The sequence below is a fragment of the Wolbachia endosymbiont (group A) of Aleiodes leptofemur genome (assembly GCF_964028465.1).
Lineage (GTDB): Bacteria > Pseudomonadota > Alphaproteobacteria > Rickettsiales > Anaplasmataceae > Wolbachia > Wolbachia pipientis.
Window position 1 is genome coordinate 1,035,193 of record NZ_OZ034782.1, and the last position, 57,671, is coordinate 1,092,863.

Below are 57,671 nucleotides of genomic sequence, written 5' to 3' on the forward strand. Positions count from 1 at the left end.
AAGAACGAGCTATATATCACTGATAATGGCATTGGAATGAATAGACAGGATTTAATAGACAATCTTGGTACAATTGCAAGCTCTGGTACGCAAAAGTTCTTGGATGCGATTAAGAATAGCAAGGATTCAAGCCAAACTGTGGAGCTGATTGGGAAGTTTGGTGTTGGTTTTTACTCAAGCTTTATGGTTGCATCAGAAGTAATAGTAGAATCGAGAAAAGCTGGAGAAGAGGAGTCTTGGATCTGGCAATCCAAAGGGGATGGGGAATATTCAATCAGCAAGTCAGATAATCAAGTCCCTCGCGGAACCAAAATTACGCTCATTATGCATCCTGAAGAAAACGAGTTTTTAGATAAATTTCGTGTTGAAAATATTGTCACTACTTACTCTGATCACATAAATTTTCCTGCTGAATTTATAGACGAAGAAGGAAAAAGTGAAAAGTTAAACAGTAAGGCTGCAATTTGGACTAAGCCAAAAAATGACGTTACTCAAGAGGAGCACAACGATTTTTTCCGCAGTGTTGCTCACGTTGGCGGGGAGCCCTGGATGATATTGCATAATAAAAATGAAGGTGCAATAGAATATACAAATTTGCTTTATGTTCCTTCTATAAAACCTTTTGATTTATTCCATCCAGATAGACGTTGCTCTGTGAAGTTATATGTAAATAAAGTATTTATCACTGAAGATAACGTACAGATTATACCACAATACTTGCGTTTTCTGAAAGGCGTGGTTGATTCACCGGACTTGCCTCTTAATATCAGCAGAGAAACGCTGCAGAATAATCGTGTTGTTGAGCAGATCAGAAAATCTCTCACTAAGCGTGTGATATCAGAGCTCGGTAAAAAAGCAAAAGAGAATTTAGAGGAATATACAAAATTCTGGACCAATTTTGGTGCAGTTTTAAAGGAAGGTCTTTGTGAAGCTATGCCAACTGATGAGAGAGAAGCACTACTCTCAATTTGCAGATTTCATAGTACTGGTGATGAGAAATTAGTCAGCATTGATGACTATATAAGCAGAATGAAGCCTGAGCAGGAACATATCTATTATCTCACCGGAAATAGCCTCGATTCAGTGAAAAACAGTCCGCAACTTGAGGGGTTCGTCAGTAAAGGGCTGGAGGTTCTTCTGTTCGTTGATCCAGTGGATGATTTCTGGACTAGTGTAATTCATGAATATAAAGATCAAAAGTTTAAGTCTGTGACTCGCGCTGATGTTGATTTGGAAAAATTCTCTTCAGAAGAAGATAAGAAAAATGAAGAAAACAAATCGAATGAAGAAAAAACTGAGGAAACTATATTGCAATATTTTACCACAGTGCTTGGAGATTCAGTAAAAAGCGTAAAAATTTCCAAAAAATTGACTGATAGTCCCGTATGCCTAGCGGTTGATGAAGGTGCTATGGATCTTCGCATGGAGCGTTTTTTGCGTGAACAAAAGCAGCTAAATTACCGCACGCCAAAGGTGCTTGAAATTAACACTAAGCATCCTGCAATAAAGAGTATAATGAAATCTTATGCTGAAAGTGGTGAAAACCCAACATTGGAGGACATGGTTCACTTATTGTTTTACCAAGCTTGCATCGTGGAAGGCGAAGAGATGGATGACGCGAGCAGCTTTGCTAAGAGACTGAATAATTTGCTTGGCAAGATTTCTGTTTAATGCTATACTTAGTTTAGTTATTAATTAGGGGTAAAACATGTTTGGTCCAGGTTTTAGAGACTTTGTATCACAGGATACAACTTCACATGGCCAATCAAATCCTGAAAGATTAATCAAAAGTTGGCATGGTTTTGAAAAACCAGATTCTGAAGATTCAGGTATTGAAGAAGAGTCTGAAGTTTTAGATAGCGAAAGTCAAGAGATACCAGCTACTCCATGCAGTACATTCCCTGAAGATCTAAGTTTAGAGAATGCAATACTTGCAAACTTTCCTGATGGTTGTGATAGGTCGTTTACTGTAGAGTTAAAAGATGAAGATTCATATGGTATCATTCCTAAAAACTTAACTTTTGCTGAGATTATAAATATCTTAAATCAAGCTATACAAGAAGATAATTGTGAAGAATTAGACAAGGTTGTACAAAATATTGAAGATTATGAAGGCAGGTCTATTACGCTGGATAATGAAAATCTCAAAGATTTCTGTTCAAATCAACTTAATTTGGAGTTACAAAACGGAAGCAACCATCAACATATATATTCAAATGTACTATCACAATATAAATTTGATCAAGAGGGTTTCAAGTATGATTATTCAGTAAAAGAATTGGTACTATTGGCAATTGCAGCTAATGACAAGCTAGTAGAGCAATATCAGGATTTTCTTTTTGCTGAAGGAAATTTAAGTCTTTTACCTGTACTTGTTGGTGGTCAAGAATACGTTAAAGCTTTTATAGGAAGATTCCATGATACTGATGGGATTTATGATAAATTAAAAGATCAATCCATACAACTTGGCCAATCCAATAAGATTGGCTTTTTCTCAGTTATAGCATTAAGAAAAGAGCAAGAATTATTAAATGCAGTTTTTGTCGAATACGTTTTAAGAGATTTTGGACAGGTGTTAAAAACAAGTAAACCTGATCCTTTGTATGGTGTGCTTGAAACAGCGTCTCTGATCAAAAATGAAGAATTCATCACGATAGTGCTAGATACATTTGAAAGATATATTAATGAGCTAACTAAAAAAGCCTCAACAGAAGAGTTATTAAAAAAGAGCTTTGCTACCTTGTTAGAAACTGCGATAAGCCAGGAACACACATCTGTCATTGAATACCTGTGCAAACGATACACTAATAGTGCAGATCGTGCCATTTACGATGTATATGAACAAGCATTTGCAGATGATAAAGTTATTACAATACTAAGGCAACAAATCCTGAAAAACATAGGAGCTCGTGGCAGAAAAGAAATTTATGATTTAATTCTGAAAACTGCATTGGATGCTGGTAATATTGCATTTATCGAGCACTTGTGTGAAAAATGTGCTAAATGCAGCAATGATGTTATTAATTATCTTGATCATAAATCTAAAAACAACGAGTTTGATGAAATATATGAATCAATTCTGATTGCATTGTCTAATACTGAAAGTCAAGACATTATAGTCAGTGTTCTAGCTCATGTTCAAATTTATCAAAGCATACTCAATAATAAACAGCAAGTAGTCAGGCAAACCATACAAAATATACTGAGAAATGCAATAAAAGAAGCTAGTTATGGAGTTGTTGTACCCTTATGTCAGCATGTTGACCTAAAATTCGCAGCTCTTCAGGCAATATGCAAGGAAGAATTTGAGAAAGCTTTACCAGTAGTTGCAGAACAGCTTGAAAAAATAAGTATGGAACTTTCTCCAAGTATGACTCGTAATGAGTATCAAAAAAATAGAGATACTTTGAGTCATCTATATCTAATTAGAAATTTGTTAGAAAGTAGTAAATTAATCAATACTTCCAGTAAAGCAAATATACAGACACAAGCGAATACACAAGTTAATAAAAGAAGCAGCAGTGATAATGCAGTATCACCTGTTATAAAAGGCGATACGGCTGTAGTAAATGAAGAGAATAACAATCAACCAAGCAGTCAAAGAAACCCAAAATCCAAAAGTGCTGGCAGTCAACAGACAGAAAAAAATGTTCTTGCAGGGGAGGAAGAAAATGCTATCTTAAATAACACAGGGGTTTCAACGCAGGAGCCTTTAATTAATAATTTTGAGGAGGGTGAAATCAAAAAAGGCAGCGGAAAAAAAGGTGTTAAGCAACTTGCCAGTCCTGTTAAGAAAAAGATTGATGGACTTATAAGCAAAACCAGTACTAACTCAAGAGAAGAACTCGAAAATATTCTAAAAAGTAACTCTCCTACTCTTGTACTACAATATGTAAAAAATAAAGACGGTCCCTTTAAGGGTAAAGTAGAAGAAATTAAAAACCATAATACAAAACAAGGTAATGTTAATATTTCACTGAACAACGATTTGCCAAATTCAGGAGACCAATTTACAAGTTCTAATAATACCGGAAGCAATAGTACACTTACCACAACTCCAGAAATTACGGGTTGTGAAAAGAAGTTGGGGGTAAGTGAAGTTTCTTCGAATGCTGACAATGTGTCTACAATTGGAGGTGTTATTAACAGTAAGGAAAAGCCTGCAGCAGTAGAAAAAACTAGTGCTATAAACAATCAATCAACCTCTATTACTGCAACACAAAATACGCAAAAGAGTAAGTGGCCTACCATAGCTACATGGACGTTAGCAGTAGCTGGAGTTGTTTCAGGAGTAGCTATTGCAGTTTATTTGGAAATGCTAGCTGCAGGAATAGCAGTTGGAGCTTGTTGTCTGGTTGCCGCTGCAATTATATACTACTGTACACCTAAAAGCCAAGTTGAAAACAACGAGGTTGAAAAATCTTTCAACACGGGGAAAGTACCTACTGCCGTACATGTATAATAAATATAGTAGTTTACCATTTAATAATTTATTATAATTATGTTAATTATCGGTAAATAAGGACTTGGTAAACTACGAAGAAATATTCTTGAATAAAATAAAAGATATAAAAGATGAGGGGCGCTACCGTGAATTTACGCACTTTGCGTCATTACCAGGTAGGCTCCCCCACATTATGGACTATGAAAGAAATAGGGAAGTAATAGTCTGGTGCAGTAATAACTATTTGGGAATGTCACAAAATGAGAGTGTAATTGCCGCTATCCAAAATTCATCTGTTGGTGCTGGAGGAACAAGAAATATATCTGGTACAACAAAAGAGGTTGTTGAACTTGAAAAATCCTTAGCTTGTTTGCATAAAAAAGAGGCTGCTTTAACTTTTGCTTGTGGCTACCTCGCTAACCAGACAACACTTAGCACTTTATCGTCTGTTATTCCGGGCGTAGTAATTTTTTCAGACGAGAAGAACCATTCTTCGATGATAGAAGGCATAAAATCAGGAAAAAGGCCAAAACATATATTTAAACACAATGATGTTAATCATCTAGAGCAGCTACTTAAGTCTATAGACAAAAAGACACCAAAAATCATAGTACTTGAATCCGTATATTCAATGGATGGTGATGTAGCTCCGCTTAAAGAAATATGCGACCTGGCAGATCAACATAATGCAATTACCTATTTGGATGAGGTGCACGCAGTTGGTATGTATGGTTCACATGGTGGCGGAATTGCAGAAAGAGAAGGTCTGATGGATAGAATAACCGTTATTCAAGGTACACTATCAAAGGCTTTTGGAGTGATGGGTGGGTATATAGCGTCTTCAAAGAGCTTGGTAGATGTAATAAGAAGTTCCGCTCCAGGATTTATTTTTACCACTGCTATGTCGCCTGTTTTAGCAGCGGCAGCAAAGGCAAGCGTTGAGCACCTAAAATCGAGCAACATTGAAAGGGAAAAGCAAAAGCAAGTCGTTGAAAAAGTAAAAAACTCACTGAGAAATGCAGGAATTAACTTCATTCCAACAGAAACTCATATAATTCCAATAATAATTGGCAACTCAGAGTTATCCAAAAAAGCATCAAAATTATTATTTGATGAGTATGGAATATATGTTCAACATATAAATTACCCGACAGTTCCAAGAGGAACTGAGCGTTTCCGTATTACCCCTACACCTTATCATACCGATGAAATGATAGAGCATTTAACAGAATCTCTTGTAAAAGTTTTCGAAAAGTTGTCTATCTCTGTAGCCTGTTTATGCTATAGCTAGTACAGCCCTACGTCATACCGCGATTTATTCGCGGTATCTCAGCATGGATTCCGCTAACAAGTAGCGGAATGACGAGTTTTACGCTTATCAAATTGTAGGTAAACATAAATTATAGCCTTTCTTATAATAGTCCGAATGCGATAAGATATGTGTTTATGGCTATAGCAGGCCAGTAGCATATTACGGTCTGTTCGGATTATTGTAAAAAGAGCTATACTTTAGCTATAGTTTTATATCTCCAGCAATGATTAGCCCGTTGTCTTCCGTTAGCCTTCCACCGCTTTCTTGCAGAAAAAGTCTACCGAGCAAGGCTTTATATTTGTTAACTCCAGAGTAAATTATTCCACTGTGCCTTCCTGCCGCAAGGTATGCAAAGCCTAAAATTGTTGAACCTATGGAGCGTACATTACTATTGCCAGGCAGCAATTTATTTAACAAATTACCACTTACATCTATTAGACCCCCTTCACGGCTTTTCACTCGCATTTTTACATGACGAGATCTAAAATCCTCAAGAAAAGCACCTTTCTTTTCTTCTGCCCAAAAAGTTTCTCTAAGAGCCGGAGCATCAATTACAGCTGCCACAACTTTATTTTTATGAATGAGACAGACTGATACTGCAAAATAAACCATGCAACTAGAAAAGTTCTCCCTGCCCTCTATAGGCATAATAAACCAGGTATAAGTGTTATCTTTTACTTCTTGATCAGTATCATCTTCAAAAATAAAACCATAGTCTCGTTTGTAGTCGTGCAAGCAATCGTATATGGTTTGCTTGGATTTTGAATAAGTTTTATTAATAAAGTCTGCTGATTTAACATTAGAAATTTGCAATTCATTAAAATCGCGCATAAGCTGCTTGGAAGCATTACGCACAGAATCAAGCATCACATTAATTCGTGGTGATGAGAGGGACATTCTTCCTTTTACTCTTTCACTCTTTCATAATAGCTGTCACCTGGAGTATATACTACAATTTTATCCTCTTCTTTTATAAATTGAGGCACGTTAACGCGCATTCCGTTTTCCAAAATTGCAGGCTTATAAGAAGCAGTAGCAGTTTGTCCTTTAATAACAGACTCTGTTTCTTTCACAGCAAGTGTAACATAATCAGGCACATGCACAGAAATTATTTTGTCTTGATAAGCTACAACTTTAATTTTCATGTTATCCTGTAAATAAATTTTTTTTTCTCCCAATAAGTCCAAATTTATAGTGATTTGCTCGTAATTACTTGGATGCATAAGATTTACAATGTTTCCTTCAGTGAAAAGGTAAACATATTCCTCTTCATCTAAAATTGCCCTTCTGATTGTTGCATCAGAACGAAATCTTTCATAGTGTTTTGCTCCGGTTTTGATGTTTTTCATTTCGGCTTGTATGTATGCACCACCTTTACCAGGTTGAGTATGCATAATACCTACAACCAAAAATAATCCGCCGTTATGTTCCAACACCTGACCTGGTCTGATATCGTTAGCTCTTTCTGCCATAATTACATTTTCAATTTGATCTTATAATTATAAATAGCTTTATATAAATATCAAAGTCTTTATTAGTCAATAAATTCTGGTATATTTAATACTATATACCTCCCCTTTATATTTATATGTGGAAATATCTCTTTAGTGAAAGACAGCATAATACGTTTTTTTGTGCTGATAACTAAAATTTCTAATATATCCCCTGAGCCGAAATTATACACAGATTTTACATAGCCATATAATTCATTACTTTTCAGCCTTACTTCCATATCTACAAGGTCACTTTGGTAAAATTCATCCTCATCATTTAGCTCTGGTAACTTGCTTCTTTCTATATATAGCTTCTTATTCCTTAAAAGCTCTGCTTCATTACGGGAATTTACTCCGCTTATTGTAGCTATTACTAAATTATCACCTATGACGGATACTGAGTCTATTTTATAATTCTCATCACCACTTATTAGCTTACCATATAAGGAGATATTTTCAGGCTTTTCAGTAAAGGTTTTTACTTTAACAGCTCCTTTAATTCCGTGAGGAGAGGTAATAATTCCTAAGCATACCAGATTGTCGTTCATATTAATGCAAGTATCTAATCAGAAGATTTCTCAGATAAATATTGAGTCAAAATCTCGATGCCTTCATCAATCTCTTTTTCAGTGATAATGAGTGGAGGTAAAATTCTCACAACGTTATCTGATGTTACCCCAACAGTAAGCAAGCCGCGATGACTTAACTCTTCTGCAAACTTTTGATTGTCTGCTTTCACTTTTATTCCAAGCATTAACCCTTTCCCTCTTACTTCCTCTATTATTGGAAATTTACTTGCTAAGTCTTCTAGTTTATTTTTTAAGTATTTACCTCTAATTTCAACATTTTTCAAAAAGCCGGGGCTGAGCAATTCTTCGAGCACAGCATTACCTACTGAGGTTGCAAGCGGATTGCCACCAAAAGTGGAACCGTGCATACCAACTGCCATATATTTAGCAGCCTTTTCAGTTGCAAGACAAGCCCCCAGCGGAAACCCCCCGCCTATTCCCTTTGCAAGAGCACATATATCAGGTTCCACTCCTATATGTTCGTATGCGAATAATTTTCCTGTCCTACCAGCCCCGCATTGTACGCAATCAAAAAATAACAATATGTCATTTTCATCACACAGCCTTCTTAGTTCTTTCATAAAGACTTCATTCATTACTTTGATACCACCTTGCCCTTGTATTGGTTCTATTAATATAACGCCTATACCACTTGAAATTGCTTTCTTTACGCTCTCAATATTGTGCTCGATGTTATCACACCAATCAATGTAGGGATTTAGTAATTCAGAAAATTTCTGTTTATCGTTTGTAGCACAAGTTAAAAAGGTTCTTCCATGAAATGCACCATGAAATGTTAAAATTCTGTGACGATTTTTATTGCCTTTTCCATTTTGATAGATCCTAGCAATCTTAAGTCCACATTCTACTGCCTCTGATCCAGAATTTGAGAAAAATACAGTGTCAGCGAAACTATTGTTTATTAATTTTTCTGCAAAATTATTGGCAGCAGGTATATTATAGGTATTTGATATATGCCATAATTTTTCTCCTTGCAATTTAAGAGCACTAATTAATCGCGAATTAGTGTGACCTAAGCTACTAACGGCTATTCCGGAGTGAAAATCTACGTAGCGCTCACCATCAACATCATATAGGTAGATACCTTTGCCATGAGAAAAATTTATATTAACAGGAGAATAAACTGGCAAAATAGGAGAAATTGTCATAAAATATTATATGCTAAATTTTATTATTAATAACATAAAAACCGTTGTTTCACAATAAGAAGGATATGTATAAGCTAGGTAAATTGATGTTTTCTGCGTTGAAGAAAAACAAATACACAAAAGTTATTGTATTACTCTCATCGATCTTTATGATTTTATTCAGTGTGATATATTGTAATCATTTACTAAGGAGTAATTTCCTTTCTTCTTACCGTGATTCAAGTGTAAACTTAAAAAGCGTACTGGAAAATGGCATAATAAAAAAATACCATTATTTACTAATAGAAAAGCATCACATTAAATACAAAAATTTTGACTACATAAACCAACTAGTAAAACTACGTGCTGAATTATTACAATCAGTGAGCAAAGTAAAGGATTTCAGCTTAATACTGTATGATCAAAACGGCAGAATAATATTCAGTAATTTTAACACTCAAGATTATGGTTATGAACAGTTACTTACAAACGATGAAATTGATAAACTATTAAGTAACCAAGAAATATTTTATACTACAGGAAATACATTAACTTCTATTTTCCCTATATTCCATGAAAATAGCGTTAAACCGTCGTTTTTTTTGAAGATTCTTCGAAACTACAATAATTCTTATGTTATAGCATATGGCCTGTTTTTAACATTTTTGGGCCTATTATTAATAATCTTAATATTAATAATGTTCTATTTGCACTTTTCTAATACCCAAATGCTAGCCAAGCAACATAAAACTAACATTGAATTACAGCAGATAAAAGAGACATTAGAGCAAGAAAATGCAAACAAGCTAAAGTTTTTTGCAAGCGTTACACATGAATTACGCACACCTCTTAATGCTATTATTGGATTTGCGGAGTTGATCAAAAATAAAACTTTAGGTTCAATGGATAATTCTCAATACAAGGAGTATGCAGACGATATATATAATGCAGGAACACACTTACTTACCTTAATTAATGATGTGCTCGATTTTTCTAAAGCTGAATCAAGTAGTTTAACAGTAGAAAAAGTGAAGTTTAACCTGAACAAAATAATGGATTCATGCGTAAATATGCTATTACCTAAATTAAAAGAAGCCGGGATTAATTTAAAAAAAGAGATGACTAATAAACAATTATTAGTCATTGCAGATCCCAAGAGAATGAAACAAGTTATAATAAATTTATTATCAAACTCAATCAAGTTTACTCCCAAAGATGGTTTAATAAGAATGGTGATAAAAGAAAATATAGAAAAAAACTTATTAACTATTGAGTTTCATGACAATGGAATAGGAATAATGCAGCAGGACATATATAAAGTTATGTCTGTTTTTGGCCAAGCAGATTCGTGGTATAGAAACGAAGGTACGGGCATCGGATTGCCGCTAAGCAAGAAATTAGTAGAGTTAATGGGTGGAACTTTTGACATTAAAAGTGAAGCAAAACTTGGTACTACGATAACATTGAACTTCTTTTATGAAGAACAAACATGTGAAGATTCGATTGATTTTTAATAGGATCTATTTGATATGGCCTTACATCAGACGAAAACCACACTTTATCAAAAGCGGCAAGCCGAGAAGGTAGGCAGAAATTCATCAATAAGCCCCCATCAAGAATCTTATCTGTTAGCTATATATAAAATTTGATACTCTGACTACAATATACTACTATAGATGGAAGTGTTATTAATGGAGCAAGGTATGGAATTAGCAGTAGGAAATAATGCACCCGATTTTAGCTTGCCAGCAGATTCTGGTGAAAATTTATCACTGAGTGAATTTTTTGATAAAAAAAATGTAGTTCTTTATTTTTATCCTAAAGACGATACTCCGGGTTGTACAATGGAGGCAAAAGGCTTTAGAGATAAAATAGATGATTTTTCTTTCCTTGACACAGTGATAATTGGTGTATCAAAAGATAGTGTTAAGTGTCACACTAACTTCAAAGCAAAATATTCTCTGCCGTTTTCTTTAGTTTCTGATGAGAATGCTGAAATGTTGGGAAAATATGGTGTTTGGGTAGAGAAAAGTATGTTTGGCAAAAAGTATATGGGAATAGAACGCACTACTTTTTTAATAGATAAAAAAGGTAAAATAGTGAAGATCTGGAAAAATGTAAAAGTTAGTGGACATGTTGATGAGGTTCTGGAAGAAGTAAAGAGAATATAAACTAAAGAATAGGTTAATGGCTACCCATTGCTACATAAAAAAGCTGAAATTACATAATTTTCGTAGCCACTCAAACTTTGAACTGGATTCAGATGATAGCTCAGTTGTAATAACTGGCAAAAACGGTATTGGTAAAACTAATATACTTGAAGCAATCTCGTTGCTTGCTAAAAGCAATGGAATGAAAAAAGCAAAAGCCAGTGAGATACAAAATAGATTCAGTAATGAAGATTGGGTAGTGCACTATGATTTTTTTAATGGAATGGATTTTAATTCAATTGGTATCACAAAGAGTTTTGATAAGAAACTAATACAAATTGATGGAAAAACGCAATCGAGTTATTCATCTTTGTATAAGATATCCAATGTAATATGGCTGATTCCACAAATGGACTATGTTCTTCTCAATTCTCCAAGTGACAGATTAAAATTTTTAGACCGTATAGTCTCACTGTTTGAGGAAAATTACACTTGCTGCTACATGAAACACAGAAAAGCTAAACGTGAGCGAAGTAAACTGTTGAGAGAGAACACCTTGGACGAAAATTGGCTCTCTAGTCTTGAAAACATAATGGCCGTTAATGCAGTTAGTATTTTACGTATGCGATCGTCTGTTTTAAAGACACTACAAGACACAATTGATAACCATTCCAGTGAGTTTTTTCCGAAGGCAAGTTTGAAATTCAGCAGCCAGCTAACTTTGGACGATACTGCAGAATATTTTCAGAATCGTCTAAAGGAAAACAGAGAAAAAGATTCATTGACTGGTAGAGTAACCTTTGGTGTGCATAACGATAATTTTCGGGTTTTTTGTCAAAAAAGAAACGTACCAATAAATCTGTGCTCCACTGGAGAACAAAAGTTATTACTGCTTTCTATTATTTTATCCAGTGTAAAAGCAAGGTGTATTCATTACAATAAGGCACCACTTCTTCTACTTGATGATATAATGTCTCATCTGGATAAACATTACAGAAAGGCGTTAATGGAGGAAGTGTTAAGTATTCAATGTCAAACTTGGATAACTGATGTAAATCAAGATAATTTCAATAGCTATCTTTATTCTTTCAAGTTTTTTGAATTATCAAATGAATTAAATGCAAAACTTCCTTGACAAACCTCGCCAGCCCCCTTATCATGATACTGAAGGTATTCAGTTATCTTCATCTGTGCAGATTAAACAGCAAGAAAACAACGTAGTTGGCGTCTTATTTTTAATTTTTTACACTATGTGCACCTTATGTCTTCACAACATTTCTGGGTTTTTACCTATATAAGCTGAAACGCGCTTATAAGTCGTTTAAGACAGTATAGTACGCCGATTTTGCAGGATTAGAGAGTGACAACTAGCTAACACGGGGTTTCTTTTGCCTTTTTTTCTGCTTAGTAAATTTCTTAAACATTCAAACTAAGGTGAGTTGCATTCAAAAGCAGCTAAATTGCAGTGTTTAAGACTTAAAAAACGCCAATACTGAAAATAGACAATGACCAGGGCTTCTTTTGCCTTCTTTTTCGTTTGGTAAATTTCTTAAATATTTATGGCTAAACGACAACCGTCATCCCGCTACTTGTTAGCGGGATCTCTTGTTAGCGGCTGAGATACCGCGAATGAATCGCGGTATGACGGTTCGCGGTGACATGACGATAAGCCTTGTCATTCCAGCGCGTGACGCTGGAATCCAGACTTTAACTGATATGATTACAGAAAAAGAATTTATTAGGTAATCATAGACACTGAAAGTGGTCAGCTTGACCACTTTCAAGTGAAAACATAAAGAGAACTTCAGTACAGGTTTATGGAAGGGTACATTCTTTCTTAGTTGGATCCCAAGTTCCTCCATTAGCGGCAGAGGTACATCCTGCTTGGGTGCAAGTCGTCTCTTTTCCTGTTATTGCCTTTACAACTGCAGGAGCGCCAAAAAATACAGCAGTAAATGCACCGAGTGCAAAAAGCGCTGGCCATGGCATCCTGCCAAATATTGCAAGCAAAGCTGCACCTATTATTACTATTGTGATCATCGGTCCGCCTAGACCATGAGTATAGCTTACTATTTTGCATATTACTCCTGATGTTGCATCAGCATGTGCATCAAATGCGAAGGAGAGAATTAAAGCTACAAGTAGAAGAAAATTTTTCATTACGCCTCCGATAATTTTTACTTTACACTACTTCACTTTAGTTAAATTTAAGTAAATGATACAAGAAGCATCATTTACCTAATACTTTTTAACCACACTTATAAATTCCTGATCCCGCAGGATCCTCTTTTAATGTTTTAGTACCCGTACACGGCACGCACTTGCTTGCTGTATCTGGTGCTATTTTTGAAACAACTGCGGGAGCACCAAAAAACACAGCAGTAAACGCACCGAGCGCAAAAAGCGCTGGCCACGGCATTCTCCCAAATATCGCGAGCAATGCTGCACCTATTATCACTATTGTGATCATCGGTCCACCTATGCCGTGAGTATAGCTCATTATTTTGCATATCACTGCTGATGTTGCATCTAGATCAGCACGCGCATCAAACGCAAAGGAGAGAATTAACGCCACAAGTAGAAGAAAATTTTTCATTACGCCTCCGATAATTTCTATTTAACGCTGTATTGTCTATCGCATTGATTAAATTTAAGTAAATGATACAAGAAGTATCATTTACTTAAAATTTCTTTGAGGCTGTGATACCTATTATGTACATTTACCATTAGTCAACGTTTTACCAGTAGGGCAAGCAATCGCACCATTCTGACAAAACGTACCATCTGGTGTTATTTTTGAAACAACTGCAGGAGCACCAAAGAACACGGCAGTAAATGCACCGAGTGCAAAAAGCGCTGGCCACGGCATTCTCCCAAATATCGCAAGCAATGCTGCACCTATTATCACTATCGTGATCATCGGCCCGCCTATACCTTGGGTATATTGTACTATTTTGCATATCACTGTTGACGTTTCATCAGCACGCGCATCAAATGCGAAGGAGAGAATTATAGCCACAAGTAGAAGAAATTTTTTCATTATGCCTCCGATAATTTCTATTTAACGCTGGATTATCTATCATTTTGATTAAATTTGAGTAAATGATGCAGTAAGTACCATTTACTCAATGCTTTTCACTGACAAGTATATTTTCCATCTGCATCAGGTTTCAATGTTTTCCCAGCATCACACGTCTCGCACTTACTTGCTGTAGTTGGTGCTATTTTTGAAACAACGGCAGGAGCACCAAAAAACACAGCAGTAAATGCACCGAGTGCAAAAAGTGCTGGCCACGGCATTCTACCGAATATCGCAAGCAAAGCTGCACCTATTATCACTATCGTAATCATCGGTCCACCTATGCCGTGAGTATAGCTCATTATTTTGCATATCACTGCTGACGTTGCATCTAGCTCATTAGTATTTGCATCAAACGCAAAGGAGAGAATTAAAGCCACAAGTAGAAGAAATTTTTTCATTACGCCTCCTATAATTCCTGTTCTATGTTAAATTATCTATCCCTTTGATTAAATTTAAGTAAATGGTGAGGATTTTTTGCTTAAAAGTATCCTTTATTTCATTTAGAATACTTTTCTTGGTTCGTTTATATTACATGCTACAGAAATTTTACGGTATTGTTTATTGTCTTTATCGTGCTTTGATTGACACAATTTATAATGATGGAGTGGAGCATGCAGGGTATTTATCATTTTTAATTCTGTTATCAATATTTCCTTTTCTCATCGTTTTAATGGCTGTGGCGTCAACATTCGCAAATTTTTTAGACCAGTACAACATTGGCTGGGTATTTATCATTGATAACATGCCACAGGATATTTTATCATCTTTGATGCCGCGTATCAGAGAGATAATATCAGGCCCGCCGCAAAGCTTACTAACTTTAGCAATTGTAGGTGCTGTTTGGACCGCTTCATCGACAATTGAAGGGCTTAGAACAATACTCAATAAGGCCTATAAAGTTCCGGTTTCGCCGCCTTATATATTCAGAAGAGTACTAAGTATATTACAATTTTTAGTAATCACGCTTATTATAACTCTAACTATAGTGTTCTCTACATTAGTGCCAATGCTAATTGATTTTTCCTATCATGGACTAAGTTACACTAAATACCTACTCATTGAATTTGTACTTTTCACAGTAGTCTCTTGGCTATATTTTATGTTGCCAAACATAAAACAAAATTTATCAGACGTATTTCCTGGATCTTGTGTAGCTGTTATTCTTTGGACGATTTCTGCTTCAGCTTTTAAGCAATACTTAAAAGCTTCCTTTGACCAACTGGATTTGATATATGGAAGTTTAGGTGGTGTGGTAGTGTCATTACTATTTTTTTATATGCTAAGTTTGATTTTTATATATGGAGCAAAATTCAATTTTCAGCTAAAATATTTCAATGGATCTCGCTAAGGAGAAAGAAATGGGTAAGTTAGAAGGTAAAGTAGCTTTAATCACCGGAGCTTCAGGTGGAGTAGGCTCTGCTGTTGCAAAAAGGTTTATAAGAGAAGGTGCATGTGTGATTCTGATTTCAAGATCTCTTGATAATCTCAAGCCACTATATAATGAAATTGAAGAGCTTGAAGAATTTAAAGAAGGCTCTGTGAAACTAATTCAGCTTGATCTTTTAGACTTTGAGAATGTAAAGATACTGACAAACATGATAGAAAGCCTGAAATTATCAGAATCTGGAGCACTTGATATATTAGTTGCGTGTGCTGGAATTTTAGGCAAACTGAACCCCATTCATGACTGTGAGATTGAAGAGCTACAGAACGTAATGAATACAAATTTTACTGCCAATTGGTACTTACTAAAAAACTTAGATCCAATGCTAAAAAAGTCTAATGCTGGAAGAGCGATATTCATGACCTCAGAAGTGACACTTTCTCCTTCCTCTTATCCATATTGGATGCCGTATGCTGCAAGTAAAGTTGCACTAGAAATAATGGTGCAGATATATGCATCTGAGACAAAACATACAAAATTATGTGTAAATGCTGTATACACGGAAGGACCTGTGGGTAGTGAGCAGGCATTTCCTGGATCTGAATTGGTGTCACCTGATAAACTAACAGATAAATTTGTGGAATTAGCTTCTGAAGACTGCAGCATATCAGGAAAAATCTTACCGCTCAGCAAATCTCCCGAATAAATTACCATAGTATCTGCAAAGATACCGTTAAGCCCACAACTGTATGAACATTGTGATTTGAGAGTAATCTCCACTAGGAAGGATGTCATCCCAGTGCCTCTATGGTGTCATTCCAGTCTGGAATCTAGTCTTTATTATGCAGCCACTTATTTAAAGTTAAGTTTTCTGGATCCCAGACTGGGATGACACCTCTGGGCACTGCCGTCATAAAGGAACCAGTGTCAGCTACTTGAATGACATCATTTGCTGTGCAATTTACCTTCAAAAATGAATGTTTGTACAGCTGTGTGTCAAGCACTGGAATCTGCCACGCAAATTGCAATGTTCGTACAGTTATGCGTCAAGCCTAAAAGTAATTAGCTAATAGGTTTAATAAAAATTCACATATACAGGAAAGATTGGTAACATTACTTGAATAGAGACCGTTATTGTAATTATGCCGAAACGCACAGATATAGAATCTATATTAGTAATAGGAGCAGGCCCAATAGTTATAGGTCAGGCATGCGAGTTTGATTATTCCGGAACGCAAAGCTGTAAAGTATTAAAAAGTGAAGGTTATAAAGTCATTTTAGTTAACTCCAACCCCGCAACTATAATGACAGATCCTGAGTTTTCTGATGCAACTTATATTGAGCCGGTGCTGCCTGAAATCATAGAGAAAATTATAATTAAGGAGAGGCCAGACGCAATATTGCCAACAATGGGCGGGCAAACAGCGCTCAATTGTGCAATAAAACTTGCAGATGATGGAGTGTTAGACAAATACAACGTAGAATTAATAGGGGTAAATAGAGAAGCAATAAAAAAAGCAGAGGATAGAGAGTTATTCCGTCAGTCCATGGATAAAATAGGGCTAAAATACCCCAAAAGTATCATTATAAAAAATCAAGAACAAATAAGAAAGGCTTTGGATTACATTGGATTACCAGCAATCATCCGCTCGTCATTCACCCTTGGTGGTGCAGGTAGCGGCATAGCATATAATAAAGAGGAGTTTTTCAATATCGCAGAAAGTGCTCTCAAAATTTCGCCAATAAATGAAGTTCAGATAGATGAATCAATTATCGGCTGGAAAGAATATGAAATGGAAGTTATCCGCGATTGTAAAGATAACTGCATAATAGTCTGTTCGATAGAAAATGTTGATCCGATGGGAGTGCACACTGGGGATAGCATAACTGTTGCTCCTGCTTTGACTCTGCGTGACGTAGAATACCAACAGATGAGAAATGCATCTATAGCAGTGCTGAGAGAAATTGATGTTAGTGCCGGTGGTGCAAATGTTCAATTTGCAGTGAATCCTAAAGAAGATGGAAGCCTCGTTGTGATTGAGATGAATCCAAGGGTTTCTCGCTCTTCTGCACTTGCTTCGAAAGCAACAGGCTATCCTATTGCAAAAGTTGTAACTAAACTTGCTATTGGCTATTCGCTCGACGAAATACGTAATGACTGTGCTCCAATAATACCAGCAGCATTCGAACCAGTGATTGATTATATCGTCACTAAAATTCCTCGATTTGAGTTTGAGAAATTTAAAGGAACGAATTGTGAACTATCAACCTCCATGAAATCAGTGGGAGAAGTAATGTCTATAGGCCGCACTTTTAATGAGTCACTGCAGAAAGCTTTTCGTTCACTTGAAACTGATCTTACAGGACTTGATGAAGTATTTCCTGAGAACATTGATATTGATCACGTAAAATCTCAATTAGCAAAATTGCTACCAAACAGATTACTGATTGCTGCTGACGCAATGCGCCACGGAATTAGCATAGAAGAAATAAATTCGATTACAGGATATGACTTATGGTTTCTGCAAAATATACAGCAAATTATATTAACTGAACAAAAAATCAAGGAAAATGGATTTCCTGGAACTGCGTACGAAATGTTAGAGATGAAAAAAATGGGATTTTCAGATGCAAGATTGGCAAAGTTAAGTAATAGACCTACCTCTGTCATCCCAGTACCCTCTAATGTCATCCCAGTGCGTGACACTGGGATCCAGCCAGCGTTATACGCTGGAGATCGAGTAAAACAAATCGAAGAAATAAGAAAAAAATTTGGCATTAAACAAGTTTATAAACGCGTAGACACCTGTGCAGCTGAATTTGAATCGAGCACTGCTTATATGTATGGCTGCTATGAGGGTGATGTTGAAAATAAAACGGAATGTGAGGCGAATATTTCTGACCGAGAAAAGGTTGTCATTTTAGGAAGTGGTCCAAATCGCATTGGTCAAGGTATTGAGTTTGATTATGCATGCGTACATGCAGCTTCTGCCGCCAAAGAAATGGGGTATGAAACAATAATGATCAACTGTAATCCCGAAACTGTCTCAACTGACTACGATACCGCTGATCGTTTATATTTTGCACCACTCATTGCAGAGGATGTGCTTGAAATACTAAGTAAAGAGCAAGAAAATGGCACACTGGTTGGTGTAATAGTTCAAATAGGTGGTCAAACACCTTTAAAGTTAGCCAAAGTGCTTAACGAGAGAGGTTTCAAAATTTTGGGAACTTCGTTTGATTCTATTGACCTTGCAGAAGATCGCATGAGGTTTAAAAACCTTGCTTTGCAACTTAATTTAAAACAACCTGAAAATTCTATCTGCCATTCAGTAGAAGAAGCGTTAACCAACGCAGAAAAGGTGGGGTTTCCACTAGTAGTCAGGCCATCATATGTCCTCGGCGGTCAGTCTATGTCGATTAGACACGATACTCAGAGCTTTAAAGAGTACGTCTTAGATCAAACTAAAATCTTTGAGCATGGTTCGCTGCTTCTTGATAAATTTTTAGTCAATGCAGTTGAGGTTGACGTTGATGCTGTATGTGATGGGGAAAAAGTTTTCATTGCAGCGGTCATGGAGCATATTGAAGAAGCTGGTATCCACTCTGGTGATTCAACATGCTCAATACCGACAAATACATTGAGTGACGAAGTAATAAAAGAGATCGAGCTCCAAACTGAGAGAATAGCATTAGCATTAAAAGTGAAAGGTCTGATAAACATTCAGTTTGCTGTTCAAGAGAATAGACCTCTTGCAGAACCTGTTTGTGATGAGAAATCTTTAGGAAAAGTGCAGATGAGCACCACAGAATACTCGAATGTATTTGAGGAGCGCAGACAAGCTTTGACGACAAAATTGCCTTCAGAAATCGAGTTATGCAAGAGGTCTAGTGATGTATACATACTTGAAGTGAATTTAAGGGCTAGTCGAACCGTTCCTTTTATTTCCAAGGTAATAAATATTCCTATTGCAAAGCTTGCCACTCAGGTTATTTTGGGTAAAAAATTGAATCAGGAAAACAAGCCTTTCAATCATTTTGCAGTTAAAGCTGCTGTTTTTCCATTTACCCGCTTTGCAGGAGTTGATACTTTACTTGGTCCTGAAATGAAATCAACAGGAGAAGTGATGGGAATTGACTCATCATTTGAAGCTGCACTTGCAAAAACGCACATGGCTGCAGAATACAAGTTACCAACAGAAGGAACAGCTCTGGTTTCAGTAAAAGATGATGATAAAAAGTATATATTGCCAGTTGCACGAATGTTGAAAGAACTGAGTTTTGAAATATATGCCACCAAAGGCACAGCTTCGTATCTGAACAATAACGGCATTGCTGCACAAGCTGTAAATAAAGTAAGAGAAGGCAGACCCCACATAGTTGATATGCTCAAAGATGGAAAAATAAATCTAGTGATTAATACTTCAAAAGGTGTAAAGTCAGTCTCAGACAGCAAAGATATCAGGAGAACTGCTATTTTGCAAAATATAGCTTACAGCACCACAGCTTCCGGAAGTAAAGCGTTAGTGCTTGCAATTCAATATGTAAAGAATAGCAAACTGGAAGTGAAATCATTACAGCAGATACAAAACGTTTAAATATCAAAACTAGAATAATTCACTCTCAAAATGCTAAAGAGAACATAATAAAAAGATGGAAATTTTGAAGGAAATAGTATACCTAAAGAATCAACTAGCGTAATTGAACAGCCAAATGCTGCAACGAATGCTCCACAATCTCACCTAGAGGACACTTCCCTTATATGTTAAGAACAAGTCTTTATAAATATCAAAGTAGTGAGATTAAAGACACACAGAGAAGAGGAATCGTCACGCCCCTTGATTATAAGAATCGTTGTTCAGCAAGGTTCTCTTCTCTGGTTTATTATACTGAAAGTTCCGAACAACTGATTGAGCTTTTAGGCTCGTATATAAGGCTGGAAAATGCAGTATATGTTATTATTACGGAGGAATTATGAATTCATCAAACATTATTGCTGGCATTGATGTTAGCAAAAGTAAATTAGATCTCCACATTCACCCACTTGAGCATTATAAAATATTTGAAAACAATGTACAATCCATTGATGAAATGCTGGACTTTTTACGTTTGCATAATGTAACCAAAATTGGTCTTGAGGCAACTGGTGGATACGAAAAATTATGTGCCTATACTTTACTAAGCAATGGTTTTGAGGTGTACGTCATTCAACCAAGGTGGGAGAGACTATGCTAAAAGCCTTGGTATTACTACAAAAACTGATAAAATAGACTGCAGTATCATCTCACGTTATATTAATAATACAGATATGCGTGTTACTCCTTTAACAGTTAGTAATGGTAATATTGATTGCTTGAAACAAAAATTATCTCGTAGAAACCAACTTGTAGAAATAGCAAAAATACAAAAAACCCAAATCCAACAGGTAACTGATACATCTATAATCAAACAAATAGAGGAACTTCTTGCAATTTTACGTAATCAAATTAAAACTTTAGAAGATGAAATGATTACATTTATCGATCAAAACCAAGAGCTTAAAAGAAAATATATATCAATAACTATATAGTAGCGGGATGACGGTTTTTCAAATTATCGGTAAATCTAAGTCAGTTTAGCTATAGGCAGCAATTTTCTGTATTTATTTTAAATTGAAGAAAGCTCAAATGAAAGATCGTGTTTTGCTAAAAATCACAGAATGCAGTCTGGTTACTATTTAAAAGGATATGTTCAAAAAACTGTGTCAAATCAACTCATACACTTCATTACCAACTTCATGATGAAGTTCCGCAGTTGGATGGAAATAATCAAAAAAGAAATAATCCTTTAGTGTTTCTTTGCTACACCCAGGGTTATAGTGAACGTCAAGTTCCCCTTTAAATATCAACTTTAAGAGTATTTTTATATTTTCTTTAAATCTCCCAACTTGGTCTGCAATGTTCGATGTGCATGCATCTTGACAATTTAAACCTTTGCTCTTGTATTCGCTAAACATACTTCTCATTTTAGAGTTAAGATCAAATGCTTTTATTTCAAGATTTGTACTTTTCTTCATATAATCTAAGCCTTTAGCCAGTTTTGCATTGAAACTCTCCGTGAGCTTTGTAGCTAGTTCCCTTGCTTCTTCATCTCTATTAAAAGCTGGTATTGAGCCAACTTCAGGTGCATTTGCAACAACTACATGCTTAACACCATGTTCATTTAGAACCTTAAGTGCATTACATATTTCACTCACTGCTTGTTCCAACACTTCTTCCGCTTTAGTATCGTCATAAGCAGTGGCAACCATAACATCATTTCCGCCGATTATGATGCAAAATAAATCTTCTTTACCTATATCTGGATGATGTTTAATTACCGCATCTAGCTGGTTAGCTAAACGAAATTTATTGAAGAAATAAGAAAAAATAGGGTCAAAAATTTCAGATGCTGTTGCATATGAAACTGCGTAATTCTGACCTTGCTGTTCGTGGCATCTCCCAAAAAATGAATAACTCCACCCAGGTTTAAATTCATCTAAATCTAAATATTTTGCTATATATTCAACAGCAGTAGGGCCATTGCTAAAAGATCTTCCTTGATAAAAAGGATCATCAAATTTTACGCTTTTTGCAAAGGATAAATTATTTAAAATTCCAATGATTGCGCCATTATCGGATAAGCTATCACCCAGAACATAAAAATTTCTATACTTTGAATTAGAATTGTCATTTTTGTTTGTCATAATATTTACCGTAGATTAGCATGTTGTTTCATTAGATTCATAGAAAAAGAAAAATAGCGGTGAAATTATACAACTTTGGCCTAACTTGCTCTCCACTTTTTCCGGACAAAATCAGCTTCTTCTTAACTTGACACGTATACTTAAAAGAACCCTCTAAGTTTTCTAGCACGGCTTGGATGTTTCAACTTGCGCAGTGCTTTTGCCTCTATTTGCCTAATTCTCTCACGTGTTACATTAAAAATTTTTCCTACTTCTTCTAAGGTATGTTCCTTCCCATCTTTACCAAGGCCAAAACGCATTCTTAAAATTCTTTCTTCCTTTGGTGTTAAAGTTGCAAGAACATTGGTTGTAATGCCACGCAAGTCAGCAAGTATTGCAGCATCCTCTGGCCTGGAGACTCGCTTGTCTTCTATACAATCACCAAAGGTACTACTATCATCTTTTCCTGTTGGAGCTTCAAGACTTACTGGATCCCTTGCTATTTTCATAACTTTGCGTATTCTTTCCAGTGGCATTGTCAGTTCTACACTCAATTCCTCTAACGTCGGCTCTCTTCCCATCTCATGAGTCATCTTTCTTAATGCTCTGTTGATTTTACTGATAATTTCCACCATATGAACTGGTATTCTAACTACTTTAGACTGCTCAGGTATTGCTCTAGTGATTGATTGTCTTACCCACCAAGTGCCATAAGTTGAAAATTTATATCCACGTTTGTAATCAAACTTATCCACGGCCTTCATAAGACCAATATTGCCTTCTTGTATCAAATCAAGCAGATCAAGGCCTCTTTTTGAATACTTCTTAGCAATGGAAACTACTAGCCTTAAGTTAGCCTTAATCATTTCTTGCTTTGCTTCAGAGACTTCTCGTTTGTGTTTTTGTATTCTCTTGATTAGCTCCTTAAATTCTTGTACGTTATCTTCCTGTATATGCTGCTTAATACCGTTCAAGGTACTAGCTATATGTTCAGAGTTATCGTCTATAAACCTTAAAAATTTGTTTTTTAATTCACCTGTAAAAGAGGACTGATTTTCATTGATCTTTAAAAGACTTATCTTTTTCAATTCGTGCTTTAAAAGCACGTCATCATAAACTTTATAGAAACTTTCTCTATCGATATCGTATTTTCTAGCCTCAGCAATAAGATTAGCCTCTTCAAGCGTAATGGATCTATTTATCTTATAAAGTTCTTGTGTAATTCTGGCAACAGCAGCATCACTTAACTTAATTTGTAATGCTATAGACCATATTTGATTATACAAATTTTCTAGCTCATTAGAGAAATTTTTAGAATTTTTTCTTAATATCAACGCTTCATTTGTTAAAGTAATTATCTCATCCAATGCAACTATGACCTTTGGCAATAAGTCACTTTCCATTTCAAGAATAGAAACATTTAAATTGACTGAACTTATATCTTCATTATTACCGTCTTTCTCATCATCACTTTTTTTACTATCTTTCTCATCATCACTACAGTACTCAGCATCTTCAGAAACATCCTCAGAATCCTCAACATCTTCAGCACTTTCTTCACTCTCTTCACTTTCTTCTTTGGGTACCACATTAAAATCAGAGTTATAAATTGCATCCAGATCTATAATTTCTCTCAGTAAGAGAGCTCCATTACTTAAATCATCACGCCATACTTTTATCACCTTTAATGTTACTGATGTTTCAATTATTGCACGTAACATGTTATGCTTTTCAGATTCAATTTTTTTTGCTATCTCGATTTCATCTGCCCTTGATAAAAGCTTTACGGAGCTCATGTCTTGTAAATAAATCCTCACTGGATCATCATTTTGTACTAAAGTTGCAGTAACATTTGGCGATGTGTCATCATCATCAAGTTTACTATCATCACTGTTGGAAGGAATATCTTCTTCATCTTCGCTACTTTCAAGCACATTAATTCCGGAATCCTGCAATAAAGATATAGCATCATCTATAAAGTCAGACGAAAAATTTTCATCTGATAATTTATCATTTATATCATCAAAGGTGATAAAACCACCCTTTTTTATACTCTTAGTTACCAGATCTTTGATAATTTTTTTCTTATCTTCTGCATCATTAATAGTTGACATCATTACCTTTATAGTTTATAATTTTATTTCTTATTAACAAACAAACTTACAACGAGCAAGTCTATAATTTTACTTTTAACTTGTGGCTATTTGTTACTTCATATAGTTTAAGATACTGTTAATTTATGTACACTTGTCTTAATCGATTGTTCCATACTTTTCTTCCATTTTTACTGCTATGGATAATCCAACTGAAAATGTTGCAATTCCAACCACTATAGCAGTAAGCATTAAAACATGGGGTATAGGATTGCTATATGAATAAAAATTTGAAACCAATATAGGAGGCAAGGAACTTTTTATATATCCTAGAGATATGTAAAATAACAAAACAGATGCTTGGAAGACGCTTACCCCTATCATTTTCTTGATTAAATTTTTATCGTTTATAATAATATATAAACCTAGCACCATTAATACAATAATAATCGTATAATTATATAAAGTCATTGTTTTTTCCTACGAGCAAAATTTATATATATAATTAACATAGAGGAGCAGACAGTAAATGCTACACCTAATTCCACCAAAAAAATACCTAATTTTTGACCGGTTCTATTATTGGTTAACAAGATATCATAAGATAAAAAATTTTGGCCAAGTAAAGTTGTTGCAACGCCCGTTCCTCCATAAATTAAAATACCTAACACGTTAGTCAATCTAATCACAGAATAAGGTATTGCTTTTAGAGTTGTAGATACACCAAATAGCATTGAATATAATATTATCCCGGAGGCAATAATTATTCCTGCTTGAAAACCTCCACCCGGAGTGTAATCACCGTGAAATTGTATGTATAAACCAAATAAAATGATAAAAGGTATCATCAAAAATGTTACTGCATTTAATATCGGATCTTTAATCATTTTCTTTTTCTTCTTTTAATATCAACGTTATACAAAGCGCAGCAGTAAAAACTACTATAGTTTCTCCAAACGTGTCATAACCACGAAAGCTTGCCAAAATAGCTGTCACTATATTAGGAATACCGGTAGCTTTTTCGGTATTTTCCACATAATAAGGAGCAACATGCAAGTGGATCGGAGCATTGTGGCTGCCAAAATCTGGCAATTGAATCATAAAATATGACAAACATACAGCCAGAAATAACATAAAAAAAAGCGTTATAGGGTTATGAGATAGATTTACTTTATGATTCTTTATCAAGGAGAGTGCTGCAAACGTAAAAACTGTACTGAGCCCCGCACCAACAGAAGCTTCAGTAATTGCAACATCAGGTGCATTCATAATTAAGTATATAAGCGCAATCAGTGAACTAAATACACACATTAGAACAGCACTTACGACTAAATGTCGCGAGAAAACTATAAAAACCGTAACTGTTAGTAACAACAAAAGTAACACTACATTTAATATTTCTAACACCTTAGCCTTCTTTAACAGTTTTTTTCTTAACTTTATAATGAGTGCGCGCTAAAATATAGCTATTAGTTGAGTTAGCTACCCATATTATAAAAATTAATAATACTATTTTAACAGTATTGATTGAAAATCCATTCTGCAAAGCAAAACCAATTAACAATAACGTTGCACCGCTAGAATCTGTAATACCTGCTGCATGTAACCTAGTATAGAAATCAGGAAATCTGATCACCCCTATATTTGAAATAATTATCAAACAAATACCTAAAAATATGAAAATGGATCCTATCATAAATTATCAAAACAACATTAATCTCATTAGTGCTATAGTTGATATAAAGCTAACGCTAGCATACAACAATGCTATATCAATTAAAAAAAAATTATTCAGAATGATTGATATTGCTGTTATAAGTACAACTACTTGCGTTGAGAAATTATTGAACGCTAAAACCTTATTGTACACATCATTTGACTTAGACACTATGTAACACAACATTACACTCATACAGAACAACAGTGTATAGATAGCAATGCAAATCATTTAAAGACTATGTAACTTCAGTAGATTTCTAAACGGATACTTCTTCATCGCCATCTTGATCATTTATTTCATCATCTATTTCACCATCCACTTCATAATCTTGGCTTTCTTGACTTACATCAAGATCTGTGTTATCAGAAAAATTTAATAAATTCGCTAGCTTACTTGTATTACTGCTGTAAACATTATTCATATTTCCTTTCATGTATTCCTTGCATCTACCTACCAAAAGGCTAAACAGCTCATGAGTATCCACCTGTTTTCCTGCTATTTCATGTAAGGAAACTATGGTATTTTTATGACCTTTAAACTTAGCTGCTTGAATTGGATTACTTGCCCCTGTATTTAAATCATGTGTTCTTTGACTTGCCAACAGAACCAATTTGAAACGGTTACTTACCCGTTCTATACACTTTTCTACAATAGACTCAGCCATAAGATACTACCTTAATAAATTTTATACTATATCACAAAAAACAAGTTGTCAACTTTGTATCTATTGCGATTCAACTTCATGTTTTACTTTTTCTGCCTCAGATTTTATTTCTTGGCTTTCTGTCATCGTGATTGTTATCTCATGATCAAGTTTTTTTAGAAATCCTAACAATCGCTCTAAAGAAAAACCATCTATTTTACCATTTTTAATTTGCGATACCTTTGGCTGATCAATACCAAGTTTCTCAGCTGCAAAAGCCTGAGTCCAAGCATTTTTTTCTATAATTTTATTTATTATATAAAGCAACTTTGTTTTTATTCCTGCACTGTCTAAGTTATTTAACGATATTATTTCCATAATTCTTACACTCACATATCAATTAACTTTATTAAATATTATAACATAATATTTAATATACCAAGATATTAATATCATGTAACTTGTCAATAATTATATGATATCAATATTTAAAACTTTAAGTTGATTATATATTAATATTTTTATCAAATTTCTAGTAATTTTAAATTACCATTTTACCATCAGTCTATCTGAAAAAACCATTTATAGAAAGAACAAGCTAAGATTACAAAGCTTGAAATACAAAAATAATTATTTTATAAATTTATCTTACATAAGAAGTTTATATCTCTATATCTTAACATAGATATTTATTTAAATTTTTAAAATTTCTATTTTAACAAGAATTCTATATATTATATTTATAATATAATTTAAATATTTGTTGCTTTTTAGCTGGAACATTATTTAGTTAGTAAGTAAAATTGTGTTGAATATGACAAAAATAAAAAAAGATGTTGCTGTTATTATGGGAAGTGAGTCAGATTACACCACTATGGTCCATACTGTTGATATGTTAAAAGCATTAGAAGTTTCACATGATATATTCATAATATCTGCACATAGAACACCAGAAAGGCTCTTCAATTTTGCTAAATCTGCACAAGAAGAAGGTTTTAAGGTTATTATAGCTGGTGCAGGAGGTGCAGCTCATTTACCTGGTATGGTTGCGTCACTAACTTGTTTACCAGTTATCGGCGTTCCTGTGCATAGTAAACAATTAAATGGGCTGGACAGTCTACTCTCTATAGTTCAAATGCCAAAGGGTGTTCCAGTTGCAACCATGTCTATAGGAGAAAATGGAGCATATAATGCTGCCATTACTGCCATATCTATATTGTCAATTTCCAACAGTGAAATTGCAGGTAGGTTAAAAAAGTGGAGAGAGAAACAGACCAAAGAAGTAAAAGAAAAACCAGTTTCATAATAAATCTATGGCAATAACTCTTTTAGACACAAAAACCATAAACCGTATAGCAGCGGGGGAGGTGATAGAAAGGCCAGCAAGTGTAGTAAAGGAATTAGTGGAAAATGCAATAGATGCTGGAAGTTTAGAAATAGAGATCAAAATAGAAAGTGGTGGGCGTAACCTTATTATTGTGACAGATGATGGTAACGGAGTAGAAAAAAACGATTTAGAACTTGCGTTTATGCGCCATGCTACTTCAAAATTGAGCGATAGTGAATTAATAGAAATCAAGCATCTTGGCTTTAGAGGAGAAGCTCTGCCTTCAATAGCAGCAGTAAGTAGGATAAAATTATCGTCTAAGGCAAGAGAAGCAAATGAAGCATGGTCTATAAGTTATGAGGGTGGAGAGAAAATAGGGGAGCTAACTCCTTACCCTTTATCACAAGGGACACATATTGAAGTACGAGATTTGTTTTTTGCCACTCCAAATAGACTAAAATTTCTAAAAACCGAAAGAGCAGAAACTCAAAGCATTGTTGATATTGTAAACAACCTAGCAATGATTAACTATCATATAGGGTTTACTCTCACTTCAGGTAATAAAAAGCTCTTAAAATACGCTAAGCAGACTTCGTTATTTCATAGATTGTGTGAAGTAGAAGAAGAATTTCAGGGCAATTCTTTGGAGATCAATGAAGAAGAAGACGACATTAAACTTACGGGACACATCTGTAAGCCGACCGTCAATCGTGGTAAGTCCACTCAGATCTATACGTTTGTTAATGGAAGGCCAATCAAAGATAATCTACTTATTGGCGCAGTTAGGTATGCATATCATGATTTTATTCCAAGCGATAGGTATCCTTTTACAGCGTTACATTTAGAGATACCTTATGATCAAGTAGATGTAAATGTGCATCCAAATAAGTCAGAAGTAAGGTTTCAGAATAAGAAGCTCATATATGAGATAATGACAAGAGGATTAATTAAAGCATTGTCAAGAAGGATAGGCACTTTTCCAGCGCATGACCAGAAAATGGATTCAACATTGCCGGATCCTTTTGATAAACCTAATGTTCAAAAAGAATTTTATGAAAAAAGACCAAGTCCTTTTAAAAATCAACTAATAAAAGAATTTGCTTCTCCAAATGAAAAAGCAAAAGGCTTATCAGAACAGTCAAAATCGTTTGATTATACCGGCATACAGAAATTTCCATCACAAGCGGAGACTATGGTTCTGGAAAAAAAGGTGTTAGAGCAAGTTGATTTGATAGAGAGCCACCCGCTCGGGTTTGCACGATGTCAGGTCTATAATACTTATATTATTGCAGAGGTAAGGGACAAATTGATTATAGTCGATCAGCATGCAGCCCATGAAAGACTAGTATATGAATGCTTAAAACAAAAATCAAGTATAAAAAGACAAAAACTGCTTCTTCCTGAAACGGTTGAAATTAAAGATCAGGCTGGAATGGAGATGATTGAAATCTATAAAGATAAGTTATTTGAAATGGGTTTTGATATTGAAATCAAATCAGAGAATAAAGTGATAGTAAAAGAAATCCCTGCAATCTTGGGCACAATAGATGTGAAAGAGATGCTAATTAACATAATTGATAGATTAACGGAAATAGAAGATACATTGCCAGTAGAAGATAAAGTGAACAAAATATTGGCCACTATCGCTTGTCATGGATCAATTAGAGCGGGTAGAAAAATGAGGTTAGATGAAATGAATGAGCTGCTGAGACAAATGGAAAAAACCCCATATTCCGGGCAATGCAACCACGGAAGACCAACTTATATAGAAATGAAACTCAGTGATATTGAAAAACTTTTTGAGCGTAGGTAATGAGGTTGCCATAAATATGTAAGTGCTCCTTTCTCGTCATCCAAGTAGCTCATAGAAACGAAAAAACTTCCTTGACAAACTCCGTCAGCCCCTTTATCATGAAACTGAAGCTATTTATTTATCTTCGCAATCTGTGCAGGTTAATGACAAAAAACTTAGGGTATTTGGCGTCTCATATTTAATTTTTCGCACTACGTGCATCGCATGTCTTTAAAAATTTCTGGGTTTTTACCTATATAAGCCGAAACGCGCTTACAAAGCGTTTAAGACAGCAAAAAACGTCAAATTGACAAGGGAGAATTTGAATACTAGCTACCCTAGGGTTTCTTTGCCTTTTTTCCTGCTTGGTAAATTTCTTAAACACTTGCGGTGTAGGTTAGTTGCAAGTTAAAAGCAGCTAAATCGCTCTTAATCAAGCGTTTTAGAATAAAAAAAACGCCGATATTTTAGTACATGGTAAATAGCCAACCACCACGGGGCTTCTTTTGCCTTTTTTTTCGCTTAGTAAATTTCTTAATGTTTATAGCTAAACGACAACCGTCATCCCGCTACGTGTTAGCGGGATCTATGTTAAGGTATGACAGTTAAGTAGGGGATCTATGTTAAGAGATACCGCGAATGAATCGCGGTATGACGGTTTGCGGCGGCATAGTATAGCCTTTCTTATAATAGTCCGAATGCGATAAGATATGTGTTTATGGCTATAGCAGGCCAGTAGCATATTACGGTCTGTTCGGATTATTGTAAAAAGAGCTATAATTCGTCATCCCGCTACGTGTTAGCGGGATCTCTTGTTAGCGCCGCGGCGGTATGACGTCTCGCTTGCAACCTATAGCTTTGTCATTCCAGTGCTCCTTTTTTTGTCATCCCAGTGCCTTGACTATTTGGATCCAGAAAACTTAGCTTCGAGTCAAGTAGGCTGCAAATAAAAACTGGATTCCAGCGTCACGCGCTGGAATGACAACCTGACAATCGTCATCCCGCTACGTGTTAGCGGGATCTATGTTAAGAGATACCGCGGCGGTATGACGTATAGAAACTAAAAAAGTTCTTTTTTAAAAAACTTAAGTTATACTTATAAGTATTTGATACTTTTTATAGTGATTATGTCGAGTTTAAGCTGCCTTTATGGTGATAATGCAGAATTTGTGGAAGAAATGTATAGCCGTTATTTGCAGGGTGATAAATCAATCGGGGAGGATTGGTATAGAATTTTTTCAAGCAATTTAGAAGTTAATAAAGCGGAGACCTGCGGTGCACAACATGTAACTAAGGTGGATGATTCAGTTTCTAGTTTAGCAAATTTTTTCAGATCTTACGGTCATTTTTTTGCGGATCTTAATCCGTTATTACCCAATGTGAATAAGGAAGTAGATTATCAGAAATATTCGAATCTATATCCGGCAAGTGACGCTGGAATCTATAGAGATATTTACTGCAAGAACATCGGTTTTGAATTTATGCATATCTCCTCTTATGAGGAGAGGATGTGGCTGCAGGAAAAGATCGAAAATCAAACCTATACGCTGAGTTCACAAGATAAAAAGGAAATACTGAGGCACTTGATCGAATCTGAGATGTTCGAGCAATTTCTCCATATGAAATTTCCTGGATATAAACGCTTTTCTATTGAAGGTGGAGAATCAGCTATCGTTGCAATTGAAAAAATCATTAGTGATTCTACGGTTTTTGGTATTGAAGAAATAGTCCTTGGCATGGCTCACCGCGGACGACTCAATGTTCTAACCAAAGTGATGGGGAAAGAATATGCGGCAATGCTGTCTGAATTTCAAGGCAATCTTGCATACCCAAGTGGTCTTGAGGTGTCCGGTGATGTTAAATATCACCTTGGTTACTCTTCTGATCGAGCACTTTCAGGTGGCAAAAAAATACATTTAAGTTTATGCCCTAATCCATCTCACCTTGAAGCGGTAAATCCGGTTTTGGCTGGAAGAATAAGAGCAAAACAGAATATAAGATCTGTGCTTGGCATATCAATTCATGGTGATGCGGCTTTCATCGGTCAAGGAGTGGTTGCTGAAACTTTAACCTTAAGCAATATTGAAGGCTATAAAGTGGATGGCATTGTGCACATTGTCATTAATAACCAAGTTGGTTTTACTGCTAACCCATGTTGCGCACGATCCTCTTTTTATTGCACTGATATAGCAAAATCAATAGAAGCTCCAGTGTTTCACGTCAATGGAGATAACCCGGAAGCTGTGAGTTTTGCTACAAGTCTGGCGATGGAATATAGGCAGAAATTTAAAAAGGACGTAGTAATTGACATAATGTGCTACCGCAAATATGGCCATAATGAAGGTGATGAACCGAATTTCACTCAGCCACTTATGTATAAGGCGATATCAAAGCATAAAACTCCTGGAACATTGTATGAAGAAAAATTGACTGCAGAGAAAGTATTAGATGGCGATGAAGTAAATAAATTGCGTAGTGAATTCAGGGCAAAATTAGATAAAAGTCTTGCTGAATCAGCGGCTTACACTCCAAAAAAAGCTGACTGGTTCGGTGGAGTGTGGTCAAAATTAAGAAGAGCAAAGCTGAACGATTTGAGCGAATACTACACGGATTCTGGTGTTCCGCCAGATGAGCTGAAAAAATTAGGTGTGCGTATAAATAGCAATATCCCAAGTAACTTTAACATTAACAATAAGGTTAGAAAAATACTCGATGGCAGAATAGACAGCATAAATTTTGGTAGTAATATAGACTGGGCAACTGCCGAAAGTCTTGCGTTTGCATCACTGCTCACAGAAAGAATAGGAGTGCGTTTATCAGGACAAGACTCTGGTCGTGGAACTTTCTCGCACCGTCATTCAAGGCTTGTTGATCAGGTAACAGAAGAAGCATTTATTCCGCTAAACAATATAAATGAAAAGCAAGCTCACTTTGAGGTCATAGATAGCGCACTATCTGAGTATGCTGTAATGGGCTTTGAATATGGATATAGTCTTGATTCTCCGTATTCACTGGTGCTCTGGGAAGGACAATTTGGTGATTTTGCAAACGGTGCGCAAATTATGATCGACCAGTTTATCGCATCTGCAGAAACAAAGTGGTTGCGATCAAGCGGTCTAGTTTTATTGCTGCCTCATGGTTATGAAGGACAGGGACCTGAGCATAGCTCCGCACGTATAGAGAGATTTTTGCAACTCTGCGCAGAGGATAATATGCAGGTAGTTAATTGTTCCACTCCGGCGAATTACTTCCATGTCTTACGCAGACAAATGCATAGAGACTTTCGTAAGCCTCTGGTAGTGTTTACACCTAAATCGCTACTGCGCCACAAAAGAGCAGTATCTAACCTATCTGATTTTGAAGGAAAATTCCTCACAGTAATTCCAGAATGTAGAACAGGTTTAGTTTCGAATGATAAAATACGTAAAGTTGTAATATGCAGTGGTAAAGTTTATTACGACATATGTGAAGCACAAAAAATAAACGATATAGCAGTAATACGTTTGGAGCAATTCTATCCTTTTCCTGCAGATAAACTAAGTAATGAACTTGAAAAGTACAAAAACGCTGAAATTATATGGTGTCAAGAAGAACCAAAAAATATGGGAGGATGGTTTTTTGTCAACCCATTGATAGAAGAAGTGTTATCTAATCTCGATATCCAAGCAAAAAGACCTAAGTGTATCGCAAGACCTGCTGCTGCATCTCCTGCATGTGGTTATGTTAGTGTTCACACTCAGCAGCAGGAGGAGATTTTAAAGCAGGTTATGCAGGGGATCTAGCACAATTGTGCAAATATTGAAGCGAAAGCTGGCAAGCGAACATTGTTCATCAGATCTTGACGCTGGGCACTGCAGCCAGGCGCAATAGAAAACGCATTACACCAATAAAGCCCTTTTGGTACTCAAGCAAATATAAAAGATTTTTATTCTATTAAAAAAAATTTAATTTTTATTAAAATTTTCATTTATTTTTATTTAAAAAGTAAACATTATTAATATTTACTTTAATTAATATAGGATATATATGAATACAAAAATATTTGAGATGTTAATAAGGAGAACTGGTCTACGCAGAGATAGCAAAGCTGAGATCATACAGTTATAGCATTTCTCATAATAGTCCGAATAGGTCATAGGAAGGCAGAATCAACAGCACGACGAAAGGATTCGAATAGAGGAATGTTTTTCCTGGCTCTGTTTTTTATAGCAAACCAATGATGCTCAATTTTGTTAAAATCTGGAGAATAAGGCGGCAGATACAAAATTTCTGCACCGACTCCTTTAGCGAGCTTGATAAGCTTATCAGACTTATGAAAAGTAGCATTATCAAGAATGACAGTTTGTCCAGGTTCTAAGATCGGTGCCAAAAATTGCTCAAACCATCCATTAAAAATATCCATATTACAGTGGCCTTCAAATGTTAATGGAGCAACTATCTTTCTTCTACTTAAGGCTGCAACCATGCTGATTCGTTGAGTTTTTTTTCCAGATTTTAGGGCATAAAATCGCTGTCCTTTCTGGCAATACCCATATGGATAGTCCTCCGTGTTATCAATCCCAGACTCATCTATATACACTAAGTTTTCTGGTTCTTTTGTTGCTATAATTTTTAAGAATTCAGCACGTTTTTCTTCGTTCCTTTCCTTGTATCCATATGTCTTTTTTTGCGCGTAAATCCAATTTTTCTGAGAGCTCGGTGGATCGTTTGGATACTAACGTTGCCCCAAAGTTTAGCCATTTCCGACAGAGTTTTTCTACCGTGTTTTTTAGCAAATTCGATAAACTTATTCCAGTCGATAATTTTCTGATTGTAACCTCCATTACCGAGTTTTTTTGACTGAAAGTCGCCTGTTTCTTTTTTTCTTTGCTGCCACTCCCACAAAGTAGTTCGTCCAATTTTAAATCTTGCTGCCACTGCTTCTCTGCTTTCCCCTTCGTCTAGTGCTTCCATTGCTTTTTTTCTTAAATCATAACTATATGCTGCCGGCATCCAACCTCCTTATCGCCATCTATCCTTAATCTTATCATATCCGGACTTCTGTGGAAAGAGCTATACTTACATTATACTTTCAAGTATGGCGTTTTTTTATTCTAAACGCTTAATAACCGCGATTTAGTTGCTTTTAAGCCGCAACTAATCTAAATTATAAACATTAAGAAATTTACTAAACAGAAAAAAAGGCAAAAGAAACCCTAGGGTAGCTAGTTATTCACTATCCATTTTTTAAATCGGCGTTTTTTGATGTTTTAAATGCTTTATAAGCGCATTTCTGCTTATATTAGGTAAAAACCTAGAAATTTTATAAAGACATAAGGTGCACATAGTGCAAAAAATTAAACATGGGACGCCAGATACGTGAGTTTTTTTGTCATTTAATCTGTACAGAGAAGATAAATAAATAGCTTCAGTTTCATGATAAGGGGGCTGGCGGAGTTTGTCAAGGGATTTTTGACGAAATGATTTTGAAAGCAAAGAGCGGGAGAAGGGGTTCGAACCCTCGACCTCAACCTTGGCAAGGTTGCGCTCTACCAACTGAGCTACTCCCGCAATTAAATTAACCTAAATTTACTTAATTATAGGCATATACAGCGATTTGTAAACCCCGTGTACACGAAAAATGTGAGAGCCCATAAATTTGCGTGGTTCCTTCTATGATCTTTTCGTATACTTAAGACTCATTTTTGATTATCATAGGTTTTCGATTGTGCCAAAAAATGTATTAATTTTATGGGAATATTTTTATATAAAGACGACTTGCCAGCTAGTTCAATACCAGATGATATAAGGTCTATAGCTGTTGATACCGAGGCAATGGGGCTACTTCATAGCAGAGATAGATTATGCCTTGTGCAGCTCTCTTTTAATGATGGCAACGCTCACTTAGTTCAACTCAAGAACGATTATACAGCGCCAAATTTAAGAAAAATATTAGAGGATAAAAATATAACTAAAATATTTCACTTCGCGCGATTTGATGTGAGCATAATACGTTATTACTTGGAAACTTGGGCACTTCCGTGCTATTGCACAAAGATAGCTTCACGTTTAGTTCGCACTTACACAGATAATCATAGCTTAAAAGAGTTGTGCTTAGAGCTGCTTGATACCAAACTAAATAAGCAGCAGCAATCTTCTGATTGGGGAAATGAAAATTTAACAGACAAACAAAAAAGTTATGCTGCATCTGATGTTTTGTATCTCCACAGGATAAAGGAAAAGCTAGACTTAATGCTGGAACGTGAAAATAGAAAAGAATTGGCCCAAAAGTGCTTTGAATTTCTTCCTACTCGTATTGAGTTAGACTTAATGGGTTGGGAAAACGTGGATATCTTTAACCACCAGATGTAATAGGAGTTTTTTGTTTGTGCAAAACACTTTAGGGCAATTTTTCAAGCTCTGCGGTAAGAATTTAGTTGATTAACTGCTAATAGATACGCTATATTTTACAAAAATTTAGGTATTTTATGAGTGATGATATTACATCGGTAAATGATCAAAATTTCAAATCTGAAGTCACTGACTATAAAGGGTTTGTTCTGATAGACTTTTGGGCAGAATGGTGTGGGCCATGTAAAAGTCTAATGCCACGTATTGAACAATTGGCTAAAGACAGAAAAGGCAAGATTAAGATCTGCAAATTCGACATAGATGAAGGGACTGAAGTGCCAAGTAAGTATGGGGTTCAATCTATACCTACTTTGATTATATTTCAAGATGGTAAGGAAATTGCACGCAAAATTGGTGCAACAAATGATCTGCTAAGTTGGGTTGATAGTGAAATAAGCTAATAGACAAATTTGCTTTTGTGTGTATTATAAATATTGATAAAAGGGATTGTAGCTCAGTCGGTTAGAGCAGTTCGCTCATAACGAATTGGCCGTAGGTTCGAGTCCTACCAATCCCACCATTGTATTGATCTTAGCATGATCGTAACAATGAGAAAACTATAGTATATGAGCTATATATTAATGTAATGGGGGAAATGATGGAATTTACTAAGTCTCTAAATAACAAGTTAGATGAATTGCACTTACTAAATCATCCATTTTACCAGTCATGGAATACAGGAAGCTTAAGCTTGCAAGCTTTACAAACCTATGCTAAAGAATATTATCACCACGTTGCTGCGTTTCCTCGTTACATCAGTGGTATACATTTTCTGTGCCCAGATCTAAAAATGCGACAGGTTTTACTTGGTAATTTAATAGAAGAGGAACAAGGTGATGAAAATCATCCAGAGTTATGGAAACGTTTTGCTGAAGGGCTTGGCGTTGCGCGATCTGATCTTCGTGAAAGTGCACAGATTAAGGAGACACAAGAATTAATTGATGGTTACTTTGACATTGTAAGATCAGGTTTTGCAGCAGGTCTTGGAGCCTTGTACGCTTACGAACGTCAAACTCCAGAGGTTTCCAAGTCTAAAATTGAAGGTTTAAAAAAACACTATTCAATAAGTGATGAGCGTTCTCTTCAATTTTTTACGGTCCATATGCATGCTGATGAATGGCATTCTGAGGAGTGTGCAAATCTTATTGAAGACCTAGATGAAAAAGAGCAAGATAAAGTTATGAAGGGTGCTCAAAAGGGAGCAAAGCTCTTGTGGGGTTTTCTTGATGGAATGATGAATGCTAGCGTGTGTTAGTAGTTGTAAGTAGCTTAAACTCAGTGATGTTGGAATGCAATGTCTGCATGTAATCTTCTTATATCTGACTTACGGCTTTGGGTTCATTTAGGCTATAGTGCAGAAGAGAAGTATCATTCTCAATTAGTTAGTGTTAATATTGATTTTACCTTTAAATCCCCCCCTTTAGGACTTACAACTGACCGGCTTGAGGATACTATATGCTACTTGGAGGTAGTTCAGAGTATTCAATCTCTCGTTCAAAGCAAGCAATTCAACTTAATCGAGCATTTAACTCATGATATATACAGGACCATTAATAACCTTGTGATGCAAAAAAAGCTTATTATTTCTTCTATAGGCGTAACTATTCACAAAGTTGCACCACCTGTCCCCAGTGTGCATGGAGGTGTTTTCTTTACTTATCGTAATGCGTTGCAAGAATGATTTACATTTCTATTGGCTCAAATATGGGGAATCGCTTTTCCCATTTACAAAAGGCTGCTCAGTTACTGCAGGAGCGCTATTTTAAAAATTTAAAATCTTCAATTATTCTGGAAACTAAGGCTATTTTACCAAATGATGCTCCACCTGGGTGGGACAGGCCATTTCTAAATATGGTTGTGTATGGAAGTTGTTCTTCTTCTCCTGAAGAGCTGTTAAAGGGCCTTAAACAAATTGAATGTGACATTGGCCGTCTGCAGGTCTATGAAAAATGGGCACCTCGCGTTATTGATTTGGATATTTTGTTATGGGATGACCTGACACTTGATACATCCTACCTTAAGATTCCTCACCCAGAATTGATAAACAGACCATTTTTGCTTCACTTGATGGCAATGCTGAGCCCTATGGATAATACTCCAATAATCAACAAAACGTTCGGTACTGTTGCTTATGATATCCCTAATATTCAAGATTGTTTTTTAAAGAGTTTTACGCTTTCGCCAGAGCTTGTGGGTATTGTCAATATTACTCCTGATTCATTTTCAGATGGTGGTCTTTATTATGATGCAGATCAAGCAACCAAGCAGGCACTGCGGCTGTTATCAGATGGTGCAAGCATAGTTGAACTTGGTGCTCAATCAACAAGACCTGGCTCCTCAATACAAACTCCAAAAGCAGAATATGCACGCTTAAAACCAGTGCTTGATGACCTTAATCAATATATGAAAGTTGGTGACATTAAAGTCAGCATTGATAGTTTCTGGCCAGATGTTATTTTGAATGTTTTGGAGCACTACAACATTGCCTGGGTAAATGATCAGAAGGGAGATCTAGATGATAATACCTTAAAAGCGATTGCTAGCAGTGGATGTAGTATCGTTATTATGCATTCACTCTCCATACCACCACATAGTGACAACATTATCCCAAGTGACATTGATCCAATTGATACCATAAGTAATTGGGCAGAAAGGAACATTAATAGATTACTAGCTCTAGGTTTTGATCAAAGCTCGATCATTATTGATCCTGGTATTGGTTTTGGCAAATCTATGTACCAGAATATCCAGATTTTACGCAGTATAGAAACGTTACAAAATTTTGGCTGCAAAGTTCTGGTTGGTCATTCTAGAAAGTCATTTATTTCTTCTTTTTCTACAGAACCTGTCTTTAACCGAGATTTAGAAACAATTGCTTTATCATCTGCATTGCACAACAAGGTTGATTTCCTTCGAGTGCATAATGTGCGTGATCACATGCGATTCTTTGTAGCTCAAGCTGCTTTACAGGGATGCTAGTTATCGGAATTATGGCTGTTGATCCCAAGGGGGTAATTGGAATAAATAATGGATTGCCCTGGCATTATCCAAGTGAGTTAGATCATTTTCGTCAGGTGACTGACAAACAAGTTATTGTTATGGGAAGAAAAACATTTGAAACTATGCCTCAAAACATATTGAAGGATCGTATCCCTGTTGTTTTTTCTCGTAACAAATTAAATTCTTGTTTTAACAGAGGAGTAAAATGCACTATTATTTCTTCTATGCAAGAGTTTTTGTCAATCCAAAGTAATTCTAAAGTCTTCATGATTGGTGGAGCACAAATAGCGCATCTTTTTTTGGAGTATGATCTAATCTCAGAATTTATCATAACAGAAATTCACAAACCCTATAAAGGTGATGTATATTTCAACTTAACACTTCTTGATGGATGGCATAAAACTATTCTCACCAAAACGAAAGATTATACTATATGTAGGCTAATACGTTAATATGCATGTTAAAGCAATTTATACCCACCGCATTGAATGTGGGGAAGTATTAGAGCAGGTTCTTGATCGCTATGTTTCAGAGTTGCTAGGAGAGGAAGTTGTTCTTGCTATCACATCAAAAATCATTTCTATTTGTCAAAAACAAGTGGTTTGCAAAACTGCTTGTTCTAAAGAAGAGCTAATCAAAAGAGAAGCTGATGCAATTGTTGATGTAGACCATAATTCTTACGGCATCTATTTAACAATCAAAGACAATATCTTAATTCCATCTGCTGGTATTGATGAATCAAATGGTAATGAAATGTATATTTTATACCCAAAGGATGTTCAGAAAACAGCTCTATCAATATGGAACTATCTCAAGACAAAACACTGCATAAAACATCTTGGTATTTTGATTACAGATAGTAACATAACACCTATGCGCCTTGGGGTTACGGGCGTTGCTCTTGGTTGGTGTGGATTTGAACCACTTTATTCCTATATAGGCAAGCAAGATCTTTATAATCAACCACTGCAAGTAACACAAGTCAATCTTCTTGATGCACTGGCAACATCTGCTGTTTTAGTTATGGGAGAAGGGGCAGAGCAAACACCGATGGCAATAATTAGTGGTGCACCAAAGGTTCACTTTCTTACTCATCCGCCAACTACAGAAGAAGAAAAAAGTGTGAAAATATCTATGGAAAAAGACCTTTACTCTCCTCTCCTCATGGGAGCCCGTTGGTTAAAGAGTTAAAGAGAAACTTAAAAATTTGCTATTAGACTTCTTGCATAACCATATAACAAACTTTTATTGGGAATAGAAACAAAAAACTTACTTGACAAACTCCGCCAGCCCTCTTATCATGATAGTGAAGCTATTGTATTTGCTTTCGCCAATCTGCAGATTAAAAGGTAAGGATTACTTAATGTATCGTCGTCTTATGTTCAATTTTTTGCAGTATATAGATACTATATGTCTTTACAAAACTTCATCTACATCTAGATTTTTATCTAAATAAGCTGAACGCGCTTACAAAGCGTTACAAGACATCAAAAAACGCCAATACTCGACAGAGATAGTAAAAGACTAGCTAACTCGGGGATTCTTTGTCTTTTTTTCTGCTTAGTAAACTTCTTAAACATTTGCAGCGTAAGTTAGTTGCAATTAAAAGCAGCTTAATCTTGCTTGTCAAGCGTTTAAAACATAAAAAACGCCAATATTTTAAAGCGGATAATAACCCCAGGGCTTCTTTTGCCTTTTTTTTCATTTGGTAAATTTCTTAACGTTTGTAGCTAAACGACAACCGTCATCCCGCTACGTGTTAGCGGCTAAGAGATACCGCGGCGGTATGACGGTTTGCGGCGGCATGACCTCGTCATTCCCCTACGTGTTAGCGGGATCTAGAGATACCGTGACGGTATGACGGTTCGCGCGGTGGCATGACCTCGTCATCCCGCTACGTGTTAGCGGGATCTATGCTTTGAGATACCGCGAATGAATCGCGGTATGACGGTTCGCGGCGGCGTGACGATAAGCTCGTCATCCCGCTACTTGTTAGCGGGATCTAGAGATACCGCGAATGAATCGCGGTATGACATAGGGAACCCTTTCTTGGGTTAGCTATAGATTTACTTCGCATATTCAGCTAATTTTTATTACAATTACAACAAAATAATTTTGGCTTTGATGAAAACTATATATGTATGTCAATCCTGTGGTCACAGCACTGGTAGGTGGGTAGGGAAGTGTATTGCATGTGACAATTGGGATACAATTGTTGAGGAAATAGCAGTAAAAACGGGCAAAAGAAGTATATCTGCGCCAATTTTAATAAAGACGTTATCGGGTAGCGAAATTATCACTCCAAGTCGTTTTTTAACAGGAATAGAAGAATTAGATAGAGTTTTTGGTGGGGGTATCGTTCAAGGTGCTAGCATTTTAATTGGTGGCGAACCTGGAATTGGGAAATCTACCCTTTTGCTTAGAATTGCAGCTAATGTTGTGCAACTTTCCTCTTTTGAATGTCTTTATGTATCCGGCGAGGAATCTTTAGAGCAAGTGAGCCTCAGAGCAAAGCGTCTTAAGATAAATGAACCTAAAATTAAGCTTTTGTCTACAGTGTCTTTAACTGATGTAGTAGCAACAATAAAGGAAAACAAAAGTATTAAATTCTTAGTAATTGACTCTATACAAACAATGTATGATAGCAGAATTACATCAGCACCAGGAACTGTAACTCAGGTCCGCACTTGCGCACATGAATTAACCATTCTTGCGAAACAATATGGTATTTCCCTCTTAATAGTTGGCCATATAACTAAGGATGGACAAATAGCTGGACCTAAAACTTTGGAGCATATGGTAGATACGGTATTATATTTTGAAGGTGAAAATAGTAATCAATATCGCATTTTACGCACTATTAAAAATAGATTTGGCCCTGCAAATGAAATTGGTGTTTTTGAGATGTCTGAAGCAGGACTTGTGCCTGTTGATAACCCATCATCATTGTTTCTGATGGCCCATGACAGAGAAGTAGTTGGCAGCGCCGTATTTGCAGGAATTGAAGGTTCAAGACCAATTTTAATGGAAGTGCAAGCATTAATAGCAGGGACTAATATGGCAACCCCAAGAAGGGCAGTAGTTGGGTGGGATATTAATCGATTGGCTATGATCATTGCGGTGCTAAATGCTCGTTGCAAAATGTTTTTGCATGATAAAGAGGTATACCTAAACATTGCAGGGGGACTCAAAATACAGGAACCATCGGCTGATCTTGCTGTTGCTGCTTCCCTTATTTCAAGTGTAGTAAATTTACCGCTGCCAACTTCTTCAATAATCTGCGGTGAAGTTGCACTTTCAGGAGAAATTAGGAATGTCTCGCATGCTGATCTCAGACTAAAAGAAGCACAAAAGTTAGGATTCAAAAAAGCAATTATGCCTAAAAATGGTAATTACTCTTCTCACGATATTGAGATAATTAAGCTTGGTCACGTAAGGGAATTAAGAGAAATTTTTAATTACAATTAAATAACGCTTCAGCAAATTCTTTGCTAGTAAACTCCCTTAAGTCCTCTATATTTTCGCCAATTCCTATAGCATGTAACTTTATCTTATAAGCTTCTGCAAGTCCAATTACCACTCCGCCCTTAGCAGTGCCATCTAACTTTGTTACGATTAGCCCGGTAACATTAACCATTTTGCTAAATGCTTCTAATTGGCTATAAGCATTTTGGCCAGTAGTTGCATCAAGAACTAAAATAACGTCATGAGGGGCAGTGTCATCCAATTTCTTTATCGTTCTATATATTTTTGATAATTCCTCCATAAGGTTCACATTATTTTGCAGCCTTCCTGCTGTGTCAATTAGAACAACATCAACGCTATCTTTCATAGCTTGACTTACAGCTCTATATGCCACACTCGCAGAATCGCTACCGTACTCTCCAGTAACAATCAAGCAATCAGAACGTTCTGCCCAAATGTTTAACTGCTCACTAGCAGCAGCTCTAAATGTGTCACACGCAACAAGCATAACGGATTTTCCCATCTCCTTATATTTATATGCAAGCTTACCTATAGTCGTGGTTTTACCATTACCGTTTACTCCGCATACCATTATTATATGTGGTTTTTTATTTAAAATTAACGGCTGTACAACTGGGCTCAATATAGCTTCTATTTCGTTCATTAACTGCTGTGTGATAATGTTATGTTCAACTTCCTTGTCAAACTTGATGCTTGTGAGCCTATCGATAATCAACTTGGAAGTTTTATGACCAATGTCCATGCTAATTAGCAATTCTTCTAGCTCATCTAAAAGCGACTGATCTAATTTTTTTTTGTCAGAGAAAATACTTTTTACTCCGTTGCTAAAGCGAGAAGAAGTTTTTAACAAGCCTTTATAAAGGTTACCAAATAAACTCAAGAGAATACTCCTTTTTAATTACAATATAGAGAATGACATGCACTACATGTATTTGTAAAGTAAATACACTCGTAACCCATATATTTTGTGAGTAAAATATACTGTTTGCTAGTGCATTTTTCTTTAGTTTTTAACCTAAATATGTTATAATGTAGAATAGCGGTTTACAGGTAATTTTATGAGTTATAATGAGAAAATTTTAGATCATTACGAAAATCCAAGGAATGTTGGCTCTCTGGATAAAAATGATCCAAGTGTTGGTACTGGTTTAGTTGGTGCACCATCGTGCGGTGATGTAATGAAATTGCAGATAAAGGTCAATGACAAAGGTGTTATTGAAGATGCAAAATTTAAAACTTTTGGTTGTGGTTCTGCCATTGCTTCAAGTTCCTTGTTAACAGAGATGATAAAGGGAAGAACCATCAGTGACGTTACACAGATAAAGAATACTCAAATAGTGGAAGAGTTGTCTTTACCTCCAGTGAAGATACACTGTTCGGTACTTGCTGAAGATGCTATAAAGGCTGCTATTCATGACTATCAAAGTAAACAAAAGAATTAAGAAGCATGGGTGAATATCAAGAAGTAGGCGGAGGTGAAACTGTAAAAAAGAATAGAAAACTTATCACTATAACTGCGGAAGCAGTAGAAAGGATAAGGTATTTATTGGACCAAAAGAAGCATACTAACCTTGAGAAACCGGAAGAAGCAATAGGAATAAGAGTGCTAATTAAGCAAAAAGGATGTTCTGGTTTAAAATATGATATTGAATATGCATATGATACTCGTCCTTTAGAGTCGATAATTGAGGAAAACTGTAGTGATGGCCAAAAAGTTAAAGTGTTGATCGACCCAAAATCCGTCATGTTTATTCTTGGCTCTGAAATGGATTATGTAGAAGAAAAATTTTCATCGGGTTTTGTTTTCAAAAATCCTAATGAGAAAGGAAAATGTGGTTGTGGAGAGAGTTTTCATGTCTAGCAACTATTTTGCATTGTTTGAAATTGAACCAGCTTTCAATATCAGTTTTGATGAGTTAGAGAAAAAATATATTGAGCTAAGCAGGACTGATATAAATGAAAGACAGTCCCAAAACATGGAAAATATTAACAGAGCTTATCAAGTGCTAAAGTCACCACTAGAACGTGCTGAGCATTTGTTGAATCTTTTTGGTGTGGCAAAGGATCATCCGAATTCTGAAATATTAAATGAATCAATGGAAATAAGAGAGTATTTGCTGGACTGCGACGATCTACAATTTGCAAGCAGGATGATTGATGAAAAAATAAAAGATTGCGTTAAAAACCTAATTAACACTTTTGCTGTAAAGAATTTTGATGGAGCTGCTACACAAGTCTTAAGATTGAAATATTTATATAAGTCATTTGAGGAGGTGAAAAAGAATGCAACCAATTCAAATTTCTGAACCAAATTCAAGTGAAGTAGTTTTTGGTATAGACCTTGGCACCACCAATTCTTTGATTGCTATGGTAAATAAAGCTGGCAACGTGGAGATATTTAAAGATGAACAAGGAAGAGAACTGCTGCCTTCTGCTCTTTCATATGAAAATAATACATTGAAAACTGGCTACGATGTCGGTCAAAATGCAATCTACTCAATAAAGCGTTTAATGGGTAAAAGTGTTGAAGAATTAAATAAAGAAGGCGTCAATTTTGAAATAGATCATGAAAGCGAAAAAGTTATTAGAATAAAATGCGCAGAGGAAAAGTATCTTACTCCTATTGAGATTTCTGCTGAGATATTAAAAGCTTTATGTGAGAGGGTAAAAAAGTCTAAGGGGCTGGAAGTAAAAAAAGCAGTGATTACTGTGCCAGCTTACTTTGACGATTCAGCACGTAACGCAACCAAATATGCGGCAAAATTAGCTGGAATAGAAGTTCTTCGCCTCGTTAACGAGCCAACCGCTGCAGCGCTTTCTTACTCCATTGAAAAGAACAATAGCAGTGGAATATATGCAGTTTATGACCTTGGTGGCGGAACGTTCGATATTTCGATATTGAAATTGCACCAAGGAGTGTTTCAAGTCCTTGCGGTTGGTGGTGACACCAAACTCGGCGGTGATGATTTTGATCATTTGCTGAGTTCAATTGTGATTGATAAGTATAGAGAAAAGACGGCTAAGCAACTAAATTCCTTATTTATCGAATCACGCTCTGTGAAAGAGTACCTAAGCAATCACACTATAGGTATCTTCGAATTTAATGTTAACGGCAAGCCATTTGAGTGCGAAATTACCAGAGAAGAATTCGAGCAGGCAATCAGTTCTTTGGTCAATAAGACTATCAATATAGTCACTCGTACTATAAGTGATATAGATCTTAAAATTGATGATATAAAAGGAGTAATTTTAGTTGGTGGTGCAACTAGAACACCATTGGTTCAAAATTCACTAGTCAAACTCTTTGGAAATAAAGTACTAAATGACGTGGATCCAGATAAAGCAGTTGCCATTGGGGCAGCTCTGCAGGCTCATGATTTAACTTCGAGCTCAAAAGATAGGAATATTCTCCTGGATGTTCTACCTTTATCACTTGGCATAGAAACTATGGGAGGCATAGTTGAAAAAATCATACCAAGAAATACACCACTACCAGTTTCAGAGATAAAAGAGTTTACAACTTATGTTGATGGGCAACCAGCAATGAAAATTCACGTTTGTCAGGGAGAACGTGAAATGATAGAGGATAACAAATCTCTAGCGCAGTTTGAACTAAAAGGTATACCGCCACTGCCTGCAGGTTCTGCAAGAGTTGAAATAGAATTTACAGTTAACGTTGACGGAATCTTGACTGTTACTGCAAGAGAAAAAACTACTGGAATTGAGCAGACAGTTAAAGTAAATTCAAGTTTTGGCTTGAGTGAAGCTGATGTTCAAAATATGGTTAACCAGTCAATAAACAGTTTTGACGAAGATATGAAGGCTCGTTCCCTTGCAGGTGCTAAAATTAATGGAAATAAACTCATACACTTGGTTGAAAACAATAATAACCTTTCCACTGATCAAAAGTTGAAAAACCTATTACAAAATGCAAAAAACGCTTTACAAGGCAATGACTTGAATGAAATTAACAACACTATTGCCGAGTTAGAAAATTCTTCTTTAGAGTTGTGTGAATTAACAAATAGGTAGAAAAAGCTTACACAACCTTGTGCAATACCCTATTTAATCTCAAAGCAACAGGTAACCTGAAATTAAATGGTAACCAATCGACCTTTCCTAATTTAAATGATAAACCAACTATGCTTACACGCCCAATGATATTTTCCATTGGTACAAAACCAACTTCAGGAAACCTACTATCTAAAGAATTATTTCTATTGTCTCCCATAACGAAAAATTGATCGTTAGGTACATAATAAACCGGAGTGTTATATGATAGCTTATTAGAAATGTCATCTACCAAAATCTCATGTTCCTTGCCACTTAAAAGCGTTTCTATATATCTTGGTATGTTACGATTTGACTCATAATCAAAAAAACTTTCAATTTGCCTTCGCTCTACTTTCTGATCATTTAGGCATAATTCTCCCTCTATCATTTGCACTTTGTCACCTGGTGTTCCTATTACTCGCTTAACAAACCTGATGCTGTCATTTCTTGTGGGTTTGAAAACTACTATGTCGCCACGCTTTGGAGGGGTATAAAAAATCCTGCCGCTAAAAATGTTTGGAGAAAATGGAAAGGAGTGTTTACTGTAACCGTATGAATATTTACTAGTAAAAATGTAATCCCCTTCAAGTAGGGTGCTTTTCATTGAACCAGAAGGTATATGAAATGGCTCGAATAAAAAACTACGTATTGATAGCGCAATCAACAGTAAAAAAAACAATGAAGATAAAAATCTTCCCGTTCTTATCACCCAGTTTTTGCTTAGTTCTTCCAACTTTTCCAACTTTGTTTTTCTTATAGATTAAGCTTATTATAATACATAAATTAAAAAATGGTAATATGAAATTTTACTTGTGAATGTTATTCCTCTATTCAAAACAATTTTGAAAAGGCGGTTCATTTCTTTCAACGGTGTCATCCAAGTAGCGTGACACATAACTGTACGAACATTGCAATTTGCAGGTGGCAGATGAAAGTAGCTGATGCACATCTGTACGAACATTTGCTTTTGTTAAGGTAATATGGTGTTATGAAAGTAGCTGACACTGGAATGGCTTTGTTGCATCGCTACTTATGAAAGGCTAACTATAGTTAGGATTATAAGCAACCTATTGAAAATCTTGTTTTTTTGCAATCAATCTGATCAAATTTAAGAATAGTAATTTGTTATTTATATTAATAAATTTAATTCTATTGAAAATAGCTAAAGCATTGAAATTCTTGAATTTTAGCCGGATTGGTATAGCTCTTTCCACAGAAGTCCGGATATGATAAGATTAAGGATAGATGGCGATAAGGAGGTTGGATGCCGGCAGCATATAGTTATGATTTAAGAAAAAAAGCAATGGAAGCACTAGACGAAGGGGAAAGCAGAGAAGCAGTGGCAGCAAGATTTAAAATTGGACGAACTACTTTGTGGGAGTGGCAGCAAAGAAAAAAAGAAACAGGCGACTTTCAGTCAAAAAACTCGGTAATGGAGGTTACAATCAGAAAATTATCGACTGGAATAAGTTTATCGAATTTGCTAAAAAACACGGTAGAAAAACTCTGTCGGAAATGGCTAAACTTTGGGGCAACGTTAGTATCGAAACGATCCACCGAGCTCTCAGAAAAATTGGATTTACGCGCAAAAAAAGACATATGGATACAAGGAAAGGAACGAAGAAAAACGTGCTGAATTCTTAAAAATTATAGCAACAAAAGAACCAGAAAACTTAGTGTATATAGATGAGTCTGGGATTGATAACACGGAGGACTATCCATATGGGTATTGCCAGAAAGGACAGCGATTTTATGCCCTAAAATCTGGAAAAAAAACTCAACGAATCAGCATGGTTGCAGCCTTAAGTAGAAGAAAGATAGTTGCTCCATTAACATTTGAAGGCCACTGTAATATGGATATTTTTAATGGATGGTTTGAGCAATTTTTGGCACCGATCTTAGAACCTGGACAAACTGTCATTCTTGATAATGCTACTTTTCATAAGTCTGATAAGCTTATCAAGCTCGCTAAAGGAGTCGGTGCAGAAATTTTGTATCTGCCGCCTTATTCTCCAGATTTTAACAAAATTGAGCATCATTGGTTTGCTATAAAAAACAGAGCCAGGAAAAACATTCCTCTATTCGAATCCTTTCGTCGTGCTGTTGATTCTGCCTTCCTATGACCTATTCGGACTATTATGAGAAATGCTATAAATGGTAGTGAAATTTCTTTTACTCAAATTTAGGTATTCATTGACCGTTCTTGTTATAAATACCAGAATAATAAGCTACTGATATTCCCTATCTTTTTTATCTTTAATCCATCATAGCTAGCGATGCAACAAAGCCCACTGGAATCTAGGTTGTAACCGTTCACGGATTGTGAGAATGAATAAAGAACTAAGCAGTCGTAACTTTTGGAAGGGATTTTGGCCATTGAGACGTGATGTCAAAAATATCGACAACATTCTTTCCACAAATCTTTCTCCATGTTCCGACCAGGTGAAAAAGCTGTTTTTACGATAGCCGTCTAATTTGCCGTTCTGCAAGGTTGTTGATTGACTTCAGGCTTTCGTAAAAACTTCCACACCATATCCTCGGCCTTAACATCTTAATGGCCATTCTCAAACCATTTACAAGCCTTGTCATTTCATGCCCCACCTTTTTGCATTAGTTGTGTAGCATCTTTTAATATTAGCAAGGCCTATAATAGTGCAACACTGCCTTACGTATTGCCAATCCAAATTCTACTTGCTGTAAAATAACACAATCTGCTACATCGCTGCTAATCTCAATCCCTCTGTTTATTGGCCCTGGGTGCATAACAATCGCATCTGGTTTTGCGTATGATAGCTTTTGTGAATCAAGTCCATACAAATAAAAATATTCTTTCTCTGAAGAACTATTATTCATGCGCTCTTTCTGCAATCTCAAAAGCATAATTACGTCAGCATCCTTTATACCTTCAATTAATGAATAATGGACTGAATCTACTTCAGGAAAATGCTTACAAATCAAAGTTGGTGGTGCGACCAAGTTTATCTCTGCTCCAAACATTTTTAGCAATCTTATATTTGATCTTGCAACTCTACTGTGCAGAATATCTCCACATATCACAACTTTGAGGTCCTTTATTTGCTTTTTGTGATTGCTGATTACAAGATAGTCTGCAAGAGCTTGAGTTGGATGTTCACTACTTCCATCGCCTGCATTGATTAGCGAGCAGTTAACATACTTTGCCAGTGTATTAATGATACCACTACTTTTATGCCTGATTATTATGTAATCAGGATTCATTGCATTTAATGTTTTGATCATGTCTTTTAGATCTTCTCCCTTGTTAATAGAAGAAGATCTTATTGGCAAAGTTACAACATTTGCTCCAAGGCTTTTTGCTGCTATTTCAAAAGACGCAAGTGTACGCGTTGAATCTTCAAAGAATAAATTTATTACTGTCTTATTTTCCAAGATATTACTATTTGCAACTTCTTTTTTAAGGTACTGGTTGGCCAACTTGGTTATATTTTCTACATCATCGACTGTAAGGTCTGAGATGTTTAACAAATTCCTTCTCTTGTTCATAGTTTCCTTTTCAACTACTTGAACCTATTCTACTTTCTTATTACCTTTTTTCAATAGACTTCTTGTGCAGCAATTGTTTTGGTGAAAGAACGGAAAAAGATAGTAAAGTCAAAATTAAGTTAGAAGGAAGAAAAAGTTCAGCGAGTCAAGAGTAAGGTATATTAGCATAAATCTTTCATCCCAATGTTTAGTGGCGCTGGGGATTACTTCCACTTACACTCATCCGCTATCATAACAGCCTCAAAAAGATGCTTCTCAAGTTCACTTAGAGGCAAATCACTTTGTGAATAATTTCCCCAAGATTTTAGTATATCGGAAGTTTCAACGCCTTCAATAATAGGATATTCTTGGTTTTTTTTAGCGTATAACTCTTGAGCCTGCTTGCTTACTAAAAATTCCAATAAGACTATAGCATTTTCCCTGTTTTTTGCGTTTTTTGTTACTGCTGCACCACTGATGTTTACCATTACACCGTGATCGTTGCGATTAGGAAAAAAAGCCCCTAGCTTGTCTGCAACATTCTTTTTATTTTCTGATGAAAGAATTCTCGCAAAGTAGTAGCTGTTTACTATTGCAACATCTCCCTCACCCGCTGCTACGGCGTAAATTTGATCAGTATCACCACCACTTGGTTTTCTTGCCATATTGCTCACAATTCCGCTTACCCATTCTTTCGTCTTTTCAAAACCATTATTTGCAATCATAAAAGCAATTAACGATCTGTTATATGGACTTGTAGAAGAACGCACTAATATTTTTCCTTTCCATTTTTCATTTGCTAAATCTTCATAAGTACTTAAGTCCTTAGGGTCTACTGACTCTTTATTGTAAACCAATATCCTAGCTCTTTTTGTAAGACCAAACCAATAATCTTCACTGTCTCTAAATCTTGCAGGTATAACACTTTTTAAAACCTCTGAATCTACTTGAGATAAAAGTCCTCTTTTTTTTGCTAGAATTAAGTTGATTGCATCAGCAGTCAAAAATAAGTCAGCTTCACCACCGTTTTCCATTCGTGAAAGTAGCTGAGAATAATCATCAATGATGTAACGTACTTTAATACCTGTATTTTTCGTGAATTCATCAAACAAAGTACGTACTAATTCTTCTTTGCGCGATGAATAAACATTTACCACTTGTGAGTCATTAGTTCCGTCGTTTCTGTATAAATAAGTAATAACTATCAATATAATTGCTATTAAGGATGTGAATATAAAGGCTTTTTTCATATTGGATAAAAAATAACTTCTTTCAGTTAAAGTTACCAAGATGGTACAACTTTAGCAAGTGTAAAGTTCGTTAGATAAATCATAAAAACTTCCTTGACAAGCTTCGCCAGCCCCCTTATTATAACACTGAAGCTATTTATTTATCTTCGCAATCTCTGCAGTGGATTAATGACAAAAAACTTAATGTATTTGGCGTAAATCATGCTTAATTTTTTGCACTATGTGCACCTTATGTCTTTATAAAATTTCTAGGTTTTTACCTAATATAAGCTGAAATGCGCTATTTAAAACATTAAAAAACGCCAACTTAAAAAATGGATAGTGAATAACTAGCTACCCTAGGGTTTCTTTTGCCTTTTTTTCTGTTTAGTAAATTGTATCCGTTCAGCGGAGTGGTAGAATAAGGTAGACAAAGCAAGATAATAAAGATAATCATAGAGCAAAAGTGAGGTAATGTGGTAAACCTTTGAAAACTTTGCAAAAATTTACAGCAAAAAATAGAAAAACTGAAAGCAGAGATAGAAAACTTAAAAGCAGAAAATAAAGCTTTAAAGATAGAGAACGCTGAATTAAAGGAAAGGCTCGGTTTAAATTCAAAAAACTCATCCCTGCCCAGCTCAAAAGAGCTATACAAAATAAAAAAGGACAAGCCAAAAAGCGAAAGGAATGTTGGCGATCAGGTTGGGCATAAAGGAAATTTTCATGCCACAATGGAAGCGGATAAAGTAGTAAAAATAGAGTTGCCTAATATTTGCGAATGCGGAGGAAAGCTTGTAATATGCGAAAAACCTTATGTTCACCAAAAAGTTGATCTTCCGGAAATTAGGCCTTATGTAGTAATTGGAACATGGTCGTTGTTGGAGATGCAGAAAAAGAAAAAGTAGCAAGTTACCAGAAGGTGTTACGCCAGATACATTTGGTCCAAGGGTTAAGTCTATAATTGCAGCACTCAGCGGATTTTACAAAAACTCAAAGCGTGAAGTGGCTAGTATCATAAATGACATTTTTAATTTGAACATAAGTGTTGGCAGCATATCAAATCTTACTATTACCCACAAATATGAGGTTCGTGAGCAAGTCGCCATCCTTCTGCTAAATCAAAGAGACGTTTATATCCTTTCCAAAGAGTAATTGGTCCTGGTTTTGGGTCATTTTTTCTTGCTAAATGGCCTCCAAGTTCATGAAACAGCTTCTTTTATGTTGGGAACTACACTTGGACATGGTTTTCTGTGTATTTTAACGTATAAAACTTTCCATTCTTCTTCAGCTAATAAGGTAGTATAGCATTTCTCATAATAGTCCGAATAGGTCATAGGAAGGCAGAATCAACAGCACGACGAAAGGATTCGAATAGAGGAATGTTTTTCCTGGCTCTGTTTTTTATAGCAAACCAATGATGCTCAATTTTGTTAAAATCTGGAGAATAAGGCGGCAGATACAAAATTTCTGCACCGACTCCTTTAGCGAGCTTGATAAGCTTATCAGACTTATGAAAAGTAGCATTATCAAGAATGACAGTTTGTCCAGGTTCTAAGATCGGTGCCAAAAATTGCTCAAACCATCCATTAAAAATATCCATATTACAGTGGCCTTCAAATGTTAATGGAGCAACTATCTTTCTTCTACTTAAGGCTGCAACCATGCTGATTCGTTGAGTTTTTTTTCCAGATTTTAGGGCATAAAATCGCTGTCCTTTCTGGCAATACCCATATGGATAGTCCTCCGTGTTATCAATCCCAGACTCATCTATATACACTAAGTTTTCTGGTTCTTTTGTTGCTATAATTTTTAAGAATTCAGCACGTTTTTCTTCGTTCCTTTCCTTGTATCCATATGTCTTTTTTTGCGCGTAAATCCAATTTTTCTGAGAGCTCGGTGGATCGTTTCGATACTAACGTTGCCCCAAAGTTTAGCCATTTCCGACAGAGTTTTTCTACCGTGTTTTTTAGCAAATTCGATAAACTTATTCCAGTCGATAATTTTCTGATTGTAACCTCCATTACCGAGTTTTTTGACTGAAAGTCGCCTGTTTCTTTTTTTCTTTGCTTCCACTCCCACAAAGTAGTTCGTCCAATTTTAAATCTTGCTGCCACTGCTTCTCTGCTTTCCCCTTCGTCTAGTGCTTCCATTGCTTTTTTTCTTAAATCATAACTATATGCTGCCGGCATCCAACCTCCTTATCGCCATCTATCCTTAATCTTATCATATCCGGACTTCTGTGGAAAGAGCTATATCAATTCCTTTATTCCCTTTCTTTACCCCTCGTTCTATCCCACATAGAGTGCTGGCCCATAGCTCCACTTTTTGGAAAAATTCTTTTCCTTCTTCTGGCGAAAGAAAACGTCCTTTTATATCTTTCACCCAATCTGATATTTTCTCCAGAAGGTCATTGCAAAAGATTTCATTGTCACCAACATAGCCGAACTTTTTGGCCAATCTACCACTCATCTCACCTTTAAACAATTCTTTTAGCTGACTTTCATTGGGCAAATTAACCGCAAACACTAATTCATTTAAAAAGTCTTCGACTTCTTTATCACTGACTTCTCTACCTACCTTACCCTTTATAAAATCCATATTTTGCTCTAAGTATTGAGCAATACTACCGTCTGAATCATTAATTCTATATCTTGCACCATCGCCTACATCCAGAAATTCATCTTGTATATCTACCCTTATAACTGAAATTTCCTTTTCTTTATTCTTTCCACTCGACATCATTCTTAGCTTTCTCACTTCGTGTTGTGCTGAATCTGTAAAATCAGAATCAATATTTGTAACAATAGCAAAATACTTCATTTCACCCTTGAACTTTCCATTACTTTTGATTTTTAAATAAGCAATAAAATATTTTAACAAGTTAAACTCACTACTCTTTGTCAATAAGCTACCTACACTGATTTTTTCAGTTCCATCTTGTTTGTGTTTGACTTGCACAAACCTATGTATTGTTGTTTTATTTTGCTTACATTGGAGAACAACATCATCAAAGCCTGCAGCTGACTTCAATTCTGTAGCTAGGCGGAAAGGACATTTTTTATCCATCACACGCATGAGAAATAATATGAGCCACAACTCTTGATAGTCAATACCATGGCGAGAGCATTTTGACCCCCAAACAGGATAAGTTTCAAGCATCCTCAACCTCACATAATTTTAAAAATAGTACCGACAAATAGTAAAAAAGTTATATGTCATGATATACAGATATCGTAACAAAGACCTTGGAATATCTACGAGATGTGCTGTTATGTAAATAAAAAAATGTGACTAATTACTTAATCTTTCACTCAAAATTGAATTCACGACATCAGGGCTGGCTTTCCCCTTGGTGAGTTTCATAACTTCGCCGACAAAGAATCCGTATAACTTTGTTTTACCGCTTTTGTATTCTTGAACTTTATCTTGGTTGTTATTGATGATTTTGTCGATAACTTCTGATATTTGACCTTTATCGGTTATTTGCTTTAGGTCCTGCTCTTCTATAATAAGGGATGCAGGCTTTCCAGTTTCAAACATAATATCAAAAACTTGTTTACCAAGTTTAGCAGAGATCGTTCCATCAACGATAAAATCTAAGAGCTCGGACAGGGCATTGGCTTTGATTGGAGAGCTCACAATATCAATATTTGCTTTATTTAAACGACCGAAAAGCTCTACAGTTAACCAGGTGACCGCGAGCTTTGAATCATGTTTTTTTATCAATTCCTCAAAATAATCAGCAATTGCTTTATCGGAGGTAATGACGTTTGCATCGTATTCGTTGATACCCAATTCCTCAATGTATCGCAGCTTTTTTTGATCTGGCAACTCGGGCAAAGATGATTGAATTAAATCAATTTTCTCCTGGCTTACCTCAACAGGTAATAAATCAGGCTCAGGGAAGTATCTATAGTCGCTTGCATCCTCTTTGCTTCTCATCACTTTTGTTTTTCCCAAAGCAACATCAAACAATAAGGTATCTTGACTTATTTCTTCTCCACTTTCTAAAATTTCAATTTGTCTTTGTATTTCATAGTCTATAGCTTGCACAATATAACGTATCGAGTTCAGATTTTTTATTTCACAACGAGTGCCAAATGTACTACTGCCTTTTAGGCGAACAGAAACATTTGCATCACAACGAAGTGATCCCTTTTCCATATCACCATCACACGAACCAATATAACGCAAAATCTGCCTTAATCTTTTCATGCATTCTGCAGCTTCCGCAGATGAACGGAGATCTGGTTCTGAAACAATTTCCATTAAAGCAACCCCTGCACGATTTAACTCTACATAAGTTCTGCTTTCCTCATGAACGCTCTTTCCTGCATCTTGCTCTAAATGAATTCTCGCAATTCTTATTTCTTTTTCATTGTCGTTGATAAATACTCTACCGTTTTTAACTATTGGCTCAAAAAACTGAGTTATCTGGTAACCTTGTGGTAAATCAGGATAAAAATAATTTTTCCGATCAAAGTAAGAATACTTATTAATTTCTGCAGAAAGTGCAAGACCAGTGCGTATTGCTTGCTCTATGCAGTAATAATTTAGTATTGGCAGCGTACCTGGCATTGCCGCATCAACTAGAGAAACTTGAGTGTTATGCTCAGCACCAAACTCCGTTGATGAGCTAGAAAATAGCTTCGTATTAGAAGAAACTTGAGCGTGCACCTCAAGCCCAATTACTGCTTCCCAATCCTCTTTCGTCATGTATTTTATTTAAATGATAATCTTAATATTCTGCAAAATTAACACAAAAAGTCAAAACAAAACTCATGTTAGCTAAGTGGTATGCAACCCGTAGAAACAGGACGAAAAATTAAACGAAAAACTTACTTGACAAACTCCGCCAGCCCCCTTATCATGAAACTGAAGCTATTTATTTATCTTCTCTGTACAGATTAAATGACAAAAAAACTCACGTATCTGGCGTCTCATGTTTAATTTTTTGCACTATGTGCACCTTATGTCTTTATAAAACTTCTACCTACATAAGCTGAAACGCGCTTATAAAGCGTTTAAAACATAAAAAAACGCCAACTTAAAAAATGGATAGTGAATAACTAGCTACCCTAGGGTTTCTTTTGCCTTTTTTTCTGTTTAGTAAATTTCTTAACGTTTATAATTTAGATTAGTTGCGGTTTAAAAGCAACTGAATCGCGGTTATTAAGTGTTTAGAATAAAAAAACGCCATACTTGAAAGTATAATGTAAGTAATTAGCCAACCACGGGGCTTCTTTTGCCTTTTTTTTCGTTTGGTAAATTTCTTAATGTTTGTAGCTAAACGATAACCGTCATCCCGCTACTTGTTAGCGGCCGAGATACCGCGAATGAATCGCGGTATGACGTAGGATTGCTGTCATTCCAGTGCCAAGCACTGGGATCCAGCCTTTATTATTTGGTTGAAATTAAGTCTTCTGGATCCCAGTGGGCTTTGTTGCATCGCTACTTATGAAAGGCTAACTATAGTTAGGATTATAAGCAACCTATTGAAAATCTTGTTTTTTTGCAATCAATCTGATCAAATTTAAGAATAGTAATTTGTTATTTATATTAATAAATTTAATTCTATTGAAAATAGCTAAAGCATTGAAATTCTTGAATTTTAGCCGGATTGGTAAATGGTAGTGAAATTTCTTTTACTCAAATTTAGGTATTCATTGACTGTTCTTGTTATAAATACCAGAATAATAAGCTACTGATATTCCCTATCTTTTTTATCTTTAATCCATCATAGCTAGCGATGCAACAAAGCCATCCCAGTGTCAGCTACTTGGATGACACCATTCTTTTTCCTGGATTCCAGTGTCTGGGCACTGGAATGACATCCTCCCTTGTGGAGATTGCTCTCAAATCACAATGTTCGTACAGCTATGCAAACACAAAGGTGTCATTCCAGCGCGTGACGCTGGAATGGCTTTGTTGCATCGCTCAAGTAAAAAGAACTGGCAGTTACTGACAAAATTCATTATAAATAGCCATTTAACTGTTGAAGAAAAAATATGCCACAAAAAATGAGAGTCAGTAACTGCCATGAATATAACAAATTTCTCCAAGAAAGAGGAAGCATTTTTTGTTATATCAATGACGCCATAGAAAATTGGTACGAGAATTGTCCAAAAATGCAGGGCGGCAACTATATTTAT

54 protein-coding genes, 2 tRNA genes and 4 pseudogenes (2 of these 60 only partly in view) are annotated in these 57,671 nt (G+C 35.7%); 30 read left to right on the plus strand and 30 right to left on the minus strand.

Annotation, left to right across the window (positions count from 1 at the left end; translation table 11 throughout):
• The 3 genes from htpG to hemA all read left to right on the plus strand — a co-directional run.
• Positions 1-1,671, plus strand: partial view of a molecular chaperone HtpG gene (gene htpG / locus ABWU67_RS05575; protein WP_353281880.1) — the 3' portion only. It extends 225 nt beyond the left edge of the window; the window shows 1,671 of its 1,896 coding nt (coding positions 226-1,896); its start codon lies off the left edge, out of view; its stop codon occupies positions 1,669-1,671.
• Between the two features lie 37 nt (positions 1,672-1,708).
• Complete coding sequence (locus tag ABWU67_RS05580; RefSeq protein ID WP_353281882.1) at positions 1,709-4,462, plus strand: hypothetical protein; 2,754 nt, start codon at positions 1,709-1,711, stop codon at positions 4,460-4,462.
• Between the two features lie 64 nt (positions 4,463-4,526).
• On the plus strand, positions 4,527-5,735 hold the full coding sequence (gene hemA / locus ABWU67_RS05585) for a 5-aminolevulinate synthase (RefSeq protein ID WP_264373642.1): 1,209 nt from the start codon (positions 4,527-4,529) through the stop codon (positions 5,733-5,735).
• A gap of 53 nt (positions 5,736-5,788) precedes the next feature.
• Here hemA and ABWU67_RS05590 read toward each other — a convergent pair whose 3' ends face one another.
• From ABWU67_RS05590 to ABWU67_RS05610, 5 genes are all read right to left on the minus strand, one after another.
• On the minus strand, positions 5,789-5,914 hold the full coding sequence (locus tag ABWU67_RS05590) for a hypothetical protein (RefSeq protein WP_353281883.1): 126 nt from the start codon (positions 5,912-5,914) through the stop codon (positions 5,789-5,791).
• Between the two features lie 43 nt (positions 5,915-5,957).
• Positions 5,958-6,653, minus strand: coding sequence for an inositol monophosphatase family protein (locus ABWU67_RS05595; RefSeq protein ID WP_006279720.1), 696 nt, complete (start codon positions 6,651-6,653; stop codon positions 5,958-5,960).
• 8 nt (positions 6,654-6,661) lie between these two features.
• On the minus strand, positions 6,662-7,228 hold the full coding sequence (efp, locus tag ABWU67_RS05600; RefSeq protein ID WP_353281885.1) for an elongation factor P: 567 nt from the start codon (positions 7,226-7,228) through the stop codon (positions 6,662-6,664).
• Positions 7,229-7,290: 62 nt separating this feature from the next.
• Positions 7,291-7,797, minus strand: a complete 507-nt coding sequence (gene rimM / locus ABWU67_RS05605; RefSeq protein ID WP_006279718.1) for a ribosome maturation factor RimM — start codon at positions 7,795-7,797, stop codon at positions 7,291-7,293.
• A 14-nt stretch (positions 7,798-7,811) separates the two neighbouring features.
• Positions 7,812-8,987, minus strand: coding sequence for an aspartate aminotransferase family protein (locus tag ABWU67_RS05610; protein ID WP_353281887.1), 1,176 nt, complete (start codon positions 8,985-8,987; stop codon positions 7,812-7,814).
• Between the two features lie 65 nt (positions 8,988-9,052).
• On the opposite strand from ABWU67_RS05610, the gene ABWU67_RS05615 reads away from it, so the two are divergent.
• The 3 genes from ABWU67_RS05615 (at position 9,053) to recF (ending at position 12,251) form a co-directional block, all read left to right on the plus strand.
• Positions 9,053-10,480, plus strand: coding sequence for a sensor histidine kinase (locus ABWU67_RS05615; RefSeq protein ID WP_353281889.1), 1,428 nt, complete (start codon positions 9,053-9,055; stop codon positions 10,478-10,480).
• 189 nt (positions 10,481-10,669) lie between these two features.
• Positions 10,670-11,137 carry a thioredoxin-dependent thiol peroxidase gene (bcp, locus tag ABWU67_RS05620; RefSeq protein ID WP_010963157.1) on the plus strand — a complete coding sequence of 156 codons (468 nt, stop codon included), beginning with the start codon at positions 10,670-10,672 and terminating at the stop codon, positions 11,135-11,137.
• A 16-nt stretch (positions 11,138-11,153) separates the two neighbouring features.
• A complete protein-coding gene (gene recF, locus ABWU67_RS05625; RefSeq protein WP_264329605.1) occupies positions 11,154-12,251 on the plus strand; it encodes a DNA replication/repair protein RecF in 1,098 nt (365 codons plus the stop codon).
• Positions 12,252-12,931: 680 nt separating this feature from the next.
• Here recF and ABWU67_RS05630 read toward each other — a convergent pair.
• The 4 genes from ABWU67_RS05630 to ABWU67_RS05645 all read right to left on the minus strand — a co-directional run bounded on the left by ABWU67_RS05630 (position 12,932) and on the right by ABWU67_RS05645 (position 14,596).
• The gene (locus tag ABWU67_RS05630; protein ID WP_264329606.1) at positions 12,932-13,276 is read right to left on the minus strand and encodes a TrbC/VirB2 family protein; all 345 of its coding nucleotides are present in this window, start codon (positions 13,274-13,276) and stop codon (positions 12,932-12,934) included.
• 88 nt (positions 13,277-13,364) lie between these two features.
• Complete coding sequence (locus ABWU67_RS05635) at positions 13,365-13,712, minus strand: TrbC/VirB2 family protein (protein WP_341822000.1); 348 nt, start codon at positions 13,710-13,712, stop codon at positions 13,365-13,367.
• A 114-nt stretch (positions 13,713-13,826) separates the two neighbouring features.
• The gene (locus ABWU67_RS05640; protein WP_209473270.1) at positions 13,827-14,156 is read right to left on the minus strand and encodes a TrbC/VirB2 family protein; all 330 of its coding nucleotides are present in this window, start codon (positions 14,154-14,156) and stop codon (positions 13,827-13,829) included.
• A gap of 95 nt (positions 14,157-14,251) precedes the next feature.
• The gene (locus tag ABWU67_RS05645) at positions 14,252-14,596 is read right to left on the minus strand and encodes a TrbC/VirB2 family protein (RefSeq protein WP_209473268.1); all 345 of its coding nucleotides are present in this window, start codon (positions 14,594-14,596) and stop codon (positions 14,252-14,254) included.
• A 134-nt stretch (positions 14,597-14,730) separates the two neighbouring features.
• Between ABWU67_RS05645 and ABWU67_RS05650 the strand changes: the two genes are divergently transcribed.
• On the plus strand, positions 14,731-15,546 hold the full coding sequence (locus tag ABWU67_RS05650) for a YihY/virulence factor BrkB family protein (protein WP_341821999.1): 816 nt from the start codon (positions 14,731-14,733) through the stop codon (positions 15,544-15,546).
• The gene (locus ABWU67_RS05655) at positions 15,533-16,288 is read left to right on the plus strand and encodes an SDR family oxidoreductase (RefSeq protein ID WP_012673418.1); all 756 of its coding nucleotides are present in this window, start codon (positions 15,533-15,535) and stop codon (positions 16,286-16,288) included. The genes ABWU67_RS05650 and ABWU67_RS05655 overlap by 14 nt, the downstream gene beginning before the upstream one ends.
• A 124-nt stretch (positions 16,289-16,412) precedes the next feature.
• On the opposite strand, the gene ABWU67_RS05660 is transcribed toward ABWU67_RS05655, so the two are convergent.
• A complete protein-coding gene (locus tag ABWU67_RS05660) occupies positions 16,413-16,586 on the minus strand; it encodes a hypothetical protein (RefSeq protein ID WP_167471214.1) in 174 nt (57 codons plus the stop codon).
• Positions 16,587-16,724: 138 nt separating this feature from the next.
• On the opposite strand from ABWU67_RS05660, the gene carB reads away from it, so the two are divergent.
• The 3 genes from carB (at position 16,725) to ABWU67_RS05675 (ending at position 21,151) form a co-directional block, all read left to right on the plus strand.
• A complete protein-coding gene (gene carB / locus ABWU67_RS05665; protein WP_341821998.1) occupies positions 16,725-20,180 on the plus strand; it encodes a carbamoyl-phosphate synthase large subunit in 3,456 nt (1,151 codons plus the stop codon).
• Positions 20,181-20,556: 376 nt separating this feature from the next.
• The gene (locus tag ABWU67_RS05670; RefSeq protein WP_010082049.1) at positions 20,557-20,817 is read left to right on the plus strand and encodes an IS110 family transposase; all 261 of its coding nucleotides are present in this window, start codon (positions 20,557-20,559) and stop codon (positions 20,815-20,817) included.
• The gene (locus tag ABWU67_RS05675) at positions 20,768-21,151 is read left to right on the plus strand and encodes a hypothetical protein (RefSeq protein WP_227738615.1); all 384 of its coding nucleotides are present in this window, start codon (positions 20,768-20,770) and stop codon (positions 21,149-21,151) included. Before ABWU67_RS05670 ends, ABWU67_RS05675 begins: the two co-directional genes overlap by 50 nt.
• 174 nt (positions 21,152-21,325) lie before the next feature.
• Here the strand turns inward: ABWU67_RS05675 and ABWU67_RS05680 are convergent, their stop codons facing one another.
• The 9 genes from ABWU67_RS05680 to ABWU67_RS05720 form a co-directional block, all read right to left on the minus strand.
• A complete protein-coding gene (locus ABWU67_RS05680) occupies positions 21,326-22,306 on the minus strand; it encodes an SGNH/GDSL hydrolase family protein (protein ID WP_010082050.1) in 981 nt (326 codons plus the stop codon).
• A 140-nt stretch (positions 22,307-22,446) separates the two neighbouring features.
• Entirely contained in the window at positions 22,447-24,399 is a 1,953-nt protein-coding gene (gene rpoD, locus ABWU67_RS05685) for an RNA polymerase sigma factor RpoD (protein ID WP_353281894.1), read from the minus strand.
• Between the two features lie 138 nt (positions 24,400-24,537).
• Positions 24,538-24,849: a cation:proton antiporter subunit C gene (locus tag ABWU67_RS05690; protein WP_006279706.1), complete on the minus strand. Its 312-nt coding sequence runs from the start codon at positions 24,847-24,849 to the stop codon at positions 24,538-24,540.
• A complete protein-coding gene (locus ABWU67_RS05695; protein ID WP_006279705.1) occupies positions 24,846-25,265 on the minus strand; it encodes a Na(+)/H(+) antiporter subunit B in 420 nt (139 codons plus the stop codon). Before ABWU67_RS05695 ends, ABWU67_RS05690 begins: the two co-directional genes overlap by 4 nt.
• Positions 25,258-25,785 carry a DUF4040 domain-containing protein gene (locus tag ABWU67_RS05700; RefSeq protein ID WP_015589497.1) on the minus strand — a complete coding sequence of 176 codons (528 nt, stop codon included), beginning with the start codon at positions 25,783-25,785 and terminating at the stop codon, positions 25,258-25,260. Before ABWU67_RS05700 ends, ABWU67_RS05695 begins: the two co-directional genes overlap by 8 nt.
• A 1-nt stretch (position 25,786) precedes the next feature.
• Entirely contained in the window at positions 25,787-26,074 is a 288-nt protein-coding gene (mnhG, locus tag ABWU67_RS05705; protein WP_006279703.1) for a monovalent cation/H(+) antiporter subunit G, read from the minus strand.
• Positions 26,075-26,080: 6 nt separating this feature from the next.
• Positions 26,081-26,326 (minus strand): monovalent cation/H+ antiporter complex subunit F, encoded by a 246-nt coding sequence (locus ABWU67_RS05710; RefSeq protein WP_353281896.1) that lies wholly within the window; start codon positions 26,324-26,326, stop codon positions 26,081-26,083.
• Positions 26,327-26,354: 28 nt separating this feature from the next.
• Complete coding sequence (gene rpoZ, locus ABWU67_RS05715) at positions 26,355-26,762, minus strand: DNA-directed RNA polymerase subunit omega (protein WP_264705819.1); 408 nt, start codon at positions 26,760-26,762, stop codon at positions 26,355-26,357.
• 60 nt (positions 26,763-26,822) lie between these two features.
• On the minus strand, positions 26,823-27,119 hold the full coding sequence (locus ABWU67_RS05720) for a helix-turn-helix domain-containing protein (RefSeq protein WP_010081926.1): 297 nt from the start codon (positions 27,117-27,119) through the stop codon (positions 26,823-26,825).
• Positions 27,120-27,555: 436 nt separating this feature from the next.
• Between ABWU67_RS05720 and purE the strand changes: the two genes are divergently transcribed.
• Both purE and mutL read left to right on the plus strand, forming a co-directional pair.
• Complete coding sequence (gene purE / locus ABWU67_RS05725) at positions 27,556-28,047, plus strand: 5-(carboxyamino)imidazole ribonucleotide mutase (RefSeq protein ID WP_341821996.1); 492 nt, start codon at positions 27,556-27,558, stop codon at positions 28,045-28,047.
• A 7-nt stretch (positions 28,048-28,054) separates the two neighbouring features.
• Complete coding sequence (gene mutL / locus ABWU67_RS05730) at positions 28,055-29,881, plus strand: DNA mismatch repair endonuclease MutL (RefSeq protein ID WP_353281898.1); 1,827 nt, start codon at positions 28,055-28,057, stop codon at positions 29,879-29,881.
• A 565-nt stretch (positions 29,882-30,446) separates the two neighbouring features.
• On the opposite strand, the gene ABWU67_RS05735 is transcribed toward mutL, so the two are convergent.
• A complete protein-coding gene (locus ABWU67_RS05735) occupies positions 30,447-30,602 on the minus strand; it encodes a hypothetical protein (RefSeq protein WP_353281900.1) in 156 nt (51 codons plus the stop codon).
• Positions 30,603-30,987: 385 nt separating this feature from the next.
• Here ABWU67_RS05735 and ABWU67_RS05740 point away from each other — a divergent pair, with 385 nt between their 5' ends.
• Positions 30,988-33,642, plus strand: a complete 2,655-nt coding sequence (locus ABWU67_RS05740; protein ID WP_095742843.1) for a 2-oxoglutarate dehydrogenase E1 component — start codon at positions 30,988-30,990, stop codon at positions 33,640-33,642.
• 350 nt (positions 33,643-33,992) lie between these two features.
• On the opposite strand, the gene ABWU67_RS05745 is transcribed toward ABWU67_RS05740, so the two are convergent.
• Both ABWU67_RS05745 and ABWU67_RS05750 read right to left on the minus strand, forming a co-directional pair.
• Positions 33,993-34,852 (minus strand): IS630 family transposase gene (locus ABWU67_RS05745; protein WP_156518142.1). Its coding sequence is split into 2 segments (ribosomal slippage): positions 33,993-34,528 and positions 34,528-34,852, totalling 861 coding nucleotides; the frame shifts between segments, so codons are not numbered across the junction.
• A 485-nt stretch (positions 34,853-35,337) separates the two neighbouring features.
• Positions 35,338-35,410, minus strand: a tRNA-Gly gene (locus tag ABWU67_RS05750).
• Between the two features lie 180 nt (positions 35,411-35,590).
• On the opposite strand from ABWU67_RS05750, the gene ABWU67_RS05755 reads away from it, so the two are divergent.
• From ABWU67_RS05755 to radA, 9 genes are all read left to right on the plus strand, one after another.
• Positions 35,591-36,211, plus strand: a complete 621-nt coding sequence (locus tag ABWU67_RS05755; RefSeq protein ID WP_010962900.1) for a ribonuclease D — start codon at positions 35,591-35,593, stop codon at positions 36,209-36,211.
• A gap of 116 nt (positions 36,212-36,327) precedes the next feature.
• Entirely contained in the window at positions 36,328-36,651 is a 324-nt protein-coding gene (gene trxA / locus ABWU67_RS05760) for a thioredoxin (RefSeq protein WP_209472576.1), read from the plus strand.
• 42 nt (positions 36,652-36,693) lie between these two features.
• Positions 36,694-36,770: transfer RNA gene (locus tag ABWU67_RS05765), tRNA-Ile, on the plus strand.
• A gap of 78 nt (positions 36,771-36,848) precedes the next feature.
• A complete protein-coding gene (locus tag ABWU67_RS05770; RefSeq protein WP_341821835.1) occupies positions 36,849-37,505 on the plus strand; it encodes a CADD family putative folate metabolism protein in 657 nt (218 codons plus the stop codon).
• A gap of 39 nt (positions 37,506-37,544) precedes the next feature.
• A complete protein-coding gene (locus ABWU67_RS05775; RefSeq protein ID WP_007548841.1) occupies positions 37,545-37,931 on the plus strand; it encodes a dihydroneopterin aldolase in 387 nt (128 codons plus the stop codon).
• Positions 37,928-39,229 (plus strand): dihydropteroate synthase, encoded by a 1,302-nt coding sequence (gene folP, locus ABWU67_RS05780; protein WP_341821837.1) that lies wholly within the window; start codon positions 37,928-37,930, stop codon positions 39,227-39,229. Before ABWU67_RS05775 ends, folP begins: the two co-directional genes overlap by 4 nt.
• Positions 39,223-39,702 carry a dihydrofolate reductase gene (locus ABWU67_RS05785; protein WP_341821839.1) on the plus strand — a complete coding sequence of 160 codons (480 nt, stop codon included), beginning with the start codon at positions 39,223-39,225 and terminating at the stop codon, positions 39,700-39,702. The genes folP and ABWU67_RS05785 overlap by 7 nt, the downstream gene beginning before the upstream one ends.
• A gap of 1 nt (position 39,703) precedes the next feature.
• Complete coding sequence (locus ABWU67_RS05790) at positions 39,704-40,441, plus strand: putative folate metabolism gamma-glutamate ligase (protein WP_353281902.1); 738 nt, start codon at positions 39,704-39,706, stop codon at positions 40,439-40,441.
• Between the two features lie 933 nt (positions 40,442-41,374).
• Positions 41,375-42,718: a DNA repair protein RadA gene (gene radA / locus ABWU67_RS05795; protein ID WP_353281904.1), complete on the plus strand. Its 1,344-nt coding sequence runs from the start codon at positions 41,375-41,377 to the stop codon at positions 42,716-42,718.
• Here radA and ftsY read toward each other — a convergent pair.
• On the minus strand, positions 42,705-43,616 hold the full coding sequence (ftsY, locus tag ABWU67_RS05800) for a signal recognition particle-docking protein FtsY (RefSeq protein ID WP_353281906.1): 912 nt from the start codon (positions 43,614-43,616) through the stop codon (positions 42,705-42,707). The two genes, radA and ftsY, sit on opposite strands and share 14 nt — an antisense overlap.
• A gap of 178 nt (positions 43,617-43,794) precedes the next feature.
• On the opposite strand from ftsY, the gene iscU reads away from it, so the two are divergent.
• From iscU to hscA, 4 genes are read left to right on the plus strand one after another with little or no spacing between them, the layout of a single operon-like run.
• Positions 43,795-44,178, plus strand: a complete 384-nt coding sequence (gene iscU / locus ABWU67_RS05805) for a Fe-S cluster assembly scaffold IscU (protein ID WP_151808025.1) — start codon at positions 43,795-43,797, stop codon at positions 44,176-44,178.
• A gap of 5 nt (positions 44,179-44,183) precedes the next feature.
• On the plus strand, positions 44,184-44,597 hold the full coding sequence (locus ABWU67_RS05810; protein WP_353281909.1) for a HesB/IscA family protein: 414 nt from the start codon (positions 44,184-44,186) through the stop codon (positions 44,595-44,597).
• Entirely contained in the window at positions 44,590-45,042 is a 453-nt protein-coding gene (locus tag ABWU67_RS05815) for an iron-sulfur cluster co-chaperone HscB C-terminal domain-containing protein (RefSeq protein ID WP_341822196.1), read from the plus strand. Before ABWU67_RS05810 ends, ABWU67_RS05815 begins: the two co-directional genes overlap by 8 nt.
• Positions 45,020-46,768, plus strand: coding sequence for a Fe-S protein assembly chaperone HscA (hscA, locus tag ABWU67_RS05820; protein WP_353281911.1), 1,749 nt, complete (start codon positions 45,020-45,022; stop codon positions 46,766-46,768). The genes ABWU67_RS05815 and hscA overlap by 23 nt, the downstream gene beginning before the upstream one ends.
• A gap of 7 nt (positions 46,769-46,775) precedes the next feature.
• Here hscA and lepB read toward each other — a convergent pair whose 3' ends face one another.
• Positions 46,776-47,522: a signal peptidase I gene (gene lepB / locus ABWU67_RS05825; protein ID WP_353282238.1), complete on the minus strand. Its 747-nt coding sequence runs from the start codon at positions 47,520-47,522 to the stop codon at positions 46,776-46,778.
• A 531-nt stretch (positions 47,523-48,053) separates the two neighbouring features.
• Between lepB and ABWU67_RS05830 the strand changes: the two are divergent.
• Positions 48,054-48,912 (plus strand): annotated as a pseudogene (locus ABWU67_RS05830) (IS630 family transposase).
• Between the two features lie 511 nt (positions 48,913-49,423).
• Here ABWU67_RS05830 and ABWU67_RS05835 read toward each other — a convergent pair.
• The gene (locus ABWU67_RS05835) at positions 49,424-50,311 is read right to left on the minus strand and encodes an aspartate carbamoyltransferase catalytic subunit (protein ID WP_353281913.1); all 888 of its coding nucleotides are present in this window, start codon (positions 50,309-50,311) and stop codon (positions 49,424-49,426) included.
• A gap of 203 nt (positions 50,312-50,514) precedes the next feature.
• On the minus strand, positions 50,515-51,540 hold the full coding sequence (locus ABWU67_RS05840; protein WP_010082338.1) for a Fe(3+) ABC transporter substrate-binding protein: 1,026 nt from the start codon (positions 51,538-51,540) through the stop codon (positions 50,515-50,517).
• A gap of 497 nt (positions 51,541-52,037) precedes the next feature.
• On the opposite strand from ABWU67_RS05840, the pseudogene ABWU67_RS05845 reads away from it, so the two are divergent.
• A pseudogene (locus ABWU67_RS05845) lies at positions 52,038-52,581 on the plus strand (DUF6444 domain-containing protein); the annotation flags it as partial.
• 7 nt (positions 52,582-52,588) lie between these two features.
• Here the strand turns inward: ABWU67_RS05845 and ABWU67_RS05850 are convergent.
• The 4 genes and pseudogenes from ABWU67_RS05850 to gatB all read right to left on the minus strand — a co-directional run.
• A pseudogene (locus ABWU67_RS05850) lies at positions 52,589-52,820 on the minus strand (IS4 family transposase); the annotation flags it as partial.
• Positions 52,821-52,849: 29 nt separating this feature from the next.
• Positions 52,850-53,708, minus strand: a pseudogene (locus ABWU67_RS05855) (IS630 family transposase).
• Positions 53,709-53,742: 34 nt separating this feature from the next.
• Entirely contained in the window at positions 53,743-54,678 is a 936-nt protein-coding gene (locus ABWU67_RS05860; protein ID WP_353281915.1) for a hypothetical protein, read from the minus strand.
• Between the two features lie 132 nt (positions 54,679-54,810).
• Complete coding sequence (gatB, locus tag ABWU67_RS05865; protein WP_151807778.1) at positions 54,811-56,235, minus strand: Asp-tRNA(Asn)/Glu-tRNA(Gln) amidotransferase subunit GatB; 1,425 nt, start codon at positions 56,233-56,235, stop codon at positions 54,811-54,813.
• Between the two features lie 1,292 nt (positions 56,236-57,527).
• Here gatB and ABWU67_RS05870 point away from each other — a divergent pair.
• Positions 57,528-57,671 carry the start of an IS5 family transposase gene (locus tag ABWU67_RS05870; RefSeq protein WP_341813885.1) on the plus strand. Its footprint extends 813 nt past the window's final position, so the window shows 144 of its 957 coding nt (coding positions 1-144); the start codon lies at positions 57,528-57,530; its stop codon lies off the right edge, out of view.

Excerpts from the sequence above, each read along its gene's own strand:
- ABWU67_RS05580 (WP_353281882.1), top strand. The coding sequence starts at position 1,709 with ATGTTTGGTCCAGGTTTTAGAGACTTTGTATCACAGGATACAACTTCA.
- ABWU67_RS05590 (WP_353281883.1), bottom strand. The coding sequence starts at position 5,914 with ATGCTACTGGCCTGCTATAGCCATAAACACATATCTTATCGCATTCGG.
- ABWU67_RS05595 (WP_006279720.1), bottom strand. The coding sequence starts at position 6,653 with ATGTCCCTCTCATCACCACGAATTAATGTGATGCTTGATTCTGTGCGT.
- efp (WP_353281885.1), bottom strand. The coding sequence starts at position 7,228 with ATGGCAGAAAGAGCTAACGATATCAGACCAGGTCAGGTGTTGGAACAT.
- rimM (WP_006279718.1), bottom strand. The coding sequence starts at position 7,797 with ATGAACGACAATCTGGTATGCTTAGGAATTATTACCTCTCCTCACGGA.
- ABWU67_RS05610 (WP_353281887.1), bottom strand. The coding sequence starts at position 8,987 with ATGACAATTTCTCCTATTTTGCCAGTTTATTCTCCTGTTAATATAAAT.
- ABWU67_RS05615 (WP_353281889.1), top strand. The coding sequence starts at position 9,053 with ATGTATAAGCTAGGTAAATTGATGTTTTCTGCGTTGAAGAAAAACAAA.
- bcp (WP_010963157.1), top strand. The coding sequence starts at position 10,670 with ATGGAATTAGCAGTAGGAAATAATGCACCCGATTTTAGCTTGCCAGCA.
- recF (WP_264329605.1), top strand. The coding sequence starts at position 11,154 with ATGGCTACCCATTGCTACATAAAAAAGCTGAAATTACATAATTTTCGT.
- ABWU67_RS05630 (WP_264329606.1), bottom strand. The coding sequence starts at position 13,276 with ATGAAAAATTTTCTTCTACTTGTAGCTTTAATTCTCTCCTTCGCATTT.
- ABWU67_RS05635 (WP_341822000.1), bottom strand. The coding sequence starts at position 13,712 with ATGAAAAATTTTCTTCTACTTGTGGCGTTAATTCTCTCCTTTGCGTTT.
- ABWU67_RS05640 (WP_209473270.1), bottom strand. The coding sequence starts at position 14,156 with ATGAAAAAATTTCTTCTACTTGTGGCTATAATTCTCTCCTTCGCATTT.
- ABWU67_RS05645 (WP_209473268.1), bottom strand. The coding sequence starts at position 14,596 with ATGAAAAAATTTCTTCTACTTGTGGCTTTAATTCTCTCCTTTGCGTTT.
- ABWU67_RS05650 (WP_341821999.1), top strand. The coding sequence starts at position 14,731 with ATGCTACAGAAATTTTACGGTATTGTTTATTGTCTTTATCGTGCTTTG.
- ABWU67_RS05655 (WP_012673418.1), top strand. The coding sequence starts at position 15,533 with ATGGATCTCGCTAAGGAGAAAGAAATGGGTAAGTTAGAAGGTAAAGTA.
- carB (WP_341821998.1), top strand. The coding sequence starts at position 16,725 with ATGCCGAAACGCACAGATATAGAATCTATATTAGTAATAGGAGCAGGC.
- ABWU67_RS05670 (WP_010082049.1), top strand. The coding sequence starts at position 20,557 with ATGAATTCATCAAACATTATTGCTGGCATTGATGTTAGCAAAAGTAAA.
- ABWU67_RS05675 (WP_227738615.1), top strand. The coding sequence starts at position 20,768 with ATGGTTTTGAGGTGTACGTCATTCAACCAAGGTGGGAGAGACTATGCT.
- ABWU67_RS05680 (WP_010082050.1), bottom strand. The coding sequence starts at position 22,306 with ATGACAAACAAAAATGACAATTCTAATTCAAAGTATAGAAATTTTTAT.
- rpoD (WP_353281894.1), bottom strand. The coding sequence starts at position 24,399 with ATGTCAACTATTAATGATGCAGAAGATAAGAAAAAAATTATCAAAGAT.
- ABWU67_RS05690 (WP_006279706.1), bottom strand. The coding sequence starts at position 24,849 with ATGACTTTATATAATTATACGATTATTATTGTATTAATGGTGCTAGGT.
- ABWU67_RS05695 (WP_006279705.1), bottom strand. The coding sequence starts at position 25,265 with ATGATTAAAGATCCGATATTAAATGCAGTAACATTTTTGATGATACCT.
- mnhG (WP_006279703.1), bottom strand. The coding sequence starts at position 26,074 with ATGATAGGATCCATTTTCATATTTTTAGGTATTTGTTTGATAATTATT.
- ABWU67_RS05710 (WP_353281896.1), bottom strand. The coding sequence starts at position 26,326 with ATGATTTGCATTGCTATCTATACACTGTTGTTCTGTATGAGTGTAATG.
- rpoZ (WP_264705819.1), bottom strand. The coding sequence starts at position 26,762 with ATGGCTGAGTCTATTGTAGAAAAGTGTATAGAACGGGTAAGTAACCGT.
- ABWU67_RS05720 (WP_010081926.1), bottom strand. The coding sequence starts at position 27,119 with ATGGAAATAATATCGTTAAATAACTTAGACAGTGCAGGAATAAAAACA.
- purE (WP_341821996.1), top strand. The coding sequence starts at position 27,556 with ATGACAAAAATAAAAAAAGATGTTGCTGTTATTATGGGAAGTGAGTCA.
- mutL (WP_353281898.1), top strand. The coding sequence starts at position 28,055 with ATGGCAATAACTCTTTTAGACACAAAAACCATAAACCGTATAGCAGCG.
- ABWU67_RS05735 (WP_353281900.1), bottom strand. The coding sequence starts at position 30,602 with ATGCTACTGGCCTGCTATAGCCATAAACACATATCTTATCGCATTCGG.
- ABWU67_RS05740 (WP_095742843.1), top strand. The coding sequence starts at position 30,988 with ATGTCGAGTTTAAGCTGCCTTTATGGTGATAATGCAGAATTTGTGGAA.
- ABWU67_RS05755 (WP_010962900.1), top strand. The coding sequence starts at position 35,591 with ATGGGAATATTTTTATATAAAGACGACTTGCCAGCTAGTTCAATACCA.
- trxA (WP_209472576.1), top strand. The coding sequence starts at position 36,328 with ATGAGTGATGATATTACATCGGTAAATGATCAAAATTTCAAATCTGAA.
- ABWU67_RS05770 (WP_341821835.1), top strand. The coding sequence starts at position 36,849 with ATGGAATTTACTAAGTCTCTAAATAACAAGTTAGATGAATTGCACTTA.
- ABWU67_RS05775 (WP_007548841.1), top strand. The coding sequence starts at position 37,545 with ATGTCTGCATGTAATCTTCTTATATCTGACTTACGGCTTTGGGTTCAT.
- folP (WP_341821837.1), top strand. The coding sequence starts at position 37,928 with ATGATTTACATTTCTATTGGCTCAAATATGGGGAATCGCTTTTCCCAT.
- ABWU67_RS05785 (WP_341821839.1), top strand. The coding sequence starts at position 39,223 with ATGCTAGTTATCGGAATTATGGCTGTTGATCCCAAGGGGGTAATTGGA.
- ABWU67_RS05790 (WP_353281902.1), top strand. The coding sequence starts at position 39,704 with ATGCATGTTAAAGCAATTTATACCCACCGCATTGAATGTGGGGAAGTA.
- radA (WP_353281904.1), top strand. The coding sequence starts at position 41,375 with ATGAAAACTATATATGTATGTCAATCCTGTGGTCACAGCACTGGTAGG.
- iscU (WP_151808025.1), top strand. The coding sequence starts at position 43,795 with ATGAGTTATAATGAGAAAATTTTAGATCATTACGAAAATCCAAGGAAT.
- ABWU67_RS05810 (WP_353281909.1), top strand. The coding sequence starts at position 44,184 with ATGGGTGAATATCAAGAAGTAGGCGGAGGTGAAACTGTAAAAAAGAAT.
- ABWU67_RS05815 (WP_341822196.1), top strand. The coding sequence starts at position 44,590 with ATGTCTAGCAACTATTTTGCATTGTTTGAAATTGAACCAGCTTTCAAT.
- hscA (WP_353281911.1), top strand. The coding sequence starts at position 45,020 with ATGCAACCAATTCAAATTTCTGAACCAAATTCAAGTGAAGTAGTTTTT.
- ABWU67_RS05835 (WP_353281913.1), bottom strand. The coding sequence starts at position 50,311 with ATGAACAAGAGAAGGAATTTGTTAAACATCTCAGACCTTACAGTCGAT.
- ABWU67_RS05840 (WP_010082338.1), bottom strand. The coding sequence starts at position 51,540 with ATGAAAAAAGCCTTTATATTCACATCCTTAATAGCAATTATATTGATA.
- ABWU67_RS05860 (WP_353281915.1), bottom strand. The coding sequence starts at position 54,678 with ATGCTTGAAACTTATCCTGTTTGGGGGTCAAAATGCTCTCGCCATGGT.
- gatB (WP_151807778.1), bottom strand. The coding sequence starts at position 56,235 with ATGACGAAAGAGGATTGGGAAGCAGTAATTGGGCTTGAGGTGCACGCT.